Annotated in this window: 47 protein-coding genes and 1 pseudogene; 22 read left to right on the top strand and 26 right to left on the bottom strand. The window is 44.1% G+C overall.

The features are described 5' to 3' along the window. The first annotated feature begins 72 nt into the window (after positions 1-72). Together idi and PLH26_RS00710 are read left to right on the top strand one after the other, a co-directional pair. Positions 73-600, top strand: a complete 528-nt coding sequence (idi, locus tag PLH26_RS00715; RefSeq protein ID WP_324584049.1) for an isopentenyl-diphosphate Delta-isomerase — start codon at positions 73-75, stop codon at positions 598-600. 259 nt (positions 601-859) lie between these two features. Next, the gene (locus PLH26_RS00710; protein WP_324584048.1) at positions 860-1636 is read left to right on the top strand and encodes an enoyl-CoA hydratase/isomerase family protein; all 777 of its coding nucleotides are present in this window, start codon (positions 860-862) and stop codon (positions 1634-1636) included. Here PLH26_RS00710 and PLH26_RS00705 read toward each other — a convergent pair. Further along, entirely contained in the window at positions 1623-3059 is a 1437-nt protein-coding gene (locus PLH26_RS00705; RefSeq protein WP_324584047.1) for a phytoene desaturase family protein, read from the bottom strand. The genes PLH26_RS00710 and PLH26_RS00705 overlap by 14 nt on opposite strands. Before the next feature lie 199 nt (positions 3060-3258). On the opposite strand from PLH26_RS00705, the gene fumC reads away from it, so the two are divergent. After that, positions 3259-4665: a class II fumarate hydratase gene (gene fumC, locus PLH26_RS00700; protein ID WP_324584046.1), complete on the top strand. Its 1407-nt coding sequence runs from the start codon at positions 3259-3261 to the stop codon at positions 4663-4665. Between the two features lie 72 nt (positions 4666-4737). On the opposite strand, the gene PLH26_RS00695 is transcribed toward fumC, so the two are convergent. The 5 genes from PLH26_RS00695 to radA form a co-directional block, all read right to left on the bottom strand. After that, positions 4738-5700, bottom strand: a complete 963-nt coding sequence (locus PLH26_RS00695; RefSeq protein ID WP_324584045.1) for an aldose 1-epimerase — start codon at positions 5698-5700, stop codon at positions 4738-4740. Positions 5701-5822: 122 nt separating this feature from the next. Next, positions 5823-6335, bottom strand: a complete 513-nt coding sequence (locus tag PLH26_RS00690; protein WP_324584044.1) for a glutathione peroxidase — start codon at positions 6333-6335, stop codon at positions 5823-5825. Between the two features lie 54 nt (positions 6336-6389). Next, positions 6390-7778 carry a hypothetical protein gene (locus tag PLH26_RS00685; protein WP_324584043.1) on the bottom strand — a complete coding sequence of 463 codons (1389 nt, stop codon included), beginning with the start codon at positions 7776-7778 and terminating at the stop codon, positions 6390-6392. Between the two features lie 16 nt (positions 7779-7794). Then, the gene (locus tag PLH26_RS00680; RefSeq protein WP_324584042.1) at positions 7795-8493 is read right to left on the bottom strand and encodes a ComF family protein; all 699 of its coding nucleotides are present in this window, start codon (positions 8491-8493) and stop codon (positions 7795-7797) included. Positions 8494-8504: 11 nt separating this feature from the next. Continuing rightward, entirely contained in the window at positions 8505-9875 is a 1371-nt protein-coding gene (radA, locus tag PLH26_RS00675) for a DNA repair protein RadA (protein WP_324584041.1), read from the bottom strand. A gap of 593 nt (positions 9876-10468) precedes the next feature. On the opposite strand from radA, the gene PLH26_RS00670 reads away from it, so the two are divergent. Continuing rightward, entirely contained in the window at positions 10469-11152 is a 684-nt protein-coding gene (locus tag PLH26_RS00670) for a zinc metallopeptidase (protein WP_324584040.1), read from the top strand. Positions 11153-11280: 128 nt separating this feature from the next. On the opposite strand, the gene PLH26_RS00665 is transcribed toward PLH26_RS00670, so the two are convergent. The 7 genes from PLH26_RS00665 to purD all read right to left on the bottom strand — a co-directional run bounded on the left by PLH26_RS00665 (position 11281) and on the right by purD (position 19584). Further along, positions 11281-12027, bottom strand: coding sequence for an MBL fold metallo-hydrolase (locus PLH26_RS00665; protein WP_324584039.1), 747 nt, complete (start codon positions 12025-12027; stop codon positions 11281-11283). A 41-nt stretch (positions 12028-12068) separates the two neighbouring features. Next, positions 12069-13409, bottom strand: a complete 1341-nt coding sequence (gene rodA / locus PLH26_RS00660) for a rod shape-determining protein RodA (RefSeq protein WP_324584038.1) — start codon at positions 13407-13409, stop codon at positions 12069-12071. Beyond that, the gene (gene mrdA, locus PLH26_RS00655; protein ID WP_324584037.1) at positions 13409-15589 is read right to left on the bottom strand and encodes a penicillin-binding protein 2; all 2181 of its coding nucleotides are present in this window, start codon (positions 15587-15589) and stop codon (positions 13409-13411) included. The genes rodA and mrdA overlap by 1 nt, the downstream gene beginning before the upstream one ends. A gap of 10 nt (positions 15590-15599) precedes the next feature. Then, on the bottom strand, positions 15600-16130 hold the full coding sequence (locus PLH26_RS00650; RefSeq protein WP_324584036.1) for a rod shape-determining protein MreD: 531 nt from the start codon (positions 16128-16130) through the stop codon (positions 15600-15602). Positions 16131-16132: 2 nt separating this feature from the next. Next, positions 16133-16981 (bottom strand): rod shape-determining protein MreC, encoded by an 849-nt coding sequence (gene mreC, locus PLH26_RS00645; RefSeq protein WP_324584035.1) that lies wholly within the window; start codon positions 16979-16981, stop codon positions 16133-16135. An 83-nt stretch (positions 16982-17064) separates the two neighbouring features. Further along, complete coding sequence (locus tag PLH26_RS00640) at positions 17065-18090, bottom strand: rod shape-determining protein (protein WP_152268270.1); 1026 nt, start codon at positions 18088-18090, stop codon at positions 17065-17067. A gap of 213 nt (positions 18091-18303) precedes the next feature. Then, on the bottom strand, positions 18304-19584 hold the full coding sequence (gene purD, locus PLH26_RS00635; RefSeq protein ID WP_324584034.1) for a phosphoribosylamine--glycine ligase: 1281 nt from the start codon (positions 19582-19584) through the stop codon (positions 18304-18306). Positions 19585-19743: 159 nt separating this feature from the next. Between purD and PLH26_RS00630 the strand changes: the two genes are divergently transcribed. Both PLH26_RS00630 and PLH26_RS00625 read left to right on the top strand, forming a co-directional pair. Beyond that, positions 19744-21252: a peptide MFS transporter gene (locus PLH26_RS00630; protein WP_324584033.1), complete on the top strand. Its 1509-nt coding sequence runs from the start codon at positions 19744-19746 to the stop codon at positions 21250-21252. A 44-nt stretch (positions 21253-21296) separates the two neighbouring features. Then, entirely contained in the window at positions 21297-22943 is a 1647-nt protein-coding gene (locus PLH26_RS00625; protein ID WP_324584032.1) for a peptide MFS transporter, read from the top strand. A gap of 77 nt (positions 22944-23020) precedes the next feature. On the opposite strand, the gene PLH26_RS00620 is transcribed toward PLH26_RS00625, so the two are convergent. Both PLH26_RS00620 and PLH26_RS00615 read right to left on the bottom strand, forming a co-directional pair. Continuing rightward, positions 23021-23671 (bottom strand): hypothetical protein, encoded by a 651-nt coding sequence (locus PLH26_RS00620; RefSeq protein WP_324584031.1) that lies wholly within the window; start codon positions 23669-23671, stop codon positions 23021-23023. A 212-nt stretch (positions 23672-23883) separates the two neighbouring features. Continuing rightward, complete coding sequence (locus tag PLH26_RS00615; RefSeq protein ID WP_324584030.1) at positions 23884-25335, bottom strand: isocitrate/isopropylmalate family dehydrogenase; 1452 nt, start codon at positions 25333-25335, stop codon at positions 23884-23886. Between the two features lie 155 nt (positions 25336-25490). On the opposite strand from PLH26_RS00615, the gene apaG reads away from it, so the two are divergent. The 6 genes from apaG (at position 25491) to PLH26_RS00585 (ending at position 31823) form a co-directional block, all read left to right on the top strand. Further along, positions 25491-25877 carry a Co2+/Mg2+ efflux facilitator ApaG/CorD gene (gene apaG, locus PLH26_RS00610; protein ID WP_324584029.1) on the top strand — a complete coding sequence of 129 codons (387 nt, stop codon included), beginning with the start codon at positions 25491-25493 and terminating at the stop codon, positions 25875-25877. Between the two features lie 169 nt (positions 25878-26046). Then, positions 26047-27117, top strand: coding sequence for a fatty acid desaturase family protein (locus PLH26_RS00605; RefSeq protein ID WP_324584028.1), 1071 nt, complete (start codon positions 26047-26049; stop codon positions 27115-27117). Positions 27118-27246: 129 nt separating this feature from the next. Then, positions 27247-28092 carry a DNA adenine methylase gene (locus tag PLH26_RS00600; RefSeq protein ID WP_324584027.1) on the top strand — a complete coding sequence of 282 codons (846 nt, stop codon included), beginning with the start codon at positions 27247-27249 and terminating at the stop codon, positions 28090-28092. 156 nt (positions 28093-28248) lie between these two features. Next, complete coding sequence (gene ligA, locus PLH26_RS00595) at positions 28249-30354, top strand: NAD-dependent DNA ligase LigA (protein ID WP_324584026.1); 2106 nt, start codon at positions 28249-28251, stop codon at positions 30352-30354. 106 nt (positions 30355-30460) lie between these two features. Next, positions 30461-31024: an NUMOD4 domain-containing protein gene (locus tag PLH26_RS00590; RefSeq protein WP_324584025.1), complete on the top strand. Its 564-nt coding sequence runs from the start codon at positions 30461-30463 to the stop codon at positions 31022-31024. Positions 31025-31154: 130 nt separating this feature from the next. Next, positions 31155-31823 (top strand): DUF2461 domain-containing protein, encoded by a 669-nt coding sequence (locus tag PLH26_RS00585; protein WP_324584024.1) that lies wholly within the window; start codon positions 31155-31157, stop codon positions 31821-31823. 57 nt (positions 31824-31880) lie between these two features. On the opposite strand, the gene PLH26_RS00580 is transcribed toward PLH26_RS00585, so the two are convergent. After that, positions 31881-32888 (bottom strand): aspartate-semialdehyde dehydrogenase, encoded by a 1008-nt coding sequence (locus tag PLH26_RS00580; protein ID WP_324584023.1) that lies wholly within the window; start codon positions 32886-32888, stop codon positions 31881-31883. 373 nt (positions 32889-33261) lie between these two features. Between PLH26_RS00580 and PLH26_RS00575 the strand changes: the two genes are divergently transcribed. Continuing rightward, positions 33262-34845 (top strand): FMN-binding glutamate synthase family protein, encoded by a 1584-nt coding sequence (locus PLH26_RS00575; RefSeq protein WP_324584022.1) that lies wholly within the window; start codon positions 33262-33264, stop codon positions 34843-34845. Between the two features lie 140 nt (positions 34846-34985). On the opposite strand, the gene PLH26_RS00570 is transcribed toward PLH26_RS00575, so the two are convergent. Both PLH26_RS00570 and gmk read right to left on the bottom strand, forming a co-directional pair. After that, entirely contained in the window at positions 34986-36278 is a 1293-nt protein-coding gene (locus tag PLH26_RS00570) for a hemolysin family protein (protein ID WP_324584021.1), read from the bottom strand. Positions 36279-36665: 387 nt separating this feature from the next. Beyond that, positions 36666-37241 (bottom strand): guanylate kinase, encoded by a 576-nt coding sequence (gene gmk, locus PLH26_RS00565; protein WP_324584020.1) that lies wholly within the window; start codon positions 37239-37241, stop codon positions 36666-36668. 58 nt (positions 37242-37299) lie between these two features. Between gmk and PLH26_RS21675 the strand changes: the two are divergent. Then, positions 37300-37622: pseudogene (locus PLH26_RS21675) on the top strand (BrnT family toxin). 65 nt (positions 37623-37687) lie between these two features. Here PLH26_RS21675 and murA read toward each other — a convergent pair. The 3 genes from murA to PLH26_RS00550 form a co-directional block, all read right to left on the bottom strand. Beyond that, a complete protein-coding gene (gene murA, locus PLH26_RS00560) occupies positions 37688-38992 on the bottom strand; it encodes a UDP-N-acetylglucosamine 1-carboxyvinyltransferase (protein ID WP_324584019.1) in 1305 nt (434 codons plus the stop codon). Between the two features lie 80 nt (positions 38993-39072). Continuing rightward, complete coding sequence (locus PLH26_RS00555; protein ID WP_324584018.1) at positions 39073-39756, bottom strand: DUF4290 domain-containing protein; 684 nt, start codon at positions 39754-39756, stop codon at positions 39073-39075. A 99-nt stretch (positions 39757-39855) separates the two neighbouring features. Next, the gene (locus tag PLH26_RS00550; RefSeq protein WP_324584017.1) at positions 39856-41127 is read right to left on the bottom strand and encodes a T9SS type A sorting domain-containing protein; all 1272 of its coding nucleotides are present in this window, start codon (positions 41125-41127) and stop codon (positions 39856-39858) included. Positions 41128-41349: 222 nt separating this feature from the next. Here PLH26_RS00550 and PLH26_RS00545 point away from each other — a divergent pair, with 222 nt between their 5' ends. From PLH26_RS00545 to PLH26_RS00530, 4 genes are all read left to right on the top strand, one after another. After that, positions 41350-42432 (top strand): glycosyltransferase, encoded by a 1083-nt coding sequence (locus PLH26_RS00545; RefSeq protein WP_324584016.1) that lies wholly within the window; start codon positions 41350-41352, stop codon positions 42430-42432. 37 nt (positions 42433-42469) lie between these two features. Further along, positions 42470-42808 carry a gliding motility protein GldC gene (gene gldC / locus PLH26_RS00540; protein WP_324584015.1) on the top strand — a complete coding sequence of 113 codons (339 nt, stop codon included), beginning with the start codon at positions 42470-42472 and terminating at the stop codon, positions 42806-42808. A 253-nt stretch (positions 42809-43061) separates the two neighbouring features. Beyond that, complete coding sequence (locus PLH26_RS00535) at positions 43062-43514, top strand: GatB/YqeY domain-containing protein (protein ID WP_324584014.1); 453 nt, start codon at positions 43062-43064, stop codon at positions 43512-43514. Between the two features lie 26 nt (positions 43515-43540). After that, positions 43541-44086: a CvpA family protein gene (locus PLH26_RS00530; protein ID WP_324584013.1), complete on the top strand. Its 546-nt coding sequence runs from the start codon at positions 43541-43543 to the stop codon at positions 44084-44086. 19 nt (positions 44087-44105) lie between these two features. On the opposite strand, the gene lptC is transcribed toward PLH26_RS00530, so the two are convergent. From lptC to PLH26_RS00515, 3 genes are read right to left on the bottom strand one after another with little or no spacing between them, the layout of a single operon-like run. After that, complete coding sequence (gene lptC / locus PLH26_RS00525) at positions 44106-44771, bottom strand: LPS export ABC transporter periplasmic protein LptC (RefSeq protein ID WP_324584012.1); 666 nt, start codon at positions 44769-44771, stop codon at positions 44106-44108. 11 nt (positions 44772-44782) lie between these two features. Next, positions 44783-46054 (bottom strand): BamG family beta-barrel-assembly machinery protein, encoded by a 1272-nt coding sequence (gene bamG, locus PLH26_RS00520; protein WP_324584011.1) that lies wholly within the window; start codon positions 46052-46054, stop codon positions 44783-44785. Between the two features lie 16 nt (positions 46055-46070). Continuing rightward, entirely contained in the window at positions 46071-46790 is a 720-nt protein-coding gene (locus PLH26_RS00515) for a type III pantothenate kinase (protein WP_324584010.1), read from the bottom strand. A 367-nt stretch (positions 46791-47157) separates the two neighbouring features. On the opposite strand from PLH26_RS00515, the gene PLH26_RS00510 reads away from it, so the two are divergent. From PLH26_RS00510 to lysS, 3 genes are read left to right on the top strand one after another with little or no spacing between them, the layout of a single operon-like run. Then, a complete protein-coding gene (locus PLH26_RS00510) occupies positions 47158-49836 on the top strand; it encodes an MGH1-like glycoside hydrolase domain-containing protein (protein WP_324584009.1) in 2679 nt (892 codons plus the stop codon). A gap of 60 nt (positions 49837-49896) precedes the next feature. After that, the gene (locus PLH26_RS00505; protein WP_324584008.1) at positions 49897-50817 is read left to right on the top strand and encodes an NAD(P)H-binding protein; all 921 of its coding nucleotides are present in this window, start codon (positions 49897-49899) and stop codon (positions 50815-50817) included. A gap of 60 nt (positions 50818-50877) precedes the next feature. Then, positions 50878-52428, top strand: a complete 1551-nt coding sequence (gene lysS / locus PLH26_RS00500; RefSeq protein WP_324584007.1) for a lysine--tRNA ligase — start codon at positions 50878-50880, stop codon at positions 52426-52428. Positions 52429-52599: 171 nt separating this feature from the next. Here the strand turns inward: lysS and corA are convergent, their stop codons facing one another. Then, on the bottom strand, positions 52600-53574 hold the full coding sequence (gene corA, locus PLH26_RS00495) for a magnesium/cobalt transporter CorA (protein ID WP_324584006.1): 975 nt from the start codon (positions 53572-53574) through the stop codon (positions 52600-52602). A 222-nt stretch (positions 53575-53796) separates the two neighbouring features. Here corA and PLH26_RS00490 point away from each other — a divergent pair, with 222 nt between their 5' ends. Continuing rightward, entirely contained in the window at positions 53797-54780 is a 984-nt protein-coding gene (locus PLH26_RS00490) for an ABC transporter ATP-binding protein (protein ID WP_324584005.1), read from the top strand. 41 nt (positions 54781-54821) lie between these two features. Here the strand turns inward: PLH26_RS00490 and PLH26_RS00485 are convergent, their stop codons facing one another. Next, positions 54822-55856, bottom strand: a complete 1035-nt coding sequence (locus tag PLH26_RS00485; RefSeq protein WP_324584004.1) for a ThuA domain-containing protein — start codon at positions 55854-55856, stop codon at positions 54822-54824. Between the last annotated feature and the right edge of the window lie 190 nt (positions 55857-56046).

The following is a 56046-nucleotide window of genomic DNA, read 5'->3' as shown; positions in this document are numbered from 1 at the left end:
AAAAGTTACATCAAAGTAAAAATTAAATGATATAGGTTTGCAGCCAGGCATTAAAATCTTAAAAACATTGAAGTGAATACCCCGGTGCACGATATTATTTTGGTAAATGAAAGGGATGAGCAGGTAGGTACCATGGAAAAAATGGAGGCACATCGCAAGGCTCTCCTGCACAGGGCCTTCAGTGTGTTTATTTTTAATAATAAAGGAGAAATGCTATTGCAGCAGCGGGCCGGCGGCAAATACCATAGTGCAGGCTTGTGGACCAATGCCTGCTGTAGTCATCCCCGGCCGGGTGAAACCACTATAGCCGGGGCACAAAGACGATTGAAGGAGGAGCTCGGTTTTGTTGTGCCCCTGCAGAAAGCATTTGATTTTATATATAAAGCCGGCTTTGATAATGGTCTTACAGAAAATGAGTTTGACCATGTATTTATTGGTGAATACGAAGGGGAAATTGTACCGGATCCTTCAGAAGTAAGTGCTTTTTGTTATAAGTCAATCGATATGATCAGGGAAGAGCTGAAGACTGATCCCGGGAAATATACGGCCTGGTTTGCCATTGCTTTTCCTCTTATTGAAGCGTACAGAAAAGAGATTTAAATGCGGCAGTATCATCATCCGGCCGTTGAGTGAATTGTGAATAGTGAATTGTGAATGGCTTGTCGGAAGTATACATGCAGGTTTCGAGGAAACGTGAGACGTGAAAGGTGAGAAGAACTTAACTTATCCTTAGTATTACATTGGCTGATGGCTGAAATCTGATAGCTCCGGGCTGATTACCAACAAAGCGTGTTACCTTTACGTGGGCAAAATGTACCGCTCAGGTACCGATCATCTGCAAACGCTAAAATGAATTTTTATGGAATCGTTGTCCTTATCTTTTCACGATCATACGCTCATTATTACTGTCAATCGTCCCGACAAGCTGAATGCCCTCAACAAAACAGTGATAGAAAAACTGGGTGCGGCCGTTAATGATGTGTACAATAATGCTGAAATAAAATCGGCAGTGATAACAGGCAGTGGTACCAAAGCCTTTGTTGCAGGGGCCGATATCAGTGAATTTGCCGCACTCGATGCCAAAGGGGGGAAAGCAATGGCCGAAAAAGGCCAAATGCAGGTGTTCAATAAAATTGAACATTGTCCCAAGCCGGTTATAGCTGCCGTAAACGGCTTTGCTTTAGGCGGAGGCTGCGAGCTGGCTATGGCCTGTCATTTCCGCATTGCCAGCGATAATGCCAAATTTGGTCAGCCCGAAGTGAACCTTGGCCTGATCCCGGGATATGGTGGTACACAACGTTTAACCCAACTGATCGGTAAAGGGCGTGCTATGGAATTGCTGATGACCGGCAATATGATTGACGCGGCTGCTGCGCTGCAATACGGACTGGTGAACTATGTGGTACCCCAGGAAGAGCTGATGAATAAAACCTTATCTGTTGCCGGGCTTATCAATACCAAAGCTCCCCTGGCAATAGCGGGATGCATAAAAGCAGCCAATGCCGTTTTTGATGAAAGCACCAACGGCTACGAAACGGAAATAAATATCTTCGGTGAGCTTTTTGATACCGCCGATGCAAAGGAAGGTGCTGCCGCTTTTCTTGAAAAAAGACCGCCGGTATTTAAAGGACTTTGATATTGAATATATCCTTTAATGCACGCTTTGCAGCATGATAGCCGCACATGCCATGCACGCCTCCCCCGGGCGGAGTAGAAGAAGAGCAGATATACATTCCTTTTGCTGAAGTCCTGTAGGGTGAGGAACGTAGTGCCGGCCGGGTGAACAATTGCCCTATATCAATTATACCGCCGTTAATGTCGCCGCCAATATAGTTGGGATTATAGGATTCTATTTGTTCGGTATTCATTATATGCCTGGCCAGTATCCTTTCCCTGAAGCCGGGCGCAAAACGTTCTACCTGGCGTTCAACAGCCCCGGTCATATCTTTTACCGAACCATTGGGCACATGGCAGTAGGCCCACGCGGTATGCTTTCCCTTCGGCGCTCTGGAGGGATCAAATACGCTTTGCTGTGCCAGTAATACAAAAGGTTTATCGGGGTGACCGCCATTTGAGGTCAGTTGTTCCGAAGCCGTTATTTCCTCCATTGTATTGCCGATGTGTACCGTGCCTGCCGCTTTGCATGCGCCGGCCGTAAAAGGAATGGGTGCGTCAAGGGCCCAGTCTATCTTAAAGACGCCCATCCCGTACCTGTATTTTTGTAACTGCCATTTGTATAATGAAGAGAACTTATGTCCAGCGATTGTTAATAGTTGTTGCGGCGTTATGTCAAATAAAACGGACCTTGAAGCGGGTAACTGCTGCAATGAGCGAACATAAAAACCGGTTTCTATTTTCCCCCCCAGGGAGATAAAATAAGAGGCGAGTGCATTGGCTATCGTTTGTGACCCTCCTTTCGCTATCGGCCATCCTTTAAGGTGTGCAGCCGTCATTAACACAAGAGCAATGGCCGATGTGGTGAGGTTGTTTAGTGGTTGAATGGCGTGCGCTGCCATACCCGCCCAAAGTCCTTTTGCTGTTTTTGTGCTGAATCTTTTTGACAAATGTGTGGCGGAGGAAATGGCTTTAAGGCCAAACTGCATCATTGCCAGCGGGTGCCTGGGGATATGCAGGGGTGCAAGTACATCAGCAGCTATTGATGGCCATCTTTTTATTATGGGATTGATGAGTTGTAAATAGGTATCCTTGTCTGTACCCAATGAAGCTGCTGTTTCCTGCGTTGATGATTTCAAAACAGCCGCAGTTCCGTCATCGAAAGGATGTGCAGCGGCAACCGGAGGATATATATAGGAATAGCCGTGTTGTTCAGGCGGAAGGCTGTTAAAAAAAGGGGAACTGACAGCCATGGGATGAATGGCGGAGCAGACATCATGGATATAGCCGGGCAGCGTAAGTTCTTTTGATCGCAGGCCTCCTCCGATTGTATTTTCGCCTTCTAATACGAGTACCGAAAGCCCTGCCTGCTGTAATGTGATAGCCGCTGCTAATCCGTTGGGACCTGATCCAACCACAATAGCGTCAAATTCCGTTTTTTGCACCTGCTTTTTATTTTTAAATTCCTGTCATCTCTACCAAGATACAAATGATCTCCGGCAATTGTTTTGTTTCCACCAGGAAACTGCAGCGCTAAAATAATGCAGCGACACCAATAAACAGTAAACCTGTAATTTTGCAGCGCCGGCGGATGAGCCGCATCGTAACCTTTTTTTTAATTCTTTTAAATAGCTGCATACCACCATGGATTACAGGATAGAAAAAGACACAATGGGAGAAGTAAAGGTTCCCGCCCATGCTTACTATGGCGCACAAACACAAAGAAGCATTGATAATTTTAAGATCGCACAGGATATTAACCGTATGCCAAAGGAAATCATCAGCGCGTTCGCTTATCTTAAAAAGGCAGCGGCAATTACCAACCTTGAGGCAGGTGTGCTGCCGCAGGAAAAAGCAACCCTGATCGGCAAAGTTTGTGATGAAATATTGGCGCATGAATTGGACGATTATTTTCCGTTGGTGGTATGGCAAACCGGTAGCGGTACCCAAAGCAATATGAACGTTAATGAAGTAATAGCATACCGGGGGCATGTACTGAACGGGGGTAAGCTGGGTGACAGGGAAAAATTTTTACATCCCAATGACGACGTAAATAAATCGCAGTCGAGCAACGATACTTTTCCAACGGCAATGCATATTGCCGCCTACACCATGCTTGCCGAAGTTACCATTCCCGGTATACAAAAGCTCAGGGATACCCTGGCTGCCAAAAGCAAAGCATTTATGCATGTGGTAAAGATTGGCCGCACACATTTTATGGATGCTACTCCTTTAACGCTTGGGCAGGAATTCAGCGGTTATGTGTCGCAACTGGACCACGGGCTCAGGGCCATTAAAAATACATTGCCGCATTTGAGTGAGCTGGCCCTGGGCGGCACTGCAGTAGGAACCGGAATAAATACGCCGCAGGGCTATGCCGAAAATGTAGCCAAACATATTGCAGACTTAACAGGGCTGCCTTTTATAACCGCAGAAAACAAATTTGAGGCTCTGGCTGCGCATGATGCTATAGTGGAAGCGCACGGCGCTTTAAAAACCGTTGCGGTAAGCCTGATGAAAATAGCTAATGATATCCGCATGCTTTCATCAGGGCCGCGAAGCGGCATAGGCGAAATTTTTATTCCCGATAATGAGCCGGGATCCTCTATAATGCCCGGCAAGGTTAATCCTACCCAGTGCGAGGCCTTAACGATGATCGCGGCACAGGTGCTGGGAAATGATGTAGCCATCAATATTGGCGGAGCAACCGGGCATTTTGAGCTGAATGTTTTTAAGCCTGTGATGATCTATAATTTTTTACACAGCGCCAGGCTGGTAGGAGACGGCTGCATAAGCTTCAATGACAAATGTGCCAGCGGTATAGCGCCTATTGAAGCCAATATTAAGAAGCATGTAGACAATTCCCTGATGCTGGTAACAGCGCTGAATACAAAGATCGGCTATTATAAAGCCGCGGAAATTGCTCAAAAAGCGCACAGGGAAGGCACTACGTTAAAAGCCATGTCGGTTAAGCTGGGCTATGTAACGCCGGAGCAATTTGACGAATGGGTGCAGCCTGTTAACATGGTGGGCGACATCAGCAACGGATAGCCGAAGTTTGTAACACAAGATTGTGCAATAGCAGTTACGCTGCCGCCTCATTGCTATCTGAGCGGTTGATAACTAAAAGCCTCCCGTTTTATTTTTTACGGCATATTGCGTGAAGAAGCGGGTATCTGCTCCTGCCGGGAGAACAATAAGACCAATACCATTATTGAATGAATCAGGCGGAGCGCTGAGATTTTCAATAGCAATACTCCTGCGGTGCGGAGGAATATAAATTTGCAAATAGGGATAGCTTTTATCCGGCCGTATTTCCAGTTGCCATCCTGTGGCAGGTTCGCGCAAAATGCACATGGGCTGTGATTTGCTAAAATCCAGTACAAATGAATTGTCCAGTGCGGTTTCACCAATACGGGCAAAGGAAGAGAATGTAGCATAAGGCAGTATCCTTCCGGAAGGAATGAGATTGATGAATTCCATCACTTCCTGCGATTGAAATTGCAGCTCAAGATCATCAACCTTACTGCCAAAGGTAAAGTAAGGATGCCAGCCATCGGCTATGGGAAGGGGTGAAGCACCTGTGTTTTTTACCGTGGTGGTAACGCTTAATGTATTTTCTTTTTCCAGGCGGTAATCAACAATGCAGTCATACGGGAAGGGATAACCTGCATCACTGCCTCTGTATTCATGCAATAAACTTATGGCGGCAAAGTTTTCGGTTGCCTGCTCCTGTACCAAACGGAATGGTTGTCTGTATAATAAGCCGTGCATGGCAGAACCTTCCAGCAGGGAATTATTGAAATGATACCGGTGGCCGTTAAAGCGATATTCTGCATTGGGGATCCTGCACGGGAAGGGCGATAGCTTTAGCCCCTTAAATCCGCTGGTTTCAGCGTTTTCATCAAACTCATCTTTGTTGCGGTAGCTGTCAATGATGTTTATGGTATGCTTTTCGTTCTGAACAGTGAACGCATGCAGCATGGCGCCGCATCCGGGTACGATCTCTACCCCGCTTTGTGAAACATCGTCTGCTAACAATATTTTATTAAATCCATTATGCTGAAGCCTTTCTATAGTGAACATTGCCGGTGATTTATCTTCAAGATAATGCAAGGTAATGACAAAACGGTGATCAACCGGTTGCGTAAATTAAAATGCCCGCGTAAATGAATCATGCGGGCATTTTGATGGTATTGATCCCCTGATCAGTTCAGGTATTTTAAAACCTCTTCGCTCATCGGATTTACTTTGCTTGGGAAAACGGTAAGCAGCTTTCCTTTTTCATCTATCAGAAATTTGGTAAAATTCCATTTCACCGGGTTCCTGATGCCTATTTTTTCCGCTTCGTCATCAAGGTATTTAAACAATGGATGTATATCATCTCCTTTTACAGAGATCTTAGCCGCCATGGGAAATGTAACTCCGTAATTCCTTTCGCAAAACTCCTTTATCTCTGCATTGGTGCCCGGTTCCTGCCGCATAAAATTATTTGCAGGAAATCCAATGACCACCAGCCTGTCTTTATATTGCTCATACAATGCCTCAAGGTCTTTGTATTGGGGGGTAAATCCACATTTGGATGCGGTGTTCACTATTAATATTTTCTTCCCTTTGTACTGGGAAAGATCAATGGTCCCGCCTTCCAGTCCTTCTACTTTAAAATCGTAAACAGAAGAGGCGACCATTAGGGCAAGCGCTACAAATAATAAACGTATCATAACAAAAGAGTTTAATTAAAACACAAATTTGCTACAAAAAACCCGAATCCGGCGTTAATCTTTTGTATAACAGCCCAGGTCGGGCTCCCCTGTTCTTGTTTTCCCGTCAAGATCATTGCTTACCGGAACGGGTGTGCCGGCACCGGCAGCGGGAGACTGATTTTTCCCGATATGATAATCAAAATAATGGCGATCCGCATTAATACTGTCAAATGCAGGGTACTGGTTGGCGATGCCATTTATTATATTAATATCCGGTGATATGTTTTCAGCCTTGTATAAAACATGGTCAAAGTATGCATTAAATACAGCGTTTCCTTTTTTATCTGTTAACACTTCGTTTTCAACATTCTGGCCGCCGGCCCATATGATGCAATTGCGGAACAGCGCATTGAGGTTATGGCTGTTGCCTGCCTCATCGGCATTGCTCAGGGTTAATACCGGCTTTTTATGACTGATATAACTGTTGTCGTAACTTACTATAGTGCAATAAGTAAAATTATATTCTCCTCCTTCGCTGAGCACGATATTGGATCCGCAATTGCTGATAAGACAGTTTACAGCCTCGATACCGGAACCCAGCCCCAGTATGCCGGTGTCGTATATGTTATCTATAACACACTGGCGCAGCTGCAGCTTGGGCAATGCATTGATGGCGCCTCCAACGGCTATAATGCCCTGGTACGCGTTTTTAACAATGCCATAATGAATAATATTATTGACACTCGTTTCCCTGAAGTATATGCCTGGCCAGGATGCCGGGAGGTCGCGGTATGCATTGTCTAACCTGTCACCCTGGAAGCTCACGCGCTCCATGCTTGTTCCGTTAACGGTTAATGTACCGTCTACGATAAATGGCGCATCGGCATGCAGATAAATACGGCAGCCTTTTTCAATGGTGAGGGTGGCATTTTGTGCAACCTGTATACCGCCCGAAATAACATAGGGCAGGTCATTGTTCCAGTTCATATCCGTATCAACAAGATGGTTGCGCAGGAAATGGGCATTTTGTCCATACGCTTCCAATTGAATGTATTTTTGATTGCCATTGTAATCAACCTGTATGCTGTCACGCACAATAAAAGGAAGGTTGTTTGATGAGGGGTCAATGGTAACCGACACGAATATATAAATGCTGTCTCCCGCCTCCATTTCAATATTGTTCATTTCGGGCGAAGCATTGCCATCAATATTTATTTTATAAGCAGAGCCATTGCCTCCCATTAATTTTATACTGCTTAGTTTCAGCTTTTGCGTGTTGCTGTTTATGATGGTAAAATATTGTATAACCGATCCGGTGGATGTGAACACGGTATCAAACCGTAAAGTGTCGGCGGTAAAAGACAATACCGCATTTTTATCGGTAATGAATATTTGTTTTTTACAGGACACAATGCCTTTCAGCAAAAACAACAGCAGCAAAAAGTAAATGAGTCTTTTCATTTGCACATTCATTCTTTTAGGCAGCAGCAAAAGCCAAAGTGGCGATGCTTAGTTTTACACCCGGAAAGTCTTCCAGGATGGCATTGCCGCAGGCTTCAATGGTAGCGCCCGTAGTGATCACATCATCTACCAGCAATATATTCTTTTTATGGAGTTGTGCATTGGCTGCTGTGGTAAAAACACCTTCTACATTTTGCCACCGCTCCATGCGCGTTTTGTGGGTTTGGGTAGAAGTATACCGTGTGCGAAGCACTGCATTGCATGATACGGGCACCTGTAAAACTTCGGCAATGCCTTCGCCCAGTAACGCCGCCTGGTTATAACCTCTTTTGTATTCCTTATCGGGGAAAAGCGGTAAAGGAACGATCGCGTCCGGCAATTGAAACCTTGGTGACGTTTGTAATGTTTCACCCATCAGCGTTCCAAAGTAATGGGCCAGCTCTTTATTGTCTTTATATTTAAACTGGTGTATAAGCTGTTGCAACAGCGAATCTTTAGCAAAGTAGTACTGGCTCATGGCACTGCTGCAGGCCAGTCTTCCCCAGAATGTTTTTTCAACCGGGTTATCGGCAAGCGATGCAAAGCCGGTTTCGTGCAGGTGCCGGTAACATTTCAGGCAAATGAGGTGACGCCCGTTAACGAGATCGCTTCCGCAGCCATTGCACAGTTGCGGAAAGAGAAGGTGGGAGATGCTATTGAAAGCAGTTTTTATCAAGTGCGTTAATTTTAAAACAGGTATTTATACAGCTCATCAACCCTGCCCAGCGTTACCAGTTCAATGCCAAAATGTTGCTTGCTTAAACCCTTTTGATTGTATTTGCTGATGATCATTTTTTCAAAACCCAGCTTTTCAGCTTCTGCAATGCGCTGCTCTATCCGGTTTACCGCCCTTATTTCACCACTCAGTCCAACTTCACCGGCAAAAGCGATTTGATGCGGCAGGGGAATATCTTCATAAGAGCTCAGCAAAGCGCTTACCATGGCCAGGTCTATGGAAGGGTCTTCCACCTTTAGCCCGCCTGCAATATTCACAAATACATCTTTCATCCCAAAATGAAATCCACCCCTTTTTTCCAGGACAGCCAGCAGGAGCTGAAGCCTGCGCAGATCAAACCCGCTGCTTGTTCGCTGGGGAGTGCCATACACCGATTGGGTAACAAGCGCCTGCACTTCTATCAATAAGGGTCTTTGGCCTTCAAGCGTGGCTGCAATGGCTATGCCGCTCAGTTGTTCTTCTTTTTGCGAGATCAGTATTTCGGAAGGATTGGATACGGGCCGCATACCCGTTCCGGTCATTTCATAAATGCCCAGTTCGGAAGTGGAGCCGAAACGGTTTTTGAGTGTTCGCAAAATCCGGTAGGCATAATGCTGATCGCCTTCAAACTGGAGTACAGTGTCAACCATGTGTTCCAGTATCTTGGGACCGGCAATACTTCCTTCCTTGGTAATATGCCCGATCAAAAAAACCGGTGTGTTGGTTTCTTTTGCAAAGCGTTGAAATTCGGAAGCGCTTTCCCTGATCTGCGATACGCTTCCCGCAGAAGATTCAATGTATGGCGAATGTAAAGTTTGAATGGAATCAACAATTACCAGTTGCGGTTTTAATTTTTTTATTTCCTGGAATATAATTTGTGTGGATGTTTCGGTAAGCAGGTAAAAGTTTTCATTTTTGATATTCAGGCGGTCGGCACGCATTTTAATCTGCTGTTCACTTTCTTCACCGCTGATGTATAAAGTGATCACGTCTTCCAGCAATAATGCATTTTGCAGGAACAGCGTGGATTTACCAATGCCCGGTTCTCCGGCTACCAGCACCAGGCTCCCTGTTACAATGCCCGCGCCTAAAACCCTGTTCAGCTCTGCATCCGGTGTAATGATTCTTTTTTCTTCTGTCGTTGATATCTCGTGCAGTGCAATTGTTTTCACTTCACCTCCGTTATCATTGTATCCTTTCCATCCCTTATTATTTTTAGAAGGTTTTTCAATAAGCTCTTCTACAAAAGTATTCCACTCGCTGCATGAAGGACATCTTCCTGTCCATTTAGCAGATTCATAACCACAGTTACTACAAAAGAATGCAGTTTTTATTTTGCTCATGTGCTAAAGATACGGAGAGGGATGAAACCGGAAACAGATATGTTGATCGTATGACAGCACAGCTAAAGTAAAACGGCTGAAGCCAGTCATTTCAAATTTTACTTTGCGCTAAAGAAGAAACATTGCTGATAAGCGGAAGAATTACATCAGTAAAAATTCAAAGGCAGGTAAAATCTAAAAGAGATAACGAAGGATATTTTTCTAAGGAAAGATATGCAGGTGCGAACGAAAAGTATTTTAAAGTTAAAGGGTCAGCTTATGCCGACCCTTTAGTACTTACTAACCCATTAAATTCTTGCACTAAATTACAAATTGCTTAAACATAACAAAATTAATTTTGCCCCCTGTGAATAACTTTTCATCCTCCCCAACAGCTTGAATATACGATATAAGTTAATGATAATCAGTTAATTATTGTTTTTTTTAAATTGCCTGAATGATACAGAATTTTGTCAAGTTGTCGGTTATATTTTTTTAAAATTAATTCGACTGACAAAAAGACTTTCGGCATATTTGTACACCGGCTTTAATGGCAATAATCTTAAATGGTAGGTAGTTTGCTGTGGGTAATACATAATAAATATTCAAAAACCATGGGATCAATTTGGGTGGTATCGCTCATTTTTGTGGGCATTAGTATGCTGGTAAGCATGCGTTTAAAAGGGAAATTTGCCGGTTACAGTAAAGTAGGCCTTGTAAGCGGCTTGAGTGGCAAACAGGTGGCGGAGAAGATGTTAAAAGAAAATGGAATATATGATGTTACCGTTAACGCCTCCAATGGCTTTTTGACCGACCACTATAATCCGCTGAATAAAACCGTAAATCTTAGTCCCGATGTATACAATGGGGTGTCGGTGGCAGCTGCGGCAGTAGCCGCCCATGAATGCGGGCATGCCGTTCAGCACGCTACCTCCTACAGGTGGTTAATGTTAAGAAGCCGTTTGGTGCCCATCGTACAGTACAGCTCAATGTTGGTTCAATGGGTTTTAATTGGCGGCATACTGCTCATTAAGGTATTTCCTTCGCTATTATTGATAGGGATCGTTTTATTTGCACTTACTACCATTTTTTCTGTTGTAACCCTCCCGGTGGAGTTCGATGCCAGCAAGCGGGCCTTAGCCTGGCTGCAGCACACGAATGTTACCAATGCACAGGAGTACCCCATGGCAAAAGATGCTTTAAAATGGGCTGCCATGACCTATGTAGTAGCTGCGATCGCTTCTATAGTTACCCTTGCGCAGTATATTCTTATATACGCAGGTAACAGAAGAAGCTGAGTAATCCTTGATTTGACAATACACATGCAAGGGGCGGGCACGAAAGCACGAAGAAAATAAAACCTGAAGATCAGGCTTTGTGGCATATCTTCTAAAGAAGGTCTTTTGAGATATATCCTCTTTTTACCTTACTTAAAGCTCCACACGGGGTTTTTCACATCGTGATAAAAAAGAAAGGTCCATTTTTCCTGTTGACCTCTTTGCCACCATTGCTGGCGCAGCTCCATGCATTTTTTCCCGTCGTAATCGTATTTGGCTACAAACCTGCTTTTCATCTGGTGCAATTGCGGGGCGTCATCAGCTCCGTAAAAAATGGTTTCGCCATTCTCTTCTATCCAAAACACCTGGTGCCAGGGGCTGTGAGCGGCTGTAATTTCGTACCGGATATAATCATCAATAATGCCATCTCCCTTTAAAAAATGTACATTGCCGGCAAGCTGCAGTATTTCAATTTCATCGGGTATGAATGATGGCAATCCTTTTTGCAATGCAAACATTAGCTCTTCCTGCTGAACATAATAGGTGGCATTGGGAAAACTCAGGAAACGCTGGTTAAGCATTTTATCGTATAAGCTTACTCCGCCCGCATGATCTTTGTGCAGGTGGCTCATCAGCACTTTGGTGATGTCTGACGGATTGATATTATTGCTGATGAGGTTTCGATGGATTTGAAGTGTGCCGTCAGCATCTGAAAAACCCAATCCTGCATCTATGAGTAATACGTCTTTTGAAGTAATTACAACAAAGGGCTGAATTTCCACGAGCAGGCTTCCTGCGGATCTTTGCAGAAGATCATCCCTGGTAAGGTTAAAAGGAACAAATTGTTTGGACTGGTCTACAGTAAAGGCGCCTTCACTTAACGGAATAATTTTCATACGGCAAATGTATTGACGAATCTCAAATTTTAAATCTCAAATTACCTGAGCACCATCTGCCGGTCTTTATCCAAACGGAGCAGTATGAATATCATAATGCTGAAAGTTACGAGTGACAGTCCTCCGTAACTCACAAAAGGAAGCGGGATACCGATCACAGGCGCCAGGCCCATGGTCATGCAAAGGTTGATGGCAATATGAAAAAAAAGCACGGAAGCCACTCCATATGCATAGCAACGGCTAAAAGTGCTGCGCTGTCTTTCTGCAATGGTAACAATGCGGAAAAGCAAAACCACATACATGGCTAAAAATATCATGCTGCCCACAAAGCCAAAACCTTCTCCAATGGTGCAGAAAATAAAATCCGTTCTTTGCTCCGGTACAAAAGCATAACGGGTTTGGGTGCCTTTTAAAAGTCCTTTTCCGAGCAAACCGCCACTGCCTATTGCAATTTTGCTTTGCTTTACATTATAGTTCCCGGCGTCTTTTTTCTGGGCGGTATTCTTTACAATGTCGGCAAGAGCAGCAGCATCTTTGGGTATATAATCTTTCCCAATGGTATCGTATATGCGTTTAACCTGGTAAGGCTGTAATACATGATCAAAAATAAACGGTACGGCAAAGCGCTGTATACTCACGCAGATGGCCCAGATAGCAATGATCCAGAATAGCACGGACTTATGACGTTTAATTTGCCTGCGCATAAAATAAGCGGCAAGTAATGCTATGCCGGTTAAAATAAGTGCGAGTATGTTAGGGTTCATTAATAAGGTAGCCACTACAAGAATAGCAAATGAAAATCCTATTATGAGCACAACAGCGGGTAGGCCTTCGCGGAACATCACCAGAAAAAATGAGAAATATACCAGTGCCAACCCGGTTTCCTTTTGCAGTATCGCCAGCAAAGCCGGCGCCACCACGATAGACGCGGCAATCAGCTGAGATCTGAGTTTACTAAAATCGGTTTCAATGCGCGACATATATTTTGCCAGGGCAAGGTTGGCGAATACTATACATAGTTGTATGGGCTGTAGCTGAAAGGCATTTCCGAATTTAATAATGGATTCGGTTCCTTTGATGTTGGAGTGAAACGGAAAAACCAGCAATAACAGGAATATGCCTGCCGTGTACCATAAATTGGCTGTTGCCGTAAAAAACTTGCTGTCGGTTAGCAGTATTACAATACCTGCAAAAAGAGAAAACAAAAAAAATATGGTTTGTTTTCCATAATCGGTCCTGAAAGAAATGAAACTATCCACTATATCTTCGCCTTCATTATAAGTGGCAGCAAAAATGCTTACAATTCCGGCAAGGCATAGCAGAATATACAGGAATAACAGCAACCCGTCTATGCTTTTCGATATTTCATTGTTGGCTCTCATCAGGATTCTTGTTTTTTCAGGTGTTTCCCGTCATTGATCCATATCGTGTCTGTTTTACGCGGCCTTTTAATGTGGATGATCTTGCCGTCCGGAAAGACATTGGCTGGAGGCGTGTCGGCCGGTATTTTTATGCTGCTGCTCACGGGTTCTTCTTCCCGGGTTTTTACTTTTACAGGCTGGGTGGCTTTAGCGGGCTTCTTTTCATTTGTTGTATATCCTCTTAAATATTTTTTGATATAGCTGCTGTCCTTTCTCAGGTTAAAATAAAAATAAGCCCTTGTAGAATCCGCGATGAATTGCTTGCGCCTGAGATAGGAAGGCATGAGGTTGGTATTGGATATTCTTTCCACTTCCTTCATCCTGTCGGCCCGTATAGAATCGGTAAGGTATTTTTCTATCAGGAAGGAAGCAATAGGAGCTGCCCATGTAGAACCGAACCCTGCGTTTTCAACCGCTACCGCAATGGCAATTTTGGGATTCTCACGTGGCGCGAAGCAAACGAACATCGAGTTATTGGGAAGTTTGATACGCTTGCCATCGAGGATGGTGTATTTTTCGGCTGTACCTGTCTTGGCGCAAATGCTTATGCCGGGGACCTTTGCACTTCTGGCTGTTCCGTTTTCCACCACATCCTGCATGCCGGCATGAATAGCTTCATATGCTTCATCGGGTATATGCGTGAGGGCGGCATGCTTTTCCCTGAACTTATTAAGCATCGAATCCTTTGCCGTTTCATTCTCAATTCCTTCAACAAAATGCGGTATATAATAGTAGCCTTTATTGGCGATGATGCACATGGCATTTGCCAGCTGAACAGGTGTTACCTGCATCTTATCCTGTCCTATACCCAGGGTAACATTGGTGCATGAATTCCATGATCCCCTGTAATCTTTGTCGTACTCGGTTGTATCCGGAATATTACCCGGCAGTTCATTCGGAAGATCTACTCCTAATTTTTTACCCCAGCCAAAAGCATTCATATACTCTTCCCAACGCGTATACCCCTTTTTTACATTCCTGTCTTTGGGATTGTCCAGTGTTAGTCTGTATATCTGGCAAAAATAAGAGTTACATGAGTTTGCCAATGCCAGGCGCATATTGGCCGCATGCCCCGGATTATGGTGTTCACACCTTACTATTTTTGAACAGCCGTAGTATGCACCGCTGCAGGCCAAACCGTAATTGGCAGTAATAACCCCCATGTCAAGCGCTACCAGTCCGCCAATGGGTTTAAATGTGGAGCCTGGCTCATACAGGCCTCTTGTGGCCCTGTTCATAAGCGGTGCAGACACGTCCAGGGCCAATTTTGCATATTTCTTTTGACGGGTGCTGCCTGTAAGATCATTAGGGTCAAATGAAGGTCCCGAAACCATGCTAAGTATACCGCCCGTTTGCGGGTCGATGGCTACTATACTGCCTACCTTGTTGGTCATGAGTTTTTCGGCCAACTGCTGCAATTCGATGTCGAGATAAGTGTACAGGTTGCGTCCGGCCGATGCAGCAGTATCGTATTTCCCGTTTTCCCACGATCCCTGCAGGCGGTTCCTGTTATCCTTGATCAGGTTCTGGATGCCTCTTTGTCCCATCAGCACGCTTTCATAGTATTGCTCCAGTCCCGACCTGCCTACATAATCACCCATCTGGTAAAAATAATTGCTGCGCCGGATAATGGCGGTATCTACTTCGCCGATATCGCCCAGCAAATGGGCGCCGGCATTATACAAATAATTTCTTATTGGTCGTTCAATGAGTGTAAACCCCGGGAAGCGCCATATATTCTCTTCTAATTTGGCCTGCAGGTCAAGTGAAAGCAGCCCTTCAAAAACAGAAGGCCGGTAGCGCCCGTTTTTGATGATGGCTGTAATTATTCTTTCCCTGAATTCGGCCGTATCTATGCTTAAAAGATTACACAAAAAGCCGGTATCCACCTTTTTTACTTCATAAGGGGTAACCGTAAGGTCATAAATGATGGTATTGTTCAGTATGGCTTTGTTGTTGCGGTCAAAAATAATTCCTCTGTCGGGATATACCACTTTCCGGTATACCGCATTATCAAGTGCCAATAATTTGTACTTATCAGAAACCACCTGAAGGACAAACAGACGGCCCGCGATAATTAAAAAGGTGGCCGCAAAAATGAGCCTTATAATGGTTTGTCGTGATTGATTAAACACAGGCATAATAACCCCCCTATATGTTTGTCCTGAATTTCTGTTTTCTGTAAAATAGTATTTCCGTGATCATTATCAATAAAAAGCTAACGCCTGTGGTAGCTATAACCTTGCCCAGGAAGTACCAAAAATTTGCAAATTGCAGCCATTCCAAAAAAACAAGATAAACATTATGAATAAAAGACAATACCAGCGCATAAACCATATATGGCGACCATCCCATGCTGGAAGGTGCGGGGGCAATATAATTAAAGTCGGAATCTTCTTTTGAAATAAGAATATTGATCATAAAAGGCCTGAGGTAAGCTACCAGAGTGCAGGCAGCAGCATGAAGTCCGGGTGTTTTGGTAAAAAAATCGAGAGAGAGTCCAAATAAAAAACCTGTTATGGTCAACGAAAGCCTTGATATTCTAAAAGGCAGCCACAGTAAAAAAAGGAAATACAGGTAAGGGGTGATAAACTGGTGCAGGGGCGGTATTTTATTGAGGATAAATACCTGGAACAATATAAAAATTATAAAACGGATAATATTTTTCAATAGTTCACTCATCTTTACTCCTGTTTGCGGGTTGCTTTTTCCAGGGCATCCTGTTCGTCCTTTTGCAAATTCTTTACTGCATATACAAATTGAATATTAAAGAAATTAGTTGACGGCCTTATTTTCATCAAATAAAAATTGCTTCCTGGCAGTGTTACAATTTCGTCAATAACGCCTATGGTTTGGCCGGGGGGGAAAGTAGAATATATGCTGGTTACAACGGTATCGCCTTTCTGTGGCTGGGCCGATTTGGGAATATTTCTAAAGGTAAGGATCTGCGGATCTTTACCATCCCATTCCACGCTGCCTGTTTCACCCGTTTTTAACAGACTGGCGCTTATCCGGCTTTGCCGGTGCAAAAGACTCATTATTGTAGCCATATTGGGACTTACATTTACCACAGTACCAACAACTCCTGCCGGACTAACCACGGCCATGTCTTTGGTAATTCCCTGCCTGGTTCCCCGGCTTATGGTTAAATAGTTGGTTTGGGAAGTAACGGAGTTGTTAATGACTTTGGCGGGAAGATACAAATACCGCCGGTATAGTTCAAGCGAATCTACTTTTATAGAATCCACCACGATTTTAGTAGTGGTGTCGGGAAGAAGAAAATCATTCTTTAATAAATTGCGAAGCTTCTGATTTTCTTCAATAAGCAAGGCATTCGTTTTTTGGAGCTGGAAATAGTACTCCACGGTGTTGTACTGCTTGCTTATTTTGCCGGTTACTTCGCTTGCAATGCTCATAAATGCCGCTTCGTGAAACTTGTTGTAATGAAACAGCATGTACAGGGCAACTGCCTGCATTATAATAAAGATGAGGAAATTAAAATAGCGTCTGACAAAAAGAAAAACATTTCGCACTTGGTTGTGTTTTTACAATTCTACAGTTTGTATACCGGCTGTAAAAATGTTTCACAGGGGCAATGTAGAATCAGCCCTGGTTATTATCTCATTACAAAGGGATAGCGCTGATAGTTTTTAAGCGCAATGCCCGTTCCTCTCACCACACTTTTTAAAGGATCATCGGCCACATGTACGGGTAATTTAATTTTTTGGCTCAATCTTTTATCTAATCCGCGAAGGAGTGCGCCGCCGCCCGTAATATAAATTCCCCTGCGGTAAATATCGGAAGCCAGTTCAGGAGGGGTGGTTTCCAACGCTTTAAGAATAGCTTCTTCGATTTTGAAAATACTTTTATCCAAAGCTTCGGCAACTTCCTGATAGCTCACCATAATTTGCTTGGGTATGCCTGTTACCAGGTCGCGCCCGTTAACCGGGAGGTCATCGGGAGGATTGTCAAGGTCTTTCATTGCAGCTCCAATCTGAATTTTTATCTGTTCTGCTGTTCTTTCTCCGATCAGTAAGCTGTGGTAACGGCGCAGTGCTTCCATAATATCAGCGGTAAATTCGTCGCCGGCAATACGGATAGACTGATCGCAAACAATACCGGCAAGCGCAATAACCGTAATTCCTGTAGTTCCGCCACCAATATCCACGATCATATTTCCCACGGGCTCTTCCACATCTATGCCAATTCCCAGCGCCGCTGCCATAGGTTCATGCAATAAATACACTTCTTTGGCGCCTGCCTGCTCAGAGCTGTCACGTACTGCACGTTTTTCCACTTCGGTAATGCTCGAGGGAATACAGATCATCATCCGCCAGCTCGGGGGGAACAGGGGCTTTTTGGGGTAGATCATTTTGATCAGTTCCCTTATCATCAGTTCGGCCGCGTTAAAATCGGCTATTACCCCATCTTTTAAAGGGCGTATTGTGCGTATGCTTTCATGGGTTTTTTCATGCATCATCAATGCCTTTTTGCCCACTGCAAGCACATTTTTGGGATTATTCCTGTCCAATGCTATGATAGAAGGTTCATTTACTACTATTTCATCGTTATGAATAATAAGGGTATTAGCCGTTCCCAGATCTATAGCAATTTCCTGTGTAAACCAGTTGAAAAGACCCATAATTGATATTGGAGAAATGTGGTTCTAAAATAATGTTTGCAAAGTTGTTGTAAATAATTTGAAATACAACGGCAAAACCTTGATTTTTATTGACTTTGAGAGAAATAATTTTTTTTCATATCTGCCGGATACCGCATAATGATCGCTATTTTCCGGGATGCGATAGTTGTCTTCAGCCGCTTATGTACCGTATTGGTAGTAGACTATTGCATTTTAATAAAATTCGTATCCGATATCTGTACGGAAATGCATGCCATCAAATTCAACGATATCGAGGATAACTTTGGATTTTTCGACAGCTTTCTGCAAAGTATTTCCAAAAGAGGTTACAGCCAGTACTCTTCCCCCGTTGGTAACTATTTTGTCTTCTTCCTGTTTGGTGCCGGCATGAAATACAATGGCATCATCTTCCTGAACCAGATCCAGTCCGTCAATAAGCAGCCCTTTTTCATATTCACCCGGATAACCCCCGCTCACAGCCACTATCGTTGCCGTATGCCTGTTGTCTGTTTCCAGCGTTATTTCATGCAGCTTTTTTGCGGCTGCAGCCTCAAACAGTTCTACCAGGTCATTTTTCAGCCGGGGCAATACGGCTTCCGTTTCGGGGTCGCCCATACGGCAGTTGTATTCAATAACATAAGGATCGTCGCCAACCTTTATTATCCCGAAAAAAATAAATCCCGCATATTCGATCTGCTCTTTTTTCAATCCGCTGATCGTAGGATCAATGATGGTGCTGATCAGCTTTTGCATAAAGGCTTTATCCGCAAATGGCACGGGGCTGATGGCGCCCATACCACCGGTGTTGAGCCCTTTGTCTCCTTCATTGATCCGTTTGTAATCTTTTGCTTCGGGCAGCAATACATAATGTTCCCCGTCTGTTAATACAAATACGCTCAATTCTATCCCCGAAAGAAAATCTTCCACTACCACTTTTTTACTGGCATCTCCAAACTTAGCCTGCTGGATCATCAGCTCAAATTCGGCCATCGCTTCTACATGATTCTGGCAAATGATCACTCCTTTACCTGCTGCCAGCCCGTCGGCCTTTAACACAATGGGCGTGCCATGCGATTGCAGGTAGGCAATGCCGTCTTCATAATTGTCGGCATTGAATTCCCTGTAGGCGGCAGAAGGGATCTTGTGACGTTGCATAAACGCTTTGGCAAAGGCTTTGCTGCCTTCTAAATTTGCACCTGCTTTTGATGGGCCGATCACAGCAATATGCTGAATGGCAGGATCATTTTTAAAATGATCATAAATGCCCTTCACTAAGGGCTCTTCAGGGCCCACTACTACCATTTCAATGGACTCATCAATACAAAATTGTTTTATTCCCTTAAAATCTGTTACTGCCAGCTCCACATTGGTGCCGCAAAGGCCGGTGCCTGCATTACCGGGGGCGATATATAATTTTGTGCATCGGTTGCTCTGACCCATTTTCCAGGCAAAAGCGTGTTCGCGTCCGCCGGAGCCCAATAGTAAAATATTCATAGCAATAAACTTATAATTAAGAGCTGCGAAAATAGAACGATGTTGTTTTAAAACTTCATTTTTTTTACAAATGGAGTTGTGTTAAGTAGGAGCCGTCTAAAAATATGCACTATATTGAGCGGGAGATCGGGAATATACATCCACAAAAACAGTTGCCGAATGAATAAAACAGCTTCAAAGGGACACTCCAAAGGACTATATGTTTTGTTTGCTACTGAAATGTGGGAGCGGTTTAATTATTACGGTATGCGGGCCATTTTGGTGCTGTTTATGACCAAAGCCCTGCTTTTTGATAAAGCCTTTGCTTCCAACCTGTATGGGAGCTATACGAGTCTCGTATATTTAACTCCTTTGCTGGGCGGCTATATTGCCGATCGTTACTGGGGAAACAGGATGTCTATTATTGCAGGCGGATTGGTAATGGCTGCCGGAGAGTTTATTTTATTTTTTTGTGGTCATTTATATGAAGGCTCTCCCCAGCTTTCGTCTTTTCTTTTCTTTTCAGGGCTTGGCTTCATGATAGCCGGCAATGGATTCTTCAAACCCAACATTTCTTCTCTTGTAGGTCAGTTGTATCCCAAGGGCGATCGCAGGATTGATGCGGCGTACACCATTTTCTATATGGGCATTAATGTGGGCGGAGCCATAGGACCTTTTATATGCGGACTGGCAGGCGATACGGGGAATCCTGCAGACTTTAAATGGGCATTCCTGATAGCCGGTATAGGAATGCTTCTGAGCGTGGTTGTTCAAAAGATATTTCATCACAAATACGTATTGGACCCGGAGGGGAAGGTACTGGGGCTGGTACCGCGGACATCGCCTAAAATTGCCACAAATCCCGTTGTGGTTGTGGGAGGATTAATAGTCCTGTCTTTTTTAATGATTGGGCTGCTTTATATAGATGCCAAAGTGGTCAGCTATCTTACCTATCTGCTTATTGCCGCCGTATTGTTCATCGCATTTGTTATTTTTTCCGACAAAACATTAAATGGTATAGAGAAGCAGCGTATAGGCGTTATTTTTATTACCGCATTCTTCGTTATCTTTTTTTGGAGCGCATTTGAGCAGGCCGGCGCTTCCCTCACTTTTTTTGCGGAAGAGCAAACGCAAAGGGATCTGGGCTTTTTTGTGATCCCGGCCAGTTTTTTTCAATCGCTCAATTCTATTTTCGTTATTGCGTTTGCGCCGCTATTTGCGTGGTTATGGCTCAGGCTCGGTAAAAAGGATCCCGCCTCACCTACTAAAATGGCTATAGGACTGGCGCTGCTGGCGTTGGGCTATTTATGGATAGCTTTCGGGGTAAAAAATGTGCAGCCCGGTATTAAAGTAAGCGTGGTATGGCTTATAGGCATGTATCTGTTGCATACCTGGGGCGAATTATGCCTGTCGCCCATAGGCTTGTCGTTAGTAAATAAACTGGCTCCTTTTAAATTTGCTTCTTTATTGATGGCAGTATGGTTTTTGGCTAACGCCGCTGCCAATAAGCTGGCCGGGGTGTTAAGCGCCCTGTATCCGGAGTCGGGGAGGACCACATCCTTTTTGGGCTACCGGATGCACGACATGCATGACTTTTTTATGTTGTTTGTTTTCATGGCAGGTGTGGCGTCCTTACTATTATTTTTGCTCACCAAAAGATTGCAATACATGATGCATCAGGATAAATAGGCTGCTGCTTTTTATACCTGCTTCCCGAACTTCAATGCAAGCGTATGTGGAAAAATCATCCCCGGGCACTCCCGTTCTTATTTTTTTCTGAGATGTGGGAGCGGTTTGGCTATTACCTGATGATCGGCATCTTTACCTTGTATCTTAAGGATGTAAAGACCGGTTATGGCATGACGGAAGCCGAATCGGCCGACCTGTACGGCACTTTTATAGCGTTGGTATTTTTTACCCCGTTCCTGGGCGGGCTGATAGCCGACCGCTACCTGGGTTACAGAAAATCTATTGTCATTGGCGGTTTAATGATGGGAACAGGGTATTGCCTGATGGCGGTTCATGATATAACCATGCTGTACGTTTCCATGACCCTGGTCATTGCGGGGAACGGCTTTTTTAAGCCGAATATCTCTACCCTGCTGGGTAATGTATATTCCACACCGGCTCACCGGGAGCAGAAAGATGAAGGCTACAACATCTTTTATATGGGTATCAATATCGGCGCGTTTATCTGTAATTTTTTTGGAGCGGCGCTTTACGTTATGATGGGATGGAGCTATGCTTTTATTGCTGCCGGTATAGGTATGTTCATTGGTGTGGTGGTGTTTTTGACAGGCACAGGCCACTATGCCGCTTTTGATGTTAAGAAAGGTGTACAGCCAACTGATATGCCCTTTACCCGTATTATTTTACTTATTCTTTTACCATCGGTCATTGCCGGTGCGGCGGGATGGATATTGCCCGGATTACTATGGAACAGCACCCTGTTTGGTTCGCCTTCTACCGATGCATTTATTTTTGCCTGCCTGCCTGTTATTTATTTTTATACTTCATTGTATGCCAAAGCGCCAAAGGAAGAAAAGCGGCCCATCCTTGCCTTGCTGGCCATCTTTGCAGTAGTGATCTTGTTTTGGGCGGTATTTAAACAAAATGGTTCTGCATTGAACACCTGGGCCGACCGGTATACCAACCGGGAGGTAAAAGGCCCACCGGAAAAGGTTTTTAAAGCATTACGGTTTTCGCAGCAGATCGTTTACACAAAAGATTCTGTGCCTCTGTACGATGAGCAGTTCCGTTTGCAGAAGGCGGGCAACGAGATCATACGCACTTATGATTACCCTTCTTATTTTAAAAATGTAAACCCGGAGCGCCTGCCATTGCCCGGCAGCAGCATCAACGTGTGGGCTACCAACCTCAGCCAGTCTATCAACCCTGGCTGGGTAATTATTTTTACGCCGCTGATCCTCGCCTTTTTTACCTGGCTCCGGAAGAAGAACAAAGAGCCTTCCACGGCAACGAAGATAACCTGGGGACTTTTTATTTCTGCATTGTCGGCACTGGTAATGGTAGGAGCGGTATACGCAAGCAGCAATGGTACGGGAAAGGCCAGCGTTTGGTGGTTGATTGCAAGCTACGGTGTAATCACCGTTGGTGAACTGTTTTTAAGCCCTATGGGATTATCTATTGTATCCAAGCTAAGTCCTTCCCGTATTACGGCACTAATGATGGGAGGATGGTTTCTTTCTACTTCAATAGGTAATAAGCTGTCGGGTGTGCTGGCCACGATGTGGGATGACTATGATCATAAAGCCAATTATTTCTGGCTCAATTTTGCGTTGCTGATCGCCGCCGCAGCAGCCTGCTTTGCCATGCTTCGCTGGCTGAACCGCATTTTAAGAGAAAAAGGGATAACCTGAAGCAGCCACGTTCCCATGCAAAAAATAACCGGCATCGTGTGACACCGGTTATGCTGACCCTTTTTGCTACCTGTGTTTTATTTAGAGGTTCTGCTACGGCTGCCGCCTTTTCTAAAGCTTTCCATCTTTTTCATTTGCTCGGGCGTAAGAATGAGCTTCATGTCTTCACGCTGTTGTTTAAATATTGCCGCAAGCTGTTCTTTTTTCTGATCTTCTGTTAAAGCGGTGTTTTCGCGGATGCCTTTTATCTTTTTTTGTGTGTACTCCCTCAATGCCTTCATCCTGTCCGACTGGTCATCTGTTAATCCTAATGTGGTCTTCATGTGCTGCGACCTGTTCCCGGCGGTGAATTTTCCTTTTTTGCCCGTTCTCATCTGCTGCAACTGTTCTTTTTGTTCTTTGGTAAAAACCTTGTCAGCTTCGCCGCGGCGTTTTTTATTCAGCGCCTGCATCTGTGCTTTGTAGTCTTTCACCGTAATAGTGGCTTCTTGCTTTTTAAGATCGGCTATGCCAGCCCGGTAGTCTTTATTGATCTTTATCAGTTTATCCTGCTGTTCCTGGGAGAGGTTTAATTTTTTAAAATCTGTGTTATGTTGTTTTCTGTGCTTACCCGGGTGATGGCGATATGCTTTGGTTTCTTTCTTAACCGGTCCGGTTGTTTTTTCCTGTGCCTGGATGGCAGTGAGCACCAATGAAAGTGCCAGTATACTCAGTGTGATCTTTTTCATGTATGAATTATTTTTAGTGATATAGGGTAGACCACACAGTTTTTTCAAAGTTTAATCATAAAACACCCGCTTGCGTAAACTGCCTGGTTTACTGCGTAAAGAAGAGAAAACCATTAACCTTATTTAACGTAAAAAGGTGTAGGGTGGAGGGTGTAGGGTGTAAGGCAATCAGCCATGGCTCAAAGCTCAGGACTGACGGCTCTCGGACCCTACTACTGTCCCTGCGCCAGGCTGTAGGCCTTCTTATCGCCCCACATATTCAATAATTCAGAGGAGCATATTTTAAAATTACCGCTCAGGCTCACATACAGGCCCAGCACGTCCTGTTGGGTGAGGGGTTCGTCGTCAAGACTTTCGAACCGCACATTGTATAAATTCACCAGGTTTGTATACACGGAGCCGGTAGGCCATACCTGCGTGCCCCTGTTGCTGATGTTCACCAATTTGAATTTAACGCCTGCGTGCCGTTCGCATTTTTTCGCAATGGACTGCGGCTGTTCATCGCTTTCTATGAAGAGGTCTACGCCCACGATATTTTCATTTCCCGTTTCCTTCGATACCATCATGGCATTTTGCTGCAATTTAAAAGGAACCGGAGTACCTGGTTTATTGGGCACAACCGGTTTGGCATTGAATTCGGGCTTTTTACCCAGGTTGCTTATGATCGCATTTGCGAACTCGGGGGTATTTACCGCCGGGGTTGATTTGTCGCCGAAATCACCTGTATGCACACCGCTTTCCAAAGTATACAGCAGGGCATTTTCTATTATCCCTGCATTTTCTGTTAACCCCACGTGCAGCAGCATGGAAATACCGCTTAATATCAGGGCTGTTGGGTTTGCTATGTTTTTACCTGCAATATCCGGTGCAGTGCCATGTACCGCTTCAAAAATAGAAATATGATCGCCGATATTGGCTGAAGGGGCAAAACCCAGTCCGCCTACAAGTCCTGCACACAGATCCGACACAATATCACCCTGTAAATTGGTGAGCACTACCACATCGAAAGCATCGGGTTGGGTTACCAGTTTCATGCACAGGTCATCCACAATAATATCATCTGCTTTCAGATCGGGGTATGATTTGGCAACCTCATAAAAACATTCTAAAAACAACCCATCGGTTATTTTCATAATGTTGGACTTATGCCCGCAGCTAACGCGTCTTGCTTTTTTTAGTCTTGCCATCTCAAAAGCGTACCTTATCACCTGTTCGCTCCCCGGACGGGTGATGAAGCGCCGGCTCAAAGCCACATCATGAGTGAGCATATGTTCAATACCACCATACGTATCCTCAATATTTTCCCGTACAACCGTAATATCAATAGGTATTCCCGCTTTCGAAAAAACCGTATCTACCCCGTGCAGGGTTTGAAACACTCTTTTGTTCGCAAAGGTGTTCCATGTTTTGCGGGCGGTAACATTTATGCTTTTTACGCCTTTTCCTTTGGGGGTTTCCATAGGCCCTTTAAACAAAAGGCCAAGGTTTTCAATGGCAAGTTTGGCCTCAGGAGTCATTCCGTTAGAAAAGCCCTTATCGAAAACCCATTTTCCCATATCCACAAACTCGTATTCAAGGGGAACTTTATTGGCGGCAAATATGCTTAAAGTGGCGTCCATGATCTCGGGTCCTATCCCATCTCCTTTGGCTACGGCAATTTTCATGATTAAAGACGTTTAATATTAAAAAATATATAAGGTTAAAAAGCAATTGATTTGCCGGCAAAGGTAAATGTGTTTTAATTAGTATAGAAAATTCCTGCTAATTCCCCGGCCTGTCATTGTTTTTTGCTATTTTTAAGCCAAACTTTGGTAAAGCAATGGCATCAAAAGTAACGGAAGGGGTAACAGTAACGGTTGAAACATTCTATCAGCCGGATTACAGCAATCCCTTAAGCGGCGAATTTATGTTTGCTTACCGTATCACATTGCAGAACAATAATGCGTTTCCCGTAAAGTTGCTTCGCCGGCACTGGTATATTTTTGACAGTAACGGCACTCAGCGGGAAGTAGAGGGGGAAGGAGTTGTGGGGGTACAACCACAAATTAATCCCGGCGAGCAATACCAGTATGTTAGTGGCTGTAACCTCCGCACAGAAATGGGTAAAATGTACGGAACCTACGTAATGGAAAATATTGCTTCCAAAAAGCAGTTCAGTGTTAAAATACCGGTATTTGACATGATCGTTCCTTTTAAGATGAATTAGCAGCTTTTTCACTATAAATGTCTTACCTTCGCCTGTCTGCCCGTTAAATCAATCTTTACCCGGCTGGGTACCGGAAAGCTTACCGGGATTTTGAAATTTATTACTCCAAACAAACGTTATAGTTAATTGTGCGGCACAACGCCATTCAAATCAGGAAAAATTAAATTAAATGTACAAGGTTACCTTTAACAATAAGAACAAAGTATTCTTTAATGCGCTGAAAGCAAATGTTGACCAGTATTTCATTGACAACAAGATTAAAAAAACCGGCAACTGGAAATTGTATTTAAAATCGGCGGTGCTTATACCGGCTGCCATATTAATATACCTTTCGCTGATATTGCTTCCGCTTAACATTTTTACCGGCATTTTGCTGAGCGGCTTATTTGGCTTTACGCTGGCCAGCATAGGCTTTAATATCATGCACGATGCCTGCCACGGCAGCTATTCTACGCGCAAATGGGTGAACGACATGTTCGGGCTCAGTATGAATGCTCTTGGCGGAAATGCATTCCTGTGGAAGCTGAAGCATAATATTGTTCATCATACCTATACCAATATTGATGGTATTGACGACGATATCAATAATATGCCCTTCATGCGTGAATGTTCTACACAACCCTGGAAGCCCATTCACCGGTACCAGCAGTTTTATATGTTTTTTCTTTATGGGTTCACTTCTCTTTTCCTGTTGTTCATAACCGACTACATTAAATACGTTACACGTAAAGTGTATACAACCCCTTTAAAGCCGATGGATATGAAAGAACACCTTACATTCTGGATATCCAAGCTGCTGTATATAGCCATTACCATCGTTATTCCTATACTGGTAGTTGGCTGGCAGGCCTGGCTGTTGGGATTTCTGGTGATGCATTTTGTTTTGGGCTTAACGCTTGCAGTAGTATTTCAGCTGGCGCATGTGGTAGAGCATGCAGAATTTGAAGTGGCCGGCATTGAACCTAAAAAAATTGAGAACGAGTGGGCGATACACCAGGTAAAAACCACGGCCAATTTTGCGGCAAACAATAAATTCCTTTCATGGCTTGTGGGCGGGCTCAATTTCCAGATCGAGCATCATTTGTTCCCGCGCATCAGCCATGTGCATTACCCCGCCATTAGTAAAATAGTTGAGCAAACCTGCCGGCAGTTTGATTTGCGATACATCTATTACCCTTCACTCGGATCGGCAATTGCGTCACATTACCGGTTCATGAAACAGTTGGGGCAAAAGCCATAGCAAACCATTCATTCCAAAATAATATTAAGAAAAGGTGGCGATTTCATAAAGTCGCTGCCTTTGTTGTTTATATGAAATGAACTTCTTTATATTCGATGGATATTTGGCTTTTAATGATCGCTATAAAAATTGAGAAGACAGTTAAATACAAGCGAATTGCCTGTTGATTGCATAAAAGACCTTAAAAACAATTACAGCAGCCGTTCCCTGTTGCGTTATCCCGGTGGCAAAACGAGGGGGGTAGATTTTATAACCCGTTTTTTCCCGCAGCGACTCGACAGACTTTTGTCGCCTTTTTTGGGTGGCGGATCTATTGAGCTGGCTGTTGCAACCAGGGGAACAAAAGTGTACGGCTATGATATTTTTTCTCCGCTGGTAGAATTCTGGCAGTGTCTTATTGCGAAGCCCCGTGAACTGGCTCGGGAGGTTGAAAAATATTTTCCGCTTCCCAGGCACCGTTTTTACGAACTGCAGAAAACGCAAACCCGTTTCAAAACCAGGTTGCAAAGAGCGGCAGTATATTATGTATTGAACCGCTCTTCTTTTTCGGGCTCAACGCTTTCAGGTGGTATGTCGCCCCATCATCCCCGGTTCACTGAAACAGCGATCGAAAGGCTCCGCAATTTTTATAACCCCAATGTTACCGTTACAAAAGGAGACTTTAAACAATCGCTGGCAGATCATCCGCATACATTTGCCTATCTGGATCCGCCTTACCTGGTAGAAAGCGCTTTGTATGGCCGCAAAGGCGATGCGCATAAGGGCTTTGACCATGAAGGATTGGCAGGGATATTAAAGCAAAGAGAACACTGGATCTTATCGTATAATGATTGTGAGCAGATCAGGGAAATGTATGAAGGCTTTCACACCCTTACCCCCAACTGGAAATACGGCATGAGCAATAATAAAAGCTCTAAAGAGATCCTGATCTTCAGTAAGGATCTTAAAATTGAGGGGTATCCGGTTTGCCGATGATTGGAGAAAGAATTTAATGCTACCCCTTTCTTCAAAACTGCCTTTGGCGGCCCCATATTGTCGTTCCCTTCAGGGCTTCTTCCTTCGTTAAGGCATTTTTAAATCTCATCGGGCTTAACGGCTTTACCATATTTTTACAGCAGAAAAATGTACGCCATGTATAATAAAGAGCAAACGCAGCATTTACAGCAGCAAACGGTTTCTTTTTTAAAGCATACGGAAAAGGAGGTTGGTGCACCGGCAATTGATGAATTGCGCAGCGTGCTGCGTTTCCACGAATATCGCTATTATGTCCTGAATGATCCTTTGATCGCTGATGCGGAATATGACCAGTTATACAAGGCACTGGAAAAAATTGAAACCGAGAACCCGCGACTCATCATTCCCGGGTCGCCTACCCAGAGGGTGTCCAAAGGATTGATCAAAGATTTTCCCAAAGTGCAGCACCTGGTACCTATGTTATCGCTTGATAATTCATACGATGCAGCAGACCTGGTTGACTTTGACCGCAAAGCAAGAGAACTGAGCCGGCTGGAGGTAATGGAATATTGTGTTGAGCCTAAATTTGACGGGGCCAGCATTTCATTGATATACGAAAACGATTTGCTGGTGCGCGGCGCTACCAGGGGTGACGGGGTGGTGGGAGACGATATTACAACCAATATCAGGCAGATCAGGTCAGTGCCATTGTCGGCAAACTTTTCTTCCTTCGGGATACAGCAGATTGAAATACGGGGTGAAGTGCTGATGAACAAAAATCATTTTAAAGACTACAATGACAGGCTCGAGGAACAGGGCGTAGCCCGGCTGGCCAATCCCCGGAATGCCGCCGCCGGTTCATTGCGTATCAAAGATCCTAAGGAAGTGAGCCGCAGGAACCTTGAGGCATTCCTTTATCACATAAGCGATGTAAACCTTTTGCCAAAGCATGAGTTACCTCCTGCATTGCAAACCCACAGCGGTTCATTAAACATGCTATGGGAGCTGGGATTCCGGAGTCCCGAAAAAGAAAAGAAAGTGTTTAAAGGTATAGCTCCGGTAATTGAGTATTGCGAAGCGTTTGAGCAGCAAAGAGACGAACTGCCTTATGAAATTGACGGCATGGTAATTAAAGTGAACCAGCTTGAAATGCAGGAGAAACTGGGCATGACCACACACCATCCCCGTTGGGCCATTGCCTATAAATTCAAAGCCCGCCAGGGTACCAGCAAGCTGAAGGCAGTGGAGTTCCAGGTAGGCAGAACAGGCGCTGTTACCCCTGTTGCAAAAATTGATCCTGTGCAGGTAGGCGGCGTTACGGTAACCAGCATTTCATTGCATAATGAAGAATATATTAAGGAAAAAAACCTGCAGTTGGGCGATACCATTTTAATAGAACGATCGGGGGATGTGATCCCCCAGGTGGTCAAATCTTTCCCGGAGCTCCGGACGGGAAGTGAAGTGGTTATTCATTTTCCGGAATCCTGCCCGGTGTGCGGTTACCGCCTTGAGAAACCACAGGATGAAGCCGTATGGCGGTGCAACAACAGCAATAACTGCCCGGCTCAGATCGTAGAGCGCATCATTCACTTCAACAGCAAAGATGCAATGGACATCCGTGGGCTGGGCGATGCTATTGTAAGAAAATTTTATACACTGGGCTACCTCAAAGACATTCCCGGCATTTATCATCTGCCATTCCATAAGATCAGGGAACTGGAAGGCTTTGGTGAAAAAAGCGTAACCAATATGCAGGCAGCGATTGAAGCGTCAAAAAAGCAACCGCTGCACCGGCTGATATACGGGCTTGGCATCCGTTATATAGGCGAAACCACAGCCAAAGTACTGGCACAGGAAGTAAAGCATTTGTTGGATTATACGCATTTTACCGTTGATCAGCTACAGGAAATGGAAGATGTAGGTCCCAAGGTTGCAGAGAGCGTATACCAGTTTTTTCACAACGATCAAAACATACAATTGCTGCAACGGCTGGAAGAGATCGGGCTGCAGCTTAAAAATGAAAAGAAGCAGCTGCACACCGGCAGCACGCTTACCGGACAAACTTTTCTTTTTACGGGCACGCTCAATAAGCTTAAAAGAAGCGAAGCTGAAGCAACCGTGGAAAAAAATGGCGGTACTGTTCTCAGCGGGGTGAGCAGTAAATTGAATTACCTTGTTGTAGGTGAGGATGCAGGCTCCAAGTTTGAAAAGGCAAAAAAGATAGCTACCATAAAAATCATTAGCGAAGATGAGTTTTTGGGCATGATCAGCGGGGGCGGCTGAATAGCGGCTTTTCATAGGGTAACCATGACAGAAAGTTTGGGTATAAAAATAAATATGTGAAGCCATTCTAATTTAGTAAATTTATAATACCTAAAAACATCTCCTTATGATAAAGAAAATTGCCGGGGAAACATGGAAGCCATTGCAGTTCTCCGGGTGGAAGCAGCTTCGAAAAAAATATGCAGTCTCCAACCTTGGCAAAGTAGCCAGCTATACCGATGACATTTATGCTGATGGCCAGTTGCTCAGCGGATCGCTCACTACAGGCTACAGGAGCCTGAATCTCCATCGCCCCAACAATAAAGGCACCCTTTACATTCACCGGGAGATTGCGCGCTTGTTTTGCAAAAAGCCTTCACCCAAACACCAGTTCGTCATTCACCTCAACTATAATAAAACAGATAACAAATCCTCCAACCTTAGGTGGGCTACCCCGGGCGAAGTAAGCCGTCACCAGCAAAAAAGCCCTGCCAAGATCGCCTATAAAAAAATACAGGCAAACCGTTCCTCCGGCTTAAAGCTCAACAGCAACCAGGTGAGCGCTATCAAAAAAACCATTGCCGATCCCAAACGCAAGCTCACCTATAAGCAACTGGCAGAAAAATACGATGTGAGCGAAATGACACTGTACAGAATTAAGAGCGGCGAAAACTGGGCGCGGGTGAAATAGGAAGTGATGAGTGGTCAGTCGTCAGTGACTTATTATTTTAACAGGTCTGTTTTCCCGCTGCGTTTTTTTGCCATTGGGTTATTTAACCTTCTTATCTTTGCTTCAGTTGAAATTTATTAATCAATACCCGATGATACAGCCAGCTACAGTGCGGTTTCTTAAAAACCTTTCCAAAAACAACAATAAGCCCTGGTTCGATCTTCACAGAAAGGAATATGAAGCTGCCCGCAAAGATTACGAAGATTTTATTCAATCGGTTATCGACGCATTTGGCAAAACCGACCCATCCATAGCGCCTTTAATTGCAAAGCAATGCCTGTTCCGTATTAACCGGGATATCCGCTTCAGCAAGAATAAAACGCCCTACAAAAAAAATTTTGCGGCCAGCATTAACCGGGGCGGTAAGAAATCCATTTTTGCCGGCTATTATTTTCACCTCGAACCCGGTAACAGCTTTGTGGGTGGCGGCATCTGGATGCCCATGCCTGCAGAAACGCAAAAAATAAGACAGGAAATTGATTACTGCTGGCCGGAGTTCAAAAAAATAATCACTGCAAAGAAGTTTAAAGCCATTTACGGTGATTTGGATAATGAGCCGGAGATCACTCTGGTTAATGTACCTAAGGGATATGCCAAAGATAATCCGGCGGCACAATACCTTAAGCTGAAAAGCTGGATTGCAATGCAGGCAATTGATGATGCATCCCTTGGTTTGGGAACGCTTTTAAAACATACTGTGCAGGCATTTGGCGCCATACAGCCACTGATCTGGTTTTTGAACCGTGCTATAGAGGAATAAAGCTGTTTTTAAATTAGCTCACCCCTTTTTTCCACACAACGTTAAGTGCAGTGATCATTACAATAAATTATTGTTCACCAGGTATTCAGCGATCTGTACCGCATTGGTAGCCGCCCCTTTGCGCAGGTTATCGCTAACGATCCACATATTCAGGGTGTTGGGCTGCGATTCGTCCCTTCTTAATCTTCCTACAAATACATCGTCTTTTTCATGTGCATCTTTAGGCATGGGGTACAGGGCGTTGGACGGATCATCCACCACCGTTACGCCGGGCGCTTTGCCAAGCATTTCTTTTACTTCGCCTAAATCATAATCCCGCTCAAACTGTATATTCACGCTTTCACTGTGCCCGCCCACCACCGGGATACGAACTGTTGTAGCGGTTACCCGGATGCTTTCATCTCTTAGTATCTTCCGGGTTTCATTTACCATCTTCATCTCTTCCTTGGTATAGCCGTTATCGAGGAATACATCAATTTGGGGTATTACGTTCATGTCAATAGGATATTTGTACGCCATGGGGTATGCGTTGCTATCTCCTTTAACCGCATGGTTTCTTTCACCCTGCATTTGCTCTACTGCTTTTACACCGGTGCCGGTAACGCTCTGGTAAGTGCTAACTACGATTCTTTGTATGTTGTATTTTTTATGCAATGGGTTGAGCGCCACTACCATTTGTATGGTGGAACAGTTCGGGTTGGCGATGATCTTATCTTCTTTCGTTAAGGCATCGGCATTGATTTCGGGCACCACTAATTTTTTAGAAGGGTCCATACGCCATGCAGAAGAGTTGTCAATAACCGTAATGCCTGCTGCCACAAACTGCGGCGCCAATGCGAGGGAAGTGCTTCCACCGGCCGAGAACAGGGCCACGTCTGGCTTTGCAGCAATAGCATCGCCGGCGCTTACTACCTTATAATTTTTGCCCTTAAAAGCTACCTCCTTTCCAATGGATTTTTCCGAGGCAACGGGGATCAATTCTGTTACCGGGAAATCCCTTTCTGCCAGAACCTGTAACATTTTAGTGCCTACTAATCCTGTGGCGCCTACTACTGCAACTTTCATTTTTGGTTTATTTTATGGTTTTAGTTTTGATGCACCGCATTAAAAAAGGCCTTTCCTGTTCCGGAAAGGCCTTGAATATATTCGGTCATACCATACACTCTTTAACCCTTCCTTTGCAGGAACTGTTTCTTTGTGCGTTTGGTATGCTTCTTTAATTTCAACATGGTGGCGGCAAAGGTAATCAGCCTGTACGATTCTTCCAAAAATTAAAACAAATACTTCGTGCTTTTTGTATGAAGCCACAAAGGGGTATAGTGTATACAGTCTTAATCTGCCCTGCTTTTTTTTCTCCCCGCCTGTGCAACAAAAAGAAGACTGCTTTTTTGGGCCTCTTTAATTCGATACATTTGCCCTGATCAAATTTTTAAAGAGCATGCGAAAAGGGTTTATTATTACCGCTTTGATCTGTGTGCTGGTAACGGGTTATCTATCGTATGTGGTAAGCCAATGGTGGCTGGTGGCTTTTGTGCCGGTGGTTTTGCTTGTTGTGATGGGTATTTATGATATGATGCAAACAAGGCATTCCATTATGCGTAACTATCCTGTTGTGGGGCGGTTGCGCTACTGGATGGAGGATATCAGGCCTAAAATGTATCAGTATTTTATAGAATCGGATATTGACGGGCGCCCCATTAACCGTATTGACCGTTCAACCATATACCAGCGGGCCAAACGGCAAATGGATACCATGCCTTTTGGTACGCAGCTCAATGTGTACGAAGAAGGATATGAATGGCTGAGTCATTCTGTTGCTCCCAAAGACTTCAATACCTTAAACCACGACCCGAGGATCCTTATTGGAAATAAAGATTGCCGGCAGCCTTATTCGTCCAGTATCTTAAATGTGTCGGCAATGAGTTTCGGATCCCTCAGTCCCAATGCTATTGAAGCATTGAATGCAGGCGCTAAAATAGGGGGGTTTGCGCATAATACGGGTGAAGGAGGCATCAGTTCCTATCATCTCAAACATGAAGGTGATATTATATGGCAGATCGGAACAGGCTATTTTGGTTGCAGGAATGAAGACGGCGGCTTTTCAGCAGAAGTGTTCAAGAAGAATGTTGACAGGCCGCAAATTAAAATGATAGAACTCAAGCTTTCGCAAGGCGCAAAACCCGGACATGGCGGCATTTTACCGGCAAAAAAGAATACGCTTGAAATTGCTACCATCCGTCATGTGCAGCCGCATACCACAGTGTATTCGCCACCTTACCACAGTGCTTTTGATTCTCCGGAGGGACTGGTATTGTTTATACAGCAGCTCCGGGAATTATCGGGCGGGAAACCCACCGGTTTTAAATTATGCATCGGGAAAAAAAGTGAATTTGTGGGGATATGCAAGGCAATGGTTGAGCTGGATACCTATCCCGATTTCATTACGGTAGACGGCGGTGAAGGGGGTACCGGCGCCGCACCACAGGAATTTTCCAATTATGTGGGAGCTCCTTTGATGGATGGTTTGGCCTTCGTGCACAATATGCTGGTAGGCTTTGGGATAAGGCAGCATATTAAAATAATTGCTTCCGGGAAAATTTTATCGGGTTTCCATATATTGAGAGCAATAGCTCTTGGTGCAGATGGTTGCAACAGTGCAAGGGCCATGATGATGGCTCTGGGCTGTATACAGGCACTGGTTTGTAATACCAATAAGTGCCCCACCGGGGTTGCCACACAGGATCCGCAGTTAACAGTTGGATTGGTGGTAGATGATAAAAAGCACAGGGTAGCCAATTATCATGAAGACACCATCAACTCTTTCATAGAGCTTACCGGGGCCGCAGGCCTGGACGATTACAAACAACTGACCCGATCACATATTTACCGCCGTGTATTCATGAATGAAGTAAGAACGTTTGAAGATATTTTTCCGTCGCTGCAACCCGGCTGCCTGCTCAATGGCAATATACCTGAAAAGTATAAGCAGGATATAGAGACGGCAAGTGCAGACAGGTGGTGAGGGGGGAGGGTGTTACAGGTTGCAGGTTACAAGGTTGAAGGGGAGCGTTTCAGGATACAGGTTTCAGGTTGCATTCACTATTGCCTGTTCACTATTCACCACTCACTACTCACTACTGACCACTCACTATGGGCCTTCCCTCATTTCAACCGCTTTATTTTCACCATCTCTATGCGGGTGTCGCTTACATTGATAATATCAAATTCGTAGCTGTCGATAATAATTCTTTCCTTGATCTTTGGTATCATTTCGTGGTGCTGGATGATATATCCCGAAAGGGTTTCCGATTCTGTATCGCCAAAGTAGAGATGATATTTCTGATTTAAATAATCCAGCTCAAGCCTCCCGGAAAAGATAAATTCATTTTCAGCTATCTGCTTCTCTACAAACTTATCGGTGTCGTATTCATCACGTATTTCACCAAAGATCTCTTCCAGGAGATCTTCCATGGTGATAATGCCGGCAGTGCCTCCAAATTCATCTACTACCCATGCAATACTTTTTTGCTCTTTGGTGAATTTGCTGATCAGGTCCATCGCGCTCATGCTTTCGGGAACAGCCGGGATGGGCAATAGAATAGCCTGTATGCTGCCGGGATTTTTAAAGAGCTCGATCTGGTGGATGTATCCCCGGATGTTATCAATATTGTTTTCATATACTACCAGCCTGCTTAGCTTGGTGTCTATGAATTTTTGCTTTACAGTATCAATTGATGTATTTAGCTCAACAGATTCTATCTCTTTGCGGGGTATCAGGCACTGGCGTATTTTAACGGAAGGAAGCTGTAGCGCATTTTCAAAAAGCTGGGTATTCATATCCTGGGCGCCGTCCGACTGATCTTTGTGCTGCTGGATAAAATGCTCAAGGTCAACCGGTGAAATAGCGGCTTTTTTTTGATCGGATATCCTGATGTTGAATAAATAGGTGAGGATCCATTCCGAGATGCTGATAAAAAAGGATGCAACAGGGTATAGAATGCTATGAAAAAAATCAAGTATGCCCAACTGGGCGAAAATGGATAATACGGAATCGTTTTTTGCCCTGAATAAAGCCTTAAAGGAAAATTGAACAATGAGAAGAATTAAAGTGGAGAGCAGGGTTTCAAAGATAAGCCTGAGGTATTTTATATAGGACGAGGATGATGCAGCAAGATGCTTTTCAATCCAGTCCCACAAAGGCGCAAGAAATTCACCTACCAGCAACCCGTATATCACAACTGCCAGGCTAAGTCCTACCAGAGTGGTTCCTATGAACTTTACAGGTTGTTCCAGCAATTGCGATAATATCCTGCCGCTGCGCAATCCCTGCTTCCTTTTGAGCTCGAACGAAAATTTATTGGCCGATACAAATGCCACTTCAATGCCGGCAAAAAAACCAACCAGCAGTAAGGTTAAAATAATCCCCACCAGTTTTAATATATCAACATCGGCCATATATCAAATATAATAAATTGATTAATAATTGTTTAATCGGAGGAAAAGGTAAGCATTGAATATATTGCAAACAATAGCCATATATTGCTTTTTATAGCATAATCAAAACGGAACAGGAAGGGATATAGTGTTTATGAACAGGATTTAGTATTAAATATACCCGAAGGTGCTGAACGTGAGACGTGAGAGATGTGAATGGTGAATAGTGAATGGTGAGGCTGCTTTTTACCGTCTCACGCTTATCGTTTCACGAGGTAAGAATGCCTTCCGCCTGCCCCGTCCGACTGGCATCTGCCGGGCGGGCGACCGGGCCGTTCGGTCGGGGTGAGCCGTGAATAATGAATCCACCCGTTCTTACCTTTCACTTCTCACAACATTCAACACTGCCTATTCACTTCTAAAGATGTCCGTGATTATCTTATCGGCTTCCCGGCAGGCATCTTCAAGATTGTTGTTTACAATAGTATAATTAAAATGATCTTTAAAAGATAATTCGTAAGATGCTTTATTTACTCTTGCCTCAAGCGATTCCGGGGTTTCCGTTCCCCTGCTTTCGAGCCTGTTCTTTAATTCCTTAACGGAAGGGGGCTGAATGAAAACAGAATACGATGTTTCGGGATAACGGCGTTGTATATGCAATGCGCCTTTTACATCAATGTCTAACACGGGTATCTTTCCTGTTTTCCAGATGCGTTCCAGCTCATCCTGTAAAGTGCCGTAATATTTCCCTTCATATACCATTTCCCATTCTACAAACTGGTCCTGTTGTATTTTTTGCTGAAATATTTCTTTGCTCAAAAAGTAATAGTCTTTACCATTTTGCTCATTCTCTCTTGGCGGTCGGGTAGTGGCAGATACAGAAAATGAAAGCTGATGTAGATATTTTCGCAGGAGGTAATGTACAATGGTGGTTTTGCCTGCACCCGAAGGAGCTGTAATGATAATGATCTTATTTTGATTCATGCGTTATAGAGTTAAAGAGGGCTTTCCGTATCTTTGAAAATAATAATAATAATAAAACATGGCACTATTTTTTGAATGGGACCCTGTTAAAGCAAAAACTAATAAGCAAAAACATAAAGTTACATTTGAAGAGGCTGCTTCTGTTTTTGGTGATGAAACTCTTTAACAATTGAAGATATCGAGCACTCTGCTAATGAAAAAAGAGAGATAACTATTGACAAATCCATATACGATCAACTTTTGGTTATTGTACATACAGTAAGAGGCAGAAATATCAGGATCATAAGCGCAAGAAAAGCAAATAAAGATACAGATACTGTAAACGAAGCCTTACGCGCCCTGGCTAAGATTGCTGCTCTCAAAAAACAACGAGTTGCTTAACGCTGCCGGTATATCATCCTTACAGATAGATACGCAGTATGATATCGGTATTTAAATCAGGATATTCAGATACGCTGTATTTGCGCACCCAGCTGTTGCAGCCGTTTATCAATATATTGATATCCCCTGTCTATCTGCTCAATATTCTGTATGATACTTTTGCCTTCGGCGCTGAGCGCTGCAATAAGCAAAGCAACGCCGGCGCGTATATCCGGACTGCTCATGGTAATACCCCGCAGGTGGTGTTGCCGCCCCAGCCCTATTACCGCAGCCCGGTGCGGATCGCAAAGAATGATCTGCGCGCCCATATCAATGAGCTTATCAACAAAGAACAAACGGCTTTCAAACATTTTCTGGTGCACCAGTACCGAACCTTTAGCCTGGGTAGCTACTACCAGTACTATACTTAATAAGTCGGGTGTAAAACCCGGCCAGGGATGATCGTAAATGGTCATTACCGAGCCATCTAAAAAAGTTTGGATCTCATACGAATCCTGTTCAGGAATATAAATATCATCGTCTTTGCATTCCAGTTGAATACCCAACTGCCGGAATTTTTCAGGTATTTGCCCTAAATGCGGTATCCCCGCTTTTTTTATGGTGATCTCGCTTTGCGTCATAGCCGCCAGCCCAATAAAAGAGCCCACCTCGATCATATCCGGCAGCATGGTATGTGTGGTTCCGCTCAATTGATCCACTCCTTCAACCGTAAGCAGGTTGGAACTTATACCACTGATGCGGGCTCCCATCCGGTTCAGCATCTTACACAATTGCTGTACATAAGGCTCACAGGCAGCATTATATATAGCGGTAGTGCCTTCCGCCAAAACCGCCGCCATCACAATATTGGCTGTTCCTGTTACGGATGGCTCATCAAGCAGCATATCCGTGCCTTTCAAAGAAGGCGCTTTGAGGTGAAAGAACCCGTCCTGCTGATGATAATCGAATTGCACGCCTAATTTTTCAAAACCAATAATATGGGTATCCAGGCGTCTTCTTCCGATTTTATCGCCTCCCGGCTTGGGAATGAACGCTTTCTTAAACCGGGCCAGCAGCGGACCGGCCAGCATTACGGAGCCCCGTAGCCTTCCGCTTTTTTTACGGTAGGTTTCGCTGTGCAGGTAATCAATATTCACATCGTCCGCCGTAAAAGAACAGGAATGCCGGTTGTGACGTTCGATTTTTACATTCATTTCCCCCAGCAATTCTATCAGCAGGTTTACATCCAGTATATCCGGTATGTTATGTATGGTTATCTTTTCAGGCGTAAGCAAAACGGCACTGATAATTTGCAGTGCCTCGTTTTTGGCGCCCTGGGGTATTATTTCGCCTTTGAGTTTTTTTCCGCCTGTTACTTCAAATGAATGCATATTCCCTATAATGAATGCAAATATAAAACCCCGGCAGTTTGTTCACACAGCCGGGGTTCTTTATTTTTAGCGTTGCCAGTTTATTTGAATCTTTTTTTATAGTGCTTCCCGCTCTTGCCATTGCGGTCGTTACGGTCGTTTCTACCTCCGCCCCCATTATTGCGTTGCTGGTAACCACCCTTGCCTCCACGTTGAAAGCGGTTGCCTTCCCTGCTGTCCCGCTCACGATAAGCCTTTACAAATGGCGTATTGGTAAATTCAAGCTGACCGTCGGTAATGGCATTTAATTCACTGCGGATACCATCATCGTGCACCAGTTCCTTATGCCATGTGTTGTAAGCAAGCTTCATGTAATAGGCAATGGAATTGGCAAAACCCGAGCGCTTTTCCTGGTTTTCTTCTTTCAGTGCTTTGTTAATGACCAGCTCGAGGTTCTTTCCGAGATGTGAATATTTGGGATATTTTTTAGGGTAAGGCAATGGCGTGGGTCTGGGTCTTAACGTTTCCCGTGTGGGAATAGGATACGGACTATCAACATCCAGTTTAAAATCGGATATTAAAAAAAGATGATCCCATAATTTATGCCGGAAATCTTCCACGTTCTTAAGATGGGGGTTCAGAAAACCCATCAGTTCAATAAGCGCCTGGGCATTTTTTTGCCTTTTTTCCCTGTCCTCAATCGTTATTACGTAATCGATCATCTTCTGAATATGACGGCCATATTCCTTCATAATAAGATGATTCCTTGTAGTATTATATTCCATGTGTAAATTCAATACTGACAAAAATACGAAAGAGTTGGCAACTTTAGGGCGCTTACCAACTCTTTTATGAGGATTATATCGTTTGTAGCCGTAAACGGGCTATCTGATCAGCAAACGGCTTATATGCCGGCTTTTTGTAGCGGTGTTGGTTACAAGCACAAAATATAATCCCGACTGGTATCTTTTTATGAAGCTGAGTTTGTATTGCCGCCCGCCGTTTGGAGCAATATTGCTCTTTTCAACCACCTGCCCGGTACTGTTTACCAGCTCAACCTGCAGGTTATGCTTTGGTATGCTGTTGAACTGCAGGGTGATCTCCTTTTCTGCAGGATTGGGAAAGATGCTGAATCCTGTTTGTTCCGGGGTTTCTACATTAACGGAAACAATAGCAGAATACTGCACTTTACCCCGGGCATCTGTTTGCTTTAAGCGGAAATAGATTTTACCGTTGGCCGACGACGGAACAGCGTAGTCAAACTCATATTTTACAACTGTACTGTGTGAAGCCGGCATCTGGCTCTGCATGGCGCCAATGCTGCCGAAGTTGTAACCGTTAAGGCTTACCTCTGGCGTGTACAGGATATCGTTCTCCTCTCTTTCTTTTATCCAGCTCAGTTCAATATTGCTGTTACCGGCTTTGCGAGCCGAAAACGTTAGCTTTCCTTCCGGAAGTACGCTCATCGGGCAATAGGTATAGGTAGCGCTTACGGTTACCTCGGTATTGAGGGTTACGATCCTTTGCGTATATCTGCCACCAATACCCTGAGCCAGAAGAGACGCAATAACATCGTAGTTGTAAATTACTGATCCGGCACCGGTGAATAGTCCAAAATCCGAAGGGTCAACAGCCTGGGTAAAAGTACGGGGGTGATCTACGCCATCCGTATCTTTAAATACAGGTGCTGCCTGTATTTCGGCCCAGTAATTAGAATGATCAACATTAGGCCCGTTGCTGGCCCATGGCGGAGTACTGGTTTCTACCGCAGGATTGTCACTGGCGCCAATATTAATATTAGGAAATACAACAGCGGTATCCAGCATAATGGTACCTCCAAGCCCCGGACCACTGATATAGTCGGTTCTGAAATAGGTTATTTTATAAGTAATAGGAGCACCTACGTCATTGATCACTTCCAGCAAGGCATAGCCTAAAGTAGAAATGCTTAAATCTACTGCCATTAATGTACCGTCTGCAGGATTGAATTTGATCGGAGCATAAATGACATCCGTTAAGCTGGCGAGGTTTGTAGTGTAGCTTTTAGTTACAGTTTGAAACGGCTCTCCATTAGGGCATTGCGCGTGGGATACCTTATTCCAGTTCAGCAAAGCATATACTATAACAAAGCAAATGCGTAGAATTCTAAGCCTCATAGGTATGGATTTTAGTTTACGATAGGTTTGGATATAAAGGAAATCGTTTTGGATATTGCCGGTATCACATCTCCATCAATGACATTTTACCGGTGAATAAAGCAAGCCGATTACCTTTGCAACAATACATTAATAATAACGCGGCGGATGGCTGATAATTACCCTGGTAAAGCCGTTGGGAATGACATTTAAAAATGTGTTTATTTTAATCAATTGTAAATCATGAAAGTGACCATATACGGGGGTGTTGGCTTTTTACCAAAGGAGAAAAATTTTGATGGATTTATTCACAATATGATTATGGCGCTTTGCCGGCAGCGCACTTCTGATTCCTTTGTTTTTTTATCTTATGCCAATGCATTTTCGTTGCCCGGTAACGGATCAGCTGTTCCCATCCGGGTTCCTTTGTTTGCAAGACCCGTAACCCATATATGGCTTAACAATAAAGTGGCATCGGTAATTAAAAAAACGGGCACAGATATACTGATCTCACTCAAAGGTTACCCCTTGCCAGCTCCTGTTCACCAGGTACTCATTATATCCGATGCCGGGGATCGTAAAGCAGTAAGAGCTGCAGCCAGGTATATACAGGAGGGTAAACGGTGCCACATCATTGCTTCATCGGGTTCTATGAAAGACAAACTGGTTAAAGAAACCATACCCGAAGCCGCTGTTTTTGTATTGCCGCAGGCTCCGGGCTCAATGTATCGGCCTGTTGACTGGGAGAAAAGAGAAGCAGTAAAAAATAAATACGCCGCCGGCAGGGAATATTTTTTGATGCCGGTATCGCACACTCCCCATCACCACATTATCAATGCATTGAAAGCTTTCTCACAGTTCAAAAAATGGCAGCAAAGCAATATGCAGCTCATTTTATGGGGTAACCTTTTGCATGATAAAAGAATACAGGATCTGCTGCCAACCTATAAATACAGGAATGACGTAAAGATCATGGGAAATATGCATAATAATGCTGACTATGCAGATGTGGTGGCATCGTGCATGGCGATGATCTGTTTGCCTGATGTTGATGGAACAGGTGTTGCGCTGGCGGAAGCGCTGCAATGCGGTACGCCGGTCATTGCTGCCCCAACAGGCGCCCTTGCCGAAAGAGGGGGTGATGCCGTGTTGTACTGTAATCCCGCGGATGTTCAAGAACTTGCATCCCATATGATGAAATTATACAAGGATGAAAAATTAAGGCATACACTTATCAGCAGGGGACGGGAGCAGGCTTTGACGTTTAATGAAGCAGTTGCAATGGAAAGGCTCTGGAACTATATTCAGCACGCAGTTACCACGTAAATCCACTTACCTTTGCATCATTTTTATAAGAGTAGTCATGCAAAAATCAACAATTACCATTGATGTTACCCTTGATGAGAATAAGATCCCGCAGCAGATATCATGGAAGGCCAGCGATAGCAGCGCGGCCGATCTGCAGCAGTCCAAAGCCATGATGCTGGCTTTTTGGGATGGACAGGAAAAATCGGCATTGCGCATTGATCTGTGGACGAAGGATATGATGGTAGATGAAATGGGCGACTTTTTTCACCAAACGCTCACGACCATGGCAGATACTTACCGGCGGTCTACGGGTCAAACTGAGCTGGTGGAAGCGATAAAATTGTTTGCAGACGATTTTTATAAAAGATCCCGCGAACTGCTGGAAAAAAGTTAGGCGGCAGGGGTAGTTAATGGTGAATGGTGAAGAGTGAATGATGTGAGGTGAGAAGAGAGAGGTCAATGAGTTTTCGGCCCATCGTTAGTACGTTTAAGCTGAAAGCTGACCGCTGATAGCTCAGAGCCATGGGCAGGAGGTGTGAAAAGTGAGGGATGTGAAAAGTGAGAGGTGAGACTCGCTAATGCCCATTCACGTCTGTCTTCTCACGTTTCACGTTGGATAGCGTTTAACTTATAAAAATCATATTACTATGGCATTGGAACAAATTGTAAACGACCAGATCAAGGCGGCCATGCTGGCAAAAGATGCTGCCAAATTGCGGGGGCTGAGGGCCATTAAAGCGGCTGTTATTATTGCTAAAACCGCCGAAGGTGCCGGAGGCCAGTTGGCAGAAGCCGATGAAACCAAATTATTACAGAAGCTGGTAAAGCAACGCAAAGATTCACTGGAAATTTACCGGCAGCAAAACCGTGCAGATCTGGCGCAAACAGAACAGGAAGAAATTGATGTAATAGAAGCCTTTCTTCCCAAACAGCTAAGCGAAGAAGCGTTAAAGGAAGCATTGGTTAAAATTATTGCCGATACCGGGGCGGCTTCTCCTGCAGATATGGGTAAAGTGATGGCTGCGGCAACCAAACAACTGGCCGGGCAGGCAGACGGCAAAACCATTAGCACCATCGTAAAAAGCCTGTTGGCGAAATAATACTGTAACAAACAATACAACTACACATGTGGATTGATATTGTATTTGCGGTTGCATTGATCATAGCAGTTGTTAAAGGCGCTATGCGCGGCATTGTAATGGCATTGTTTTCATTTGCCGGCTGGTTCATCGGGCTGGCAGCGGCGCTGAAATTATCAGCCGTAGTTGCAGTGTACCTGCAGGAACATACGGGCATCAATGGCAGGTGGCTGCCGCTGATCTCTTTTATATTTGTATTTGTAATAGTGGTATTACTGGTGCAATGGGCCGGCAAAGCAGTAGAAAATCTGTTCGATTTTACATTGTTAGGCTGGGTGAATCGTTTAGGCGGTGCTTTATTGTATACAGGCATGTACGTGTTACTGGGAAGCATACTTTTGTTTTATGCAGACAAAATGCGTTTGATCGGTCCCGAAACATTATCAAACAGCCGTGCTTACGCGCTCACCGCAGGAATAGCTCCCGCTTTGATAGAAGGGTTGGGCGCCATAATACCTGCATTTAAAAATACTTTTCAGGAACTGCAAACTTTTTTTGAAAAGGTGGGGAAAGCGTTTTCAGGTAATAAATGAAGAGAGAAGATGTTCTTCATTAAGGCTGCTTTTTTGCCGTATCTGCAACAGTCCGTATGCTGTCCCGTACAAAAGTGCTATCGTGTGCAACAGCAACAGCACTGTCTCCTGCAGCAATGCCTGTAAATTCCGACTCCGGAACAGGAAGTATACCCTGCGAAGGATTAATGATCTTTATATTCCTGAAATCCTGTGAAGCTTCTAATCCTTTGCCGGGGAGCACAGTACCATCCTTTTTTGTGATCTTTACAGGCTTATCGGTATAAAATATTTCTTTATTCTGATCCCACCACAATTCCTGGCAACGCAGGGTGTCCTGGTTAAACTTTTGGATCACCACCACGCTGTCTTTAAGATACATCTTCTTTTGCCCTTCAATATAACGGCCGTATAAAGCATCCAGCACACTTTCTACCTGCAGTGAGTCGTTATAAAAATCAACATGTAAAGCATTGGGAAACTCTACCCTGGGCAATGTATCCTGGTAACGGTACATTAAGGGAGCGGTAAGTTTAGCCCGCATTTTTCCTGCCTGGCTGAAGTAAGTTTCAATCGATGATGCTTCATCAACTCCTATCTTTTTTTGTGTAAGTTCCCTTATTTCCTGCTCGCTGTTCTCACAGGAAGTAAAAAAAAAGAACATAACAGTGAGGCATAGCCAGGGATAAAAGATCTTAGGCCTCATTGCCATACGGATTATTGGTATGTGCGTTTGATAAACCATATATCGCTCAAAGATAACCCAACGGATATCCTATAAAAATTTTCCCTGAGCGAGTTGTTTTTATTACCCCGGGAACCAATTTCAAAAGCGGTATTGATACTGGTATATTGTCCGGAATATAAGCTGTACCCATATTTACGCACGGGGAAGGAAGCACCGAATGTTACGGCATATAAAGGCAGATTTTTGCCTACTGCTATATAATCGGGACCCATATAAAAGCCTGCGCGGTACTGAACCTGTGCCCAGTAGCTGGTACTTTTATAATTGGGTATCACCGATCCGCCCAGCCTGAACAGCCAGCTGTCCTTTACCTGGTCTTTTTGATCATAATACCGGTAATCCGACCATTGCGACAAGCTATATTCGGCACTTACTGACCATGTAAGGTCTTTTTCAATGGTGATGGCTGCACCGTAAGTAGCAGGCATTATGATTTTGCCTTTGTTATCATCTGAAATATACACGCTGTCTTTTTGTATTTCACCCGAAGAAGCGGTATACTCGAAGCTTTCGCGGATGATCTTCCTTGAGGCATTCAATGAATTTTTAAATTGTGCAAAGGCTCCCAGCTTAAGGCTCAGGTTCTTGCCGATGCGGGTTGAATACTGCGCTCCCGCATGAACAAAAAATCCACCAAAAAAAGTACTGTCAGCCCATTTCCCCTTTTCATACAAAACGCTGTCATTTATGAAAACGCGTTCCGTAACATAGTTTTTACTGCCAAATGAATAACCCGCGTTTATGCCAACTGTAAAATGTTTGCTGCCAATGCCGGTGCCCATATAGGCCTGGTAAGAGCCGCCCTGTCCGCTAAATGTGGTAAGCGCACTGTCTATTCCTGGTAAACGGGTAGCTTCCTGTAGCTCATAATTGATACGCGTAAGCGGGCGCAATCCGATGTTCATGCCCCAGTTGTTCTTTTTAGACAGTGGAAACCCCACCTGTATGTAGGAGGGTATAAGATAGCCTGAGTTGAGCGTACGAACCGGATTGGTGGCTTTAAGGGTGCGGCCGGTGTAGTCAAGACCCACGTCAAATGTGGTATATTTTAAGCGGGCGTATGATGCAGGGTTAACAAAGTTTACGGTTACAGGATCGTAATACGAAGCAGCGGCGCCCCCCATTGCACGGTTTACAATATTTTGTCCAGGCACGATATCTCCCAGTCCGTACCGGGAATAAGGCGAATTTTCCTGTGCGGAAACAGCACCATATTTTACCAGGAAAATTGAACTGAACAAAATAAGTTTTCTGCAGTTAGTTATACTCACTGATCGCATACAAGCCTTTATAGATTAAATGAGGGTCTGCAAATATCTTATTTTTCAGCACTTGAGCAAAATAGGGTGAATCGCCCCCGGTTAAAAGCACGTTAAAGTTGTTATACCGCTCTGAATATGCGTCAATTATACCATCAATTTCTTTTGCCATGCCCAGTATTACGCCGCTGGTTATATTGGTTCTTGTATCATATCCCACCAAAGGAAAATTCCAGTCTGCATTTACCAATGGTAATTTGGCAGTATAATCTTTGAGCGATTTAAGCCGCATTTCCATGCCGGGAGAGATACCCCCTCCCAGGAACTGGTTGTATTTGCTCACAAAATTATAGGTGATGCAGGTGCCTAAACCTATTACAAGATTATGTTTCCCGGGGAAAAAAGAAGCCGCTCCTGCACATAAGGCGAGCCGGTCTGCACCGATGGTTTCGGGTTTTGTAACGGGTGCTGTAAAGGGCAGCCGCGTGAAATTTGAAAGCAAATGAAAGTGCGAATGTTGAGATAGTACCTTTTCTATTTCAATATTGTGATGGATCACTGAAGATAAAATGCTTTTCCCGGGCTTAATTTGCTGCAGGAGACCGGCAATGGTACCGGCTTCCGCATCCTTCAAAACTTCAACAAATTGTAATTCGCGGTCTTTGAACACAGCATATTTAAGTCTTGTGTTACCAAAATCAAAACAAAGCGTCACCATTCATATTCAGATTAACTGGTTTTAGAAAAGCGTTGGAGCACCAAAAGTCTGATAAAAAGTGGTAACTATCCAAACTATCGGGTACATTTCAAATTAATGGGCTGAATGCTGGCATCACACCTTATCTGTCACTAAAGCGCTGCTCCTGCTCCCGTTACCGTAATTTTTGATGTAATTTTACCCAGCGGATCCTGAACCAATACCTGCAATCTGAAAAAGGTCACGCGCTTTAATGAAATATTTTTATCCGTTCAAAGGTCTTTAAGCGAAGTGTTGGCGCTCCATTTCCGCGATCAGGAGGCTTACAAACGCTAAATTTTATCCATGTGCTCCATAACTGTTAATTTCGCTTTTTTAAATGCAGACCATGACAGCAGAGCATCAGCGTCTTTCCGAGAACGCGCAAAAAACAATTCCTCTTGAACAATGGGGACCTTATTTGAGTGAACGTCAATGGGGAACCGTGCGGGAAGATTACAGCACCAACGGCGATGCCTGGAATTATTTTCCTTTTAGCCATTCACACTGCCGCGCTTACCGGTGGGGAGAAGATGGCCTGGCCGGCATTTGCGATTTTTTCGGGAACCTTTGTTTTGGCATTGCTTTATGGAACGGGAAGGATAAAATTTTAAAAGAAAGGCTCTTTGGCCTGGGCAATAGCGAGGGCAATCATGGTGAAGATGTAAAAGAGCTGTATTATTACTTAGACAATATTCCTACCCATTATTATATGGAATATTTATACAAGTATCCCCAGCAGGCTTTTCCTTATGCCGATTTACTGGAACAAAATGCCAAAAGATCGAAGCAGGAGCCTGAATATGAGATTTTAGATACCGGTGTGTTTGACAACAATGAGTATTTCGATGTGCAGGTTACTTATGCAAAGCAAAGCCCCTGCGATATTTTTATTAAAATTGAAATAACGAACCGGGCTGATAAACCGGCCCCCGTAACGGTATTGCCAACGCTTTGGTTTTACAACCGCTGGGCCTATGCAGGTGCGGATGTAAAGCCCCTGATAAAATATCTGAATAAAAATGCGGTACAGGCTTCTCACTATAAGCTGGGAAACTACTATTTCTATTTCCAGGATCCCGCAGATTGCCTGTTTACTGAAAATGAAACCAATACTGAAAAGGTTAATGGAACGCCCAACGAAACGGTTTTTGTGAAAGACGCTTTTCATGATGCCATTATTGAGGGAAAAAACCTCCAGGCATTGCGTGATAAAAAATCAGGGACTAAATTTTCTCCCGTATACAAATTAAAAATTCCCGCAGGTGCAACAAAGACCATTTACTGCAGATTCTCCAATCAAATGGCCGACAATGCTTTTGCAAGGGGTTTTGAACGCGTATTTGCAACGCGTAAAAATGAAGCCGATGATTTTTACTCAACCATATTGCCTGCCGAAATGGATGAAGACATGGCCAAAATACAGCGGCAGGCGTTGGCCGGCTTGCTGTGGAGCAAGCAATATTATCATTTTGATGTGGAACGATGGCTTACTACAAGTGACGGGATAACTCCTGTAAGTGACGGCAAGCAAAACGGGCGCAACCACAATTGGAAACATCTTAAAAATCAGGATGTAATATCTATGCCCGACAAATGGGAGTATCCCTGGTATGCGGCATGGGATCTCGCCTTTCATTGTATTTCAATGGCGGTGGCAGATCCCTGTTTTGCCAAGAACCAGTTGTTGCTGATCATGCGGGAATGGTATATGAAGCCCGACGGGCAATTGCCCGCCTATGAATGGAATTTTAGTGATGTTAACCCTCCTGTGCAGGGATGGGCAGCTATGCAGGTATATTATATTGAAAAGAAAAACGCCGGTAAAGGCGATATTGAGTTTTTAAAAAAAGTTTTTCAAAAACTGCTGATCAACTTTACCTGGTGGATGAACCGCAAAGACCTGAGCGGTAATAATCTTTTTGAAGGCGGCTTTTTGGGACTGGACAATATCGGCGTATTTAACCGGAGTTCGCAATTGGGCAGCAACATGCAACTGGAACAGGCCGATGGTACAAGCTGGATGGGCATGTATGCGCTGAACATGCTGGATATGGCGCTGGAGATTGCCGTACATGATATTGCATTTGAAGATACCGCCACCAAATTTTTTGAGCAATTTGTGCTCATTGCGGAAGCCATCAATGAACATGGATTGTGGAATGAAGAAGACAAGTTCTTTTATGATATATTGTCCATAGCCGGCTCCGAACCGTTGCAGTTGCGCATACAGTCTATCGTTGGGCTTACCACCTTATTTGCCGTATCTACCATAGAAAAAAAGGTATTTGATAAATTAAAGGACTTTAAAAAAAGGATCGGGTGGTTTGAAAATTACCGGAAAAAGAACAATAAATTCTGGCCCAATGAGGAGAAAAGCGACGGAGAAGCCATGCTGTTGTCATTGGTACCCGGGGAACGTCTTGTGTATTTGCTGCAGCACTTGCTGAATGAAGATGAATTTCTTTCTGAAGGCGGCATACGGGCACTGTCGAAGCATCACGAAAAGAACCCGTATAGCATTACGATCAATGGCATCAATTATACTGCACAATACGATCCCGGAGATTCTACTTCCGATTTCTACGGTGGGAACTCAAACTGGCGCGGGCCGGTATGGATGCCTATTAATTATTTAATTATACAATCCATTCGTAAGTACGGTGCTTTTTACGGAAGCGATTTAAAAGTAGAATGCCCGGTAGGATCCGGTACGCAATTATCGCTGGGAGAAGTGGCGGATGAGCTTACAAAAAGGGTAATAAGTATTTTCAAAAAGAATGAGGAAGGAAAAAGAAAGTTGTTCGGGCAGCACAACTGGTTTTATCAAAAGCCCGGCAATGAGCACCTGGTGCTCTTTTATGAATATTTCCATGGCGATGATGGCAACGGGCTGGGCGCTTCCCACCAAACCGGATGGACCTCGCTGGTAGCCGAGCTGATCAATGAATTGCACCACAGCAGCGGAAAGCACAAAACCGACCTGGCATCTGAAGCCGCTACTGCAGAAGAGCAGTCAGCGCTTTAGCCCGGCTGATGAATTGTGACGAAGCGCTATTTATTTTTTACTTTACAATAGGCAGGCAACATGCAAACTATTTTAGGTGCAGGAGGTTCCATAGGCGTTGAGCTGGCAAAGATCCTTCCCGCTTATACAGATACCATCCGGCTGGTGAGCCGCAAACCTCAAAAAATCAATACCGGTGATGAATTATTCCCTGCCGATATTACCAATGCTGCTGACACAGATGAAGCGATAAAGGGTTCTGAAGTAGTTTATCTTACTGTGGGATTTCCATACCGGTTAAAAATATGGCAGGAACGCTGGCCCGCTACTATGCGGAATGTAATTGATTCCTGTAAAAAGCACAATGCCCGGCTGGTTTTCTTTGATAATATATATATGTATGACCGCGATCATCTGCATCATATGACAGAAGAAACGCCTGTTCGTCCTGCCAGCAAAAAAGGAGCGATCCGGCAGCAGATAGCAGATACGCTGATGAATGAGGTAAAACAGGGAGATCTTACTGCGCTTATCGCCCGGTCGGCAGATTTTACCAATGGCAGATCAAGCATGTTACATCAGCTGGTTACAGATAACCTGATGAAAGGTAAAAAAGCGAACTGGCTTGTAAATGCAGATAAAATACACAATTTTACTTTTGTATCTGATGCTGCAAAAGGTACGGCGATATTGGGTAATACGCCCAACGCTTTTAACCAGGTATGGCATTTGCCAACAGACGCCGCTAAATTAACCGGCCGCCAATGGATCGAACTGCTGGCAGCCGAGCTGAATGCAAAACCCCGCTATAGTGTTTTATCTAACACCATGCTGGGATTGCTGGGCTTTTTTATGCCGGTATTAAAGGAAGTTAAGGAAATGACGTACCAGTATGATCGTGACTATTTTTTTGACAGCACTAAGTTTAATGAGCGCTTTTCCTATACCCCTGTTACGGCAAAGGACGCGGTGCATTTGATAACGCTGGAACAGGGTGCTTAAAATCTTTGCAGGCTTCTGCCTAACCAGTACCTTTGCTGCACTTTTTGAAAAGAAAATGCAATGAGTACACAACATTTATCTGAGCAGGAGATCATCAGGAGAGACAAAAGGCTGGAACTGCAAAAGCTGGGTATTGATCCTTATCCTGCCGAAGCTTTTCCGGTTACCCATACGGCAACAGATATAAAAAATAATTTTTCCGAAGAAAACAAAGACCGGTTCACCGATATCAGTTTTGCCGGCCGCATTATGAGCATACGTGATATGGGTAAAGCTTCTTTTGCCGTACTTCAGGATCATTCGGGCAGGATACAGATTTATGTAAAGCGCGATGATATATGTACGGGAGAAGACAAAACACCGTATAATGCAGTATGGAAAAAGTTGTTGGACATAGGTGATATCATTGGTGTAAAAGGTTATGGCTTTATTACCAAAACCGGCGAAACTTCCATTCATGTTACTGCTTTCACGATACTTTCCAAATCGCTCAAACCTTTGCCGGTGGTAAAGGAAGCGGAGGGGCAAAGCTTTGATGCCGTTACCGATCCCGAATTCAAATACCGCCAGCGCTATGCCGATATGATCATCAATCCGCAGATAAGGGATACATTTGTTAAGCGTACCCTGATGATCAATACCATCCGCGAATTTTTAAATGAGCATGGGGCGCTTGAAGTAGATACACCCGTATTGCAGAGCATACCGGGTGGTGCTGCCGCACGTCCTTTTATTACTCACCACAATGCGCTGGATATTCCATTGTATCTTCGTATTGCCAACGAGTTGTATTTAAAAAGGCTGATCGTAGGCGGCTTCGACTGGGTATATGAGTTCAGCAGGAATTTCCGCAATGAAGGAATGGACCGTACCCATAACCCTGAGTTTACCCTCCTTGAATTTTATGTGGCGTATAAGGACTATTTCTGGATGATGAATACCACCGAAAACCTGCTGGAGCAGGTAGCGATTGCCCTGCATCATACTACCGATGTGCCGGTGGGTGATAAGATACTGAATTTTAAAGCGCCTTTTAAAAGGGTTTCCATTTATGAAGCCGTAAAAGAACATACCGGTATTGATATCAGTGAAATGGACGAAGCAGCATTACGGGATACCTGTAAAACGCTTCACATAGAAACCACTCCGGGCATGGGGCGTGGAAAGCTCATTGACAACATCTTTGGCGAAAAATGCGAGGAGCATTATATACAACCTACATTCATTATTGATTACCCGGTAGAGATGAGCCCGCTCACAAAAAAGCACCGTAGCAAATCCGGACTGGTAGAGCGTTTTGAGCTTATGATCAACGGAAAGGAAATAGCCAATGCCTACAGCGAGCTTAATGATCCTGTTGATCAGCGCGAACGTTTTGAAGAACAGGTGAAATTAATGGAGCGGGGAGATGAGGAAGCCATGTTTATTGATCATGATTGTTTGCGGGCCCTCGAATACGGTATGCCCCCCACTGCGGGTATAGGTATTGGTATAGACCGCTTATGCATGCTGTTAACCAACCAGCCGTCTATACAGGATGTACTTTTCTTCCCGCAGATGCGGCCCGAGAAAAGGGAAGGAGAGGATATGAATTTGAAATTTGAGATTTGAGATTGGTTGCAGGGTACAGGTTTCAGGTTGCAAGGCGCAGGGAGCATCCGTTTCAATCCGGCTTATCGTTTCGGATTTTGGGTTTACTGCTTCGGATTTAAGATTTATTGTTTCTTGATGCTTATGTTTTTGTGCTTTGTATTTTATCCGCTGAATAGCTGTATTTGCCTGCTACAACCACCCCGACTTCCTGAAAAAATAATAGAGCAGGCTGCAGACAGCAATGGTAACAATAATTACGGCGTAGTATCCGTAATGCCAGTTGAGTTCAGGCATAAACTTAAAGTTCATACCATAAAAACCGGCGATCATGGTTGGCATAGCAATGATCGCAGCCCATCCCGCAAATTTTTTTGAAGTATCGTTCTGAGATATGGATATTAAAGAAAAATTTGCTTCCAGTGCAGTATTTAATAACTCCCGTGTATTATCTATCATTTCATTGATGCGCACGGCGTGGTCATAGATGTCGCGGAAATAAGGCTGAGTTTCGTTTGATATGCTTTTGATATCAAACCGCATCAGGCGGTTGCAGATATCTATCAATGGCGATACCGCTCTTTTCACTTCCAGCAATTCCCGCTTCAGCTCGTATATCTGTTCCGTGGTTTCCCGGCTGGGCTTCCCCTTGAATATCTTGTCTTCGATCACATCCAACTCCTGCTCCAGCTCATCTACAACAGGGAAATACCTGTCAACAATAAAATCCATGATCGCGTACAATACAAATCCCTGCCCTTTGCCTAAAAGATCAGGCATGGTTTCACAACGCGACCGTACTTCGGTATACGCAACGGAAGAACCATGCCGTATGCTTACAATAAAATTCACTCCAACAAAAAAATGCGTTTCACCAAATTCAATATGCCGCTCAGCTTTCATCTGTGCCGTACGGAGCACAACAAAAATTGAATCGCCATACAATTCTATTTTAGGGCGCTGGTGTGCCCTGTGTGCATCTTCAATAGCCAGGTCGTGTAAATTGAATTCATCCTGCACTTTGCTGAGTATTGCTTCCGATGGTTCATATAGCCCTATCCAAACGAACTTGTCTTTTTCTTTAAGGATATCATGTACATTGTTTAAATCAATATCGGCAAGCCTTTGTCCGCCTGCGTAGGCAGCGCAATTGATAATCTCTTTCATACATTTTTATTTGAAAGAACAAATTCTGTTGCTATTAGAAAGTTCGGGAAAATAAACAAATTGCGCAACAGTAACCGGGTTTCCGGAATTAAAACTGGTTAAGGATAGCCGCACACGACAGACAAATATTACCTTTGCACTGAGATGGTAAGCTTCACTGTATAAATATGCTTGGCTAAAATCCCCGCAAAATACTGCGTTCAAAAAAATGGTTTCTGCAATATGCTCTTATTGAAAGTATCCGGGATCCGCAGGCAGGAAGGAAATGACTTTGTATTGCATGATGTTGGTTTTGCACAACAACATTTGCAGAAAATTGCTATTGCCGGCGCATCCGGATCAGGCAAAAGCACATTGCTGAAAATCATAGCGGGACTGCTTCAGGCTGATGAAGGTGAAGTATGGTTTGAAAATGAAAAAGTAAAAGGGCCTTATGAAAAATTAATACCCGGGCATCCGGGGGTCGCTTATTTATCACAGCATTTTGAGCTGCGCAATAACTACAGGGTAGAAGAGATGCTGAGCTATGCAAACACATTACCGCAGGGGGAGGCTGAGATCTTATACGAAGTTTGCAGGATCGGTCATTTGCTGAAAAGAAGAACGGATGCATTATCGGGTGGAGAGAAACAAAGAATTGCATTGGCCGGGTTGCTCACTGCTTCACCCCGGCTTTTATTGCTGGATGAGCCGTTTTCAAATCTTGACCTGATCCATAAAAACATACTGAAATCCGTTATCAGAGATATTGGTGAAAGACTGAATATTACCTGCACACTGGTTTCACACGATCCCGGCGATACACTTCCCTGGGCAGACGAAATTTTTATAATGAAAGACGGGCAGATTATTCAAAAAGGCGCTCCTGCAGAAATATACCAGCGGCCCGTTAGTGAATATGCAGCAGCATTATTCGGGAAATTCAATATGCTCAGTCAAACGCAGGCAAAGATCCTTTTCAACCTGGATGAAGCGGAGAAGAATGAGAAAAATGTATTCATCCGCCCGGGGCATTTTAAGATAGTTGAAGAAGGAGAGCGGTCACTCAAAGGAAAGGTGAATGCGGTGTACTTTTTAGGAGGTTACTATGAGATAGAAATAATGCTCTCAGAAAATAAAATTACAGCAAATACGGAAGATCATCCTCCATCCGTTGGCGATTCAGTATATGTTTCTTTGGATACCAGGGCAATTTGGTACGTTTAATTGTAGTAGCAGGTAAATGGTAATCTTTACCAGAACCAACGTTATTTTAACTCATACGCAGAAGGCAATACACCTTTTTTAAACAGGTCGTAGCCAAACATGGTAGGATTGTATTCTCCTATAACATCTACATCAGCTTTTTCGGGTATTTTACTTTCCATTCCCAAGCACCAAAAAGTTGCATTGACAAACAATCTCCGAAGATCTTCACTTTTAAAATCAATAGAAGCGCCTACCGTGCTGGCAAAAACCCTTCCTGTTTGGCCATTCTCCCCCTGGTAAGTCCGGATCCACGACACCGGCATAACGGATTTGTTGAGATTAACATTACTGTCCGGCGATAGCCCGTTGGTTGACTGGCCATATACCAGAACTCTGGTATCACCCGGCAATTCTCTTACCGTATATACATCCGTTGGCCCCCATATATCGGCAACGCCATTGAGAACAGGATTTTTTTCATCTTTTACTATGCCGTTGATCAGCCCGCGCGTGCCCTCTTTTCCATGTTTTCCATGATGATTGATCCAGGTTTCGCCCAAAATTTTTCTTCCAAAACCATCTTCCCAGCCCTTTATCTTACTGTTAAAGGAATACTTTGCATATTGATTAGCGGGGTTCTTTTTATAGTAAAAAGCGTGCGTTGCCGTACGCAGGCCGATCACCGGTTTGCCTTTACGGATATAGTCGTCGATATATTTCATTTGTTCATCCGGCAATTCCCTGAACCGGGTGAAGATCACCATCAGGTCGGCGGTTTGCAGGTTTTCAAGCCCCGGGATATTATCAAGGGTTTCCACGTTAATATGTCCCGTTTTTGGATCAACGGCAAACAGTACGGTACATTTGAATCCGTATCTCCGGGCGAGTATTTTCCCCAGCATGGGTAAGGCTTCTTCAGAGCGGTATTCTTCATCGCCGCTTATCAGTACAATGTGTTTTCCTTTACCTGGGCCTTCACCGCCGGCATAAGTAACCCATTGCTTCGGCTGTTGCGCCAGCGTACAGGAAGTACAGAAGATAATTACTGCAAATATGCGGGAAACGCAGGAGCTTAAAGAGAAGAGTTGTTTCATATTATGAGTTTATAGCACTCCGGCAAATTACGGGTTTTTAGTCAAAAGCAAAAAGCCACCCGTTATGGATGGCCTTTAAAAAACATTATAAAAACTTATTGTTTGGATTCAAGCAGTTTAAAGAACTGGTCTAACTGCGGAAGTACAACGATCCTTGTTCTGCGGTTGGCTGCTCTTCCTTCTGCTGTAT

The organism is Agriterribacter sp. (genome assembly GCF_035444585.1).
Lineage (GTDB): Bacteria > Bacteroidota > Bacteroidia > Chitinophagales > Chitinophagaceae > Agriterribacter.
The sequence above is the reverse complement of the archived record's forward strand: the minus strand, read 5'-3'. Positions and strand labels throughout refer to the sequence as shown.

Bases quoted from the DNA above. Each gene is read 5' to 3' on its own strand.
- PLH26_RS00505 (WP_324584008.1), top strand. From the start codon at position 49,897: ATGCAAACTATTTTAGGTGCAGGAGGTTCCATAGGCGTTGAGCTGGCA.
- PLH26_RS00570 (WP_324584021.1), bottom strand. From the start codon at position 36,278: ATGGCCGATGTTGATATATTAAAACTGGTGGGGATTATTTTAACCTTA.
- PLH26_RS00585 (WP_324584024.1), top strand. From the start codon at position 31,155: ATGATACAGCCAGCTACAGTGCGGTTTCTTAAAAACCTTTCCAAAAAC.
- radA (WP_324584041.1), bottom strand. From the start codon at position 9,875: ATGAGCAAAATAAAAACTGCATTCTTTTGTAGTAACTGTGGTTATGAA.
- ligA (WP_324584026.1), top strand. From the start codon at position 28,249: ATGTATAATAAAGAGCAAACGCAGCATTTACAGCAGCAAACGGTTTCT.
- PLH26_RS00530 (WP_324584013.1), top strand. From the start codon at position 43,541: ATGTGGATTGATATTGTATTTGCGGTTGCATTGATCATAGCAGTTGTT.
- PLH26_RS00640 (WP_152268270.1), bottom strand. From the start codon at position 18,090: ATGGGTCTTTTCAACTGGTTTACACAGGAAATTGCTATAGATCTGGGA.
- lptC (WP_324584012.1), bottom strand. From the start codon at position 44,771: ATGAGGCCTAAGATCTTTTATCCCTGGCTATGCCTCACTGTTATGTTC.
- purD (WP_324584034.1), bottom strand. From the start codon at position 19,584: ATGAATATTTTACTATTGGGCTCCGGCGGACGCGAACACGCTTTTGCC.
- PLH26_RS00690 (WP_324584044.1), bottom strand. From the start codon at position 6,335: ATGATACGTTTATTATTTGTAGCGCTTGCCCTAATGGTCGCCTCTTCT.
- PLH26_RS00670 (WP_324584040.1), top strand. From the start codon at position 10,469: ATGGGATCAATTTGGGTGGTATCGCTCATTTTTGTGGGCATTAGTATG.
- PLH26_RS00550 (WP_324584017.1), bottom strand. From the start codon at position 41,127: ATGAGGCTTAGAATTCTACGCATTTGCTTTGTTATAGTATATGCTTTG.
- gldC (WP_324584015.1), top strand. From the start codon at position 42,470: ATGCAAAAATCAACAATTACCATTGATGTTACCCTTGATGAGAATAAG.
- gmk (WP_324584020.1), bottom strand. From the start codon at position 37,241: ATGAATCAAAATAAGATCATTATCATTACAGCTCCTTCGGGTGCAGGC.
- PLH26_RS00575 (WP_324584022.1), top strand. From the start codon at position 33,262: ATGCGAAAAGGGTTTATTATTACCGCTTTGATCTGTGTGCTGGTAACG.
- PLH26_RS00535 (WP_324584014.1), top strand. From the start codon at position 43,062: ATGGCATTGGAACAAATTGTAAACGACCAGATCAAGGCGGCCATGCTG.
- PLH26_RS00630 (WP_324584033.1), top strand. From the start codon at position 19,744: ATGAATAAAACAGCTTCAAAGGGACACTCCAAAGGACTATATGTTTTG.
- PLH26_RS00685 (WP_324584043.1), bottom strand. From the start codon at position 7,778: ATGAAAAGACTCATTTACTTTTTGCTGCTGTTGTTTTTGCTGAAAGGC.
- PLH26_RS00625 (WP_324584032.1), top strand. From the start codon at position 21,297: ATGTGGAAAAATCATCCCCGGGCACTCCCGTTCTTATTTTTTTCTGAG.
- PLH26_RS00695 (WP_324584045.1), bottom strand. From the start codon at position 5,700: ATGTTCACTATAGAAAGGCTTCAGCATAATGGATTTAATAAAATATTG.
- PLH26_RS00605 (WP_324584028.1), top strand. From the start codon at position 26,047: ATGTACAAGGTTACCTTTAACAATAAGAACAAAGTATTCTTTAATGCG.
- PLH26_RS00490 (WP_324584005.1), top strand. From the start codon at position 53,797: ATGCTCTTATTGAAAGTATCCGGGATCCGCAGGCAGGAAGGAAATGAC.
- PLH26_RS00665 (WP_324584039.1), bottom strand. From the start codon at position 12,027: ATGAAAATTATTCCGTTAAGTGAAGGCGCCTTTACTGTAGACCAGTCC.
- lysS (WP_324584007.1), top strand. From the start codon at position 50,878: ATGAGTACACAACATTTATCTGAGCAGGAGATCATCAGGAGAGACAAA.
- PLH26_RS00545 (WP_324584016.1), top strand. From the start codon at position 41,350: ATGAAAGTGACCATATACGGGGGTGTTGGCTTTTTACCAAAGGAGAAA.
- PLH26_RS00620 (WP_324584031.1), bottom strand. From the start codon at position 23,671: ATGAAAAAGATCACACTGAGTATACTGGCACTTTCATTGGTGCTCACT.
- PLH26_RS00510 (WP_324584009.1), top strand. From the start codon at position 47,158: ATGACAGCAGAGCATCAGCGTCTTTCCGAGAACGCGCAAAAAACAATT.
- mrdA (WP_324584037.1), bottom strand. From the start codon at position 15,589: ATGCCTGTGTTTAATCAATCACGACAAACCATTATAAGGCTCATTTTT.
- PLH26_RS00710 (WP_324584048.1), top strand. From the start codon at position 860: ATGGAATCGTTGTCCTTATCTTTTCACGATCATACGCTCATTATTACT.
- fumC (WP_324584046.1), top strand. From the start codon at position 3,259: ATGGATTACAGGATAGAAAAAGACACAATGGGAGAAGTAAAGGTTCCC.
- rodA (WP_324584038.1), bottom strand. From the start codon at position 13,409: ATGAGAGCCAACAATGAAATATCGAAAAGCATAGACGGGTTGCTGTTA.
- PLH26_RS00590 (WP_324584025.1), top strand. From the start codon at position 30,461: ATGATAAAGAAAATTGCCGGGGAAACATGGAAGCCATTGCAGTTCTCC.
- PLH26_RS00555 (WP_324584018.1), bottom strand. From the start codon at position 39,756: ATGGAATATAATACTACAAGGAATCATCTTATTATGAAGGAATATGGC.
- PLH26_RS00515 (WP_324584010.1), bottom strand. From the start codon at position 46,790: ATGGTGACGCTTTGTTTTGATTTTGGTAACACAAGACTTAAATATGCT.
- PLH26_RS00580 (WP_324584023.1), bottom strand. From the start codon at position 32,888: ATGAAAGTTGCAGTAGTAGGCGCCACAGGATTAGTAGGCACTAAAATG.
- corA (WP_324584006.1), bottom strand. From the start codon at position 53,574: ATGAAAGAGATTATCAATTGCGCTGCCTACGCAGGCGGACAAAGGCTT.
- PLH26_RS00485 (WP_324584004.1), bottom strand. From the start codon at position 55,856: ATGAAACAACTCTTCTCTTTAAGCTCCTGCGTTTCCCGCATATTTGCA.
- PLH26_RS00650 (WP_324584036.1), bottom strand. From the start codon at position 16,130: ATGAGTGAACTATTGAAAAATATTATCCGTTTTATAATTTTTATATTG.
- murA (WP_324584019.1), bottom strand. From the start codon at position 38,992: ATGCATTCATTTGAAGTAACAGGCGGAAAAAAACTCAAAGGCGAAATA.
- apaG (WP_324584029.1), top strand. From the start codon at position 25,491: ATGGCATCAAAAGTAACGGAAGGGGTAACAGTAACGGTTGAAACATTC.
- PLH26_RS00615 (WP_324584030.1), bottom strand. From the start codon at position 25,335: ATGAAAATTGCCGTAGCCAAAGGAGATGGGATAGGACCCGAGATCATG.